The organism is Streptomyces sp. NPDC015532 (assembly GCF_043078065.1).
GTDB lineage: Bacteria > Actinomycetota > Actinomycetes > Streptomycetales > Streptomycetaceae > Streptomyces.
On sequence record NZ_JBIBSY010000016.1, the window covers coordinates 57,042 to 113,395 of the forward strand.

Annotated in this window: 52 protein-coding genes; 35 read left to right on the top strand and 17 right to left on the bottom strand. The window is 71.0% G+C overall.

What is annotated here, in order from left to right:
* Window position 1: 1 nt before the first annotated feature.
* Genes ACF07B_RS34885 through ACF07B_RS34900 form a run of 4 tightly spaced genes read left to right on the top strand, consistent with a single transcriptional unit; the run spans window position 2 to window position 4,022 of the window.
* Entirely contained in the window at window positions 2-1,249 is a 1,248-nt protein-coding gene (locus ACF07B_RS34885; protein ID WP_392181872.1) for a hypothetical protein, read from the top strand.
* 17 nt (window positions 1,250-1,266) lie between these two features.
* Complete coding sequence (locus ACF07B_RS34890; protein ID WP_362397215.1) at window positions 1,267-2,028, top strand: hypothetical protein; 762 nt, start codon at window positions 1,267-1,269, stop codon at window positions 2,026-2,028.
* Between the two features lie 27 nt (window positions 2,029-2,055).
* Window positions 2,056-2,862, top strand: a complete 807-nt coding sequence (locus ACF07B_RS34895) for a PP2C family serine/threonine-protein phosphatase (RefSeq protein ID WP_392181873.1) — start codon at window positions 2,056-2,058, stop codon at window positions 2,860-2,862.
* The gene (locus ACF07B_RS34900) at window positions 2,859-4,022 is read left to right on the top strand and encodes a hypothetical protein (protein WP_392181874.1); all 1,164 of its coding nucleotides are present in this window, start codon (window positions 2,859-2,861) and stop codon (window positions 4,020-4,022) included. The genes ACF07B_RS34895 and ACF07B_RS34900 overlap by 4 nt, the downstream gene beginning before the upstream one ends.
* Before the next feature lie 55 nt (window positions 4,023-4,077).
* Here the strand turns inward: ACF07B_RS34900 and ACF07B_RS34905 are convergent, their stop codons facing one another.
* From ACF07B_RS34905 to ACF07B_RS34930, 6 genes are all read right to left on the bottom strand, one after another.
* Window positions 4,078-4,686 (bottom strand): hypothetical protein, encoded by a 609-nt coding sequence (locus tag ACF07B_RS34905; protein WP_369484418.1) that lies wholly within the window; start codon window positions 4,684-4,686, stop codon window positions 4,078-4,080.
* Window positions 4,673-6,217, bottom strand: coding sequence for a substrate-binding domain-containing protein (locus ACF07B_RS34910; RefSeq protein ID WP_392181875.1), 1,545 nt, complete (start codon window positions 6,215-6,217; stop codon window positions 4,673-4,675). Before ACF07B_RS34910 ends, ACF07B_RS34905 begins: the two co-directional genes overlap by 14 nt.
* Window positions 6,214-7,386, bottom strand: a complete 1,173-nt coding sequence (locus ACF07B_RS34915; RefSeq protein WP_384235292.1) for a toxic anion resistance protein — start codon at window positions 7,384-7,386, stop codon at window positions 6,214-6,216. Before ACF07B_RS34915 ends, ACF07B_RS34910 begins: the two co-directional genes overlap by 4 nt.
* Window positions 7,383-8,471, bottom strand: coding sequence for a hypothetical protein (locus ACF07B_RS34920; protein ID WP_392181876.1), 1,089 nt, complete (start codon window positions 8,469-8,471; stop codon window positions 7,383-7,385). Before ACF07B_RS34920 ends, ACF07B_RS34915 begins: the two co-directional genes overlap by 4 nt.
* A gap of 222 nt (window positions 8,472-8,693) precedes the next feature.
* A complete protein-coding gene (locus ACF07B_RS34925; RefSeq protein ID WP_369484414.1) occupies window positions 8,694-9,113 on the bottom strand; it encodes a hypothetical protein in 420 nt (139 codons plus the stop codon).
* A gap of 123 nt (window positions 9,114-9,236) precedes the next feature.
* Window positions 9,237-10,448: a pyridoxal phosphate-dependent aminotransferase gene (locus ACF07B_RS34930; RefSeq protein ID WP_326785792.1), complete on the bottom strand. Its 1,212-nt coding sequence runs from the start codon at window positions 10,446-10,448 to the stop codon at window positions 9,237-9,239.
* Window positions 10,449-10,574: 126 nt separating this feature from the next.
* Between ACF07B_RS34930 and ACF07B_RS34935 the strand changes: the two genes are divergently transcribed.
* Both ACF07B_RS34935 and ACF07B_RS34940 read left to right on the top strand, forming a co-directional pair.
* Window positions 10,575-11,228, top strand: a complete 654-nt coding sequence (locus tag ACF07B_RS34935) for a hypothetical protein (RefSeq protein ID WP_392181877.1) — start codon at window positions 10,575-10,577, stop codon at window positions 11,226-11,228.
* Window positions 11,229-11,516: 288 nt separating this feature from the next.
* Window positions 11,517-12,419 carry a serine protease gene (locus ACF07B_RS34940; protein WP_392181878.1) on the top strand — a complete coding sequence of 301 codons (903 nt, stop codon included), beginning with the start codon at window positions 11,517-11,519 and terminating at the stop codon, window positions 12,417-12,419.
* A gap of 20 nt (window positions 12,420-12,439) precedes the next feature.
* On the opposite strand, the gene ACF07B_RS34945 is transcribed toward ACF07B_RS34940, so the two are convergent.
* Together ACF07B_RS34945 and ACF07B_RS34950 are read right to left on the bottom strand one after the other, a co-directional pair.
* Window positions 12,440-14,068 carry an amidohydrolase family protein gene (locus ACF07B_RS34945; protein WP_392181879.1) on the bottom strand — a complete coding sequence of 543 codons (1,629 nt, stop codon included), beginning with the start codon at window positions 14,066-14,068 and terminating at the stop codon, window positions 12,440-12,442.
* Window positions 14,069-14,163: 95 nt separating this feature from the next.
* The gene (locus tag ACF07B_RS34950) at window positions 14,164-15,441 is read right to left on the bottom strand and encodes an amino acid deaminase (protein ID WP_392181880.1); all 1,278 of its coding nucleotides are present in this window, start codon (window positions 15,439-15,441) and stop codon (window positions 14,164-14,166) included.
* Window positions 15,442-15,704: 263 nt separating this feature from the next.
* On the opposite strand from ACF07B_RS34950, the gene ACF07B_RS34955 reads away from it, so the two are divergent.
* From ACF07B_RS34955 to ACF07B_RS34975, 5 genes are all read left to right on the top strand, one after another.
* The gene (locus ACF07B_RS34955; RefSeq protein ID WP_392181937.1) at window positions 15,705-16,802 is read left to right on the top strand and encodes a sugar kinase; all 1,098 of its coding nucleotides are present in this window, start codon (window positions 15,705-15,707) and stop codon (window positions 16,800-16,802) included.
* Window positions 16,799-17,566, top strand: a complete 768-nt coding sequence (locus ACF07B_RS34960; RefSeq protein ID WP_392181881.1) for an IclR family transcriptional regulator — start codon at window positions 16,799-16,801, stop codon at window positions 17,564-17,566. Before ACF07B_RS34955 ends, ACF07B_RS34960 begins: the two co-directional genes overlap by 4 nt.
* A gap of 7 nt (window positions 17,567-17,573) precedes the next feature.
* Complete coding sequence (locus ACF07B_RS34965; RefSeq protein ID WP_392181882.1) at window positions 17,574-17,984, top strand: RidA family protein; 411 nt, start codon at window positions 17,574-17,576, stop codon at window positions 17,982-17,984.
* Between the two features lie 171 nt (window positions 17,985-18,155).
* Window positions 18,156-19,679, top strand: coding sequence for a GntP family permease (locus tag ACF07B_RS34970; RefSeq protein ID WP_369484407.1), 1,524 nt, complete (start codon window positions 18,156-18,158; stop codon window positions 19,677-19,679).
* Between the two features lie 144 nt (window positions 19,680-19,823).
* Complete coding sequence (locus ACF07B_RS34975) at window positions 19,824-20,549, top strand: hypothetical protein (protein ID WP_392181883.1); 726 nt, start codon at window positions 19,824-19,826, stop codon at window positions 20,547-20,549.
* A gap of 85 nt (window positions 20,550-20,634) precedes the next feature.
* Here the strand turns inward: ACF07B_RS34975 and ACF07B_RS34980 are convergent, their stop codons facing one another.
* Both ACF07B_RS34980 and ACF07B_RS34985 read right to left on the bottom strand, forming a co-directional pair.
* Window positions 20,635-21,993: a M14 family metallopeptidase gene (locus ACF07B_RS34980; RefSeq protein ID WP_392181884.1), complete on the bottom strand. Its 1,359-nt coding sequence runs from the start codon at window positions 21,991-21,993 to the stop codon at window positions 20,635-20,637.
* A gap of 258 nt (window positions 21,994-22,251) precedes the next feature.
* Window positions 22,252-23,937 (bottom strand): chitinase, encoded by a 1,686-nt coding sequence (locus ACF07B_RS34985; protein WP_392181938.1) that lies wholly within the window; start codon window positions 23,935-23,937, stop codon window positions 22,252-22,254.
* A gap of 383 nt (window positions 23,938-24,320) precedes the next feature.
* Here ACF07B_RS34985 and ACF07B_RS34990 point away from each other — a divergent pair, with 383 nt between their 5' ends.
* From ACF07B_RS34990 to ACF07B_RS35060, 15 genes are all read left to right on the top strand, one after another.
* The gene (locus tag ACF07B_RS34990; RefSeq protein WP_369484404.1) at window positions 24,321-25,202 is read left to right on the top strand and encodes a hypothetical protein; all 882 of its coding nucleotides are present in this window, start codon (window positions 24,321-24,323) and stop codon (window positions 25,200-25,202) included.
* 300 nt (window positions 25,203-25,502) lie between these two features.
* Entirely contained in the window at window positions 25,503-26,216 is a 714-nt protein-coding gene (gene cpaB, locus ACF07B_RS34995) for a Flp pilus assembly protein CpaB (protein ID WP_369484403.1), read from the top strand.
* Between the two features lie 192 nt (window positions 26,217-26,408).
* A complete protein-coding gene (locus tag ACF07B_RS35000; protein WP_369484402.1) occupies window positions 26,409-28,028 on the top strand; it encodes a CpaE family protein in 1,620 nt (539 codons plus the stop codon).
* Window positions 28,025-28,435, top strand: coding sequence for a TadE/TadG family type IV pilus assembly protein (locus tag ACF07B_RS35005; protein WP_392181885.1), 411 nt, complete (start codon window positions 28,025-28,027; stop codon window positions 28,433-28,435). The genes ACF07B_RS35000 and ACF07B_RS35005 overlap by 4 nt, the downstream gene beginning before the upstream one ends.
* Before the next feature lie 18 nt (window positions 28,436-28,453).
* Complete coding sequence (locus ACF07B_RS35010; RefSeq protein WP_392181886.1) at window positions 28,454-29,797, top strand: CpaF family protein; 1,344 nt, start codon at window positions 28,454-28,456, stop codon at window positions 29,795-29,797.
* Between the two features lie 187 nt (window positions 29,798-29,984).
* Window positions 29,985-30,926, top strand: a complete 942-nt coding sequence (locus tag ACF07B_RS35015; protein WP_369484399.1) for a type II secretion system F family protein — start codon at window positions 29,985-29,987, stop codon at window positions 30,924-30,926.
* Between the two features lie 13 nt (window positions 30,927-30,939).
* Entirely contained in the window at window positions 30,940-31,830 is an 891-nt protein-coding gene (locus tag ACF07B_RS35020; RefSeq protein ID WP_392181887.1) for a DUF5936 domain-containing protein, read from the top strand.
* Entirely contained in the window at window positions 31,830-33,242 is a 1,413-nt protein-coding gene (locus ACF07B_RS35025; protein ID WP_392181888.1) for a sensor histidine kinase, read from the top strand. Before ACF07B_RS35020 ends, ACF07B_RS35025 begins: the two co-directional genes overlap by 1 nt.
* Window positions 33,235-33,966 carry a response regulator gene (locus ACF07B_RS35030; protein WP_392181889.1) on the top strand — a complete coding sequence of 244 codons (732 nt, stop codon included), beginning with the start codon at window positions 33,235-33,237 and terminating at the stop codon, window positions 33,964-33,966. Before ACF07B_RS35025 ends, ACF07B_RS35030 begins: the two co-directional genes overlap by 8 nt.
* Before the next feature lie 114 nt (window positions 33,967-34,080).
* On the top strand, window positions 34,081-34,281 hold the full coding sequence (locus tag ACF07B_RS35035) for a hypothetical protein (RefSeq protein WP_369484395.1): 201 nt from the start codon (window positions 34,081-34,083) through the stop codon (window positions 34,279-34,281).
* A gap of 8 nt (window positions 34,282-34,289) precedes the next feature.
* Window positions 34,290-34,883, top strand: coding sequence for a pilus assembly protein TadG-related protein (locus tag ACF07B_RS35040; protein ID WP_392181939.1), 594 nt, complete (start codon window positions 34,290-34,292; stop codon window positions 34,881-34,883).
* A gap of 15 nt (window positions 34,884-34,898) precedes the next feature.
* On the top strand, window positions 34,899-35,492 hold the full coding sequence (locus tag ACF07B_RS35045) for a hypothetical protein (protein ID WP_369484394.1): 594 nt from the start codon (window positions 34,899-34,901) through the stop codon (window positions 35,490-35,492).
* A 3-nt stretch (window positions 35,493-35,495) separates the two neighbouring features.
* On the top strand, window positions 35,496-36,143 hold the full coding sequence (locus ACF07B_RS35050) for an OmpA family protein (RefSeq protein WP_384237185.1): 648 nt from the start codon (window positions 35,496-35,498) through the stop codon (window positions 36,141-36,143).
* 85 nt (window positions 36,144-36,228) lie between these two features.
* Window positions 36,229-36,840 (top strand): dihydrofolate reductase family protein, encoded by a 612-nt coding sequence (locus ACF07B_RS35055; protein ID WP_392181890.1) that lies wholly within the window; start codon window positions 36,229-36,231, stop codon window positions 36,838-36,840.
* A gap of 48 nt (window positions 36,841-36,888) precedes the next feature.
* Window positions 36,889-37,764: an LLM class flavin-dependent oxidoreductase gene (locus ACF07B_RS35060; protein WP_392181891.1), complete on the top strand. Its 876-nt coding sequence runs from the start codon at window positions 36,889-36,891 to the stop codon at window positions 37,762-37,764.
* A gap of 293 nt (window positions 37,765-38,057) precedes the next feature.
* Here ACF07B_RS35060 and ACF07B_RS35065 read toward each other — a convergent pair whose 3' ends face one another.
* Window positions 38,058-38,393: a DUF192 domain-containing protein gene (locus ACF07B_RS35065; RefSeq protein ID WP_362397126.1), complete on the bottom strand. Its 336-nt coding sequence runs from the start codon at window positions 38,391-38,393 to the stop codon at window positions 38,058-38,060.
* A gap of 409 nt (window positions 38,394-38,802) precedes the next feature.
* A complete protein-coding gene (mgrA, locus tag ACF07B_RS35070) occupies window positions 38,803-39,840 on the bottom strand; it encodes an L-glyceraldehyde 3-phosphate reductase (protein WP_369484999.1) in 1,038 nt (345 codons plus the stop codon).
* Between the two features lie 144 nt (window positions 39,841-39,984).
* Between mgrA and ACF07B_RS35075 the strand changes: the two genes are divergently transcribed.
* The 4 genes from ACF07B_RS35075 (at window position 39,985) to ACF07B_RS35090 (ending at window position 45,090) form a co-directional block, all read left to right on the top strand.
* The gene (locus ACF07B_RS35075) at window positions 39,985-40,758 is read left to right on the top strand and encodes an isoprenyl transferase (protein WP_261702254.1); all 774 of its coding nucleotides are present in this window, start codon (window positions 39,985-39,987) and stop codon (window positions 40,756-40,758) included.
* Between the two features lie 320 nt (window positions 40,759-41,078).
* Entirely contained in the window at window positions 41,079-42,404 is a 1,326-nt protein-coding gene (locus tag ACF07B_RS35080) for a PhoH family protein (protein WP_362397118.1), read from the top strand.
* A gap of 427 nt (window positions 42,405-42,831) precedes the next feature.
* Window positions 42,832-43,530, top strand: coding sequence for a lytic transglycosylase domain-containing protein (locus ACF07B_RS35085; protein WP_369484997.1), 699 nt, complete (start codon window positions 42,832-42,834; stop codon window positions 43,528-43,530).
* Window positions 43,531-43,665: 135 nt separating this feature from the next.
* Complete coding sequence (locus ACF07B_RS35090; protein WP_392181892.1) at window positions 43,666-45,090, top strand: AI-2E family transporter; 1,425 nt, start codon at window positions 43,666-43,668, stop codon at window positions 45,088-45,090.
* A 224-nt stretch (window positions 45,091-45,314) separates the two neighbouring features.
* Here the strand turns inward: ACF07B_RS35090 and ACF07B_RS35095 are convergent, their stop codons facing one another.
* A complete protein-coding gene (locus tag ACF07B_RS35095; protein WP_369484994.1) occupies window positions 45,315-45,848 on the bottom strand; it encodes an alkyl hydroperoxide reductase in 534 nt (177 codons plus the stop codon).
* Between the two features lie 6 nt (window positions 45,849-45,854).
* Window positions 45,855-46,409, bottom strand: coding sequence for a peroxiredoxin (locus tag ACF07B_RS35100; protein WP_326785758.1), 555 nt, complete (start codon window positions 46,407-46,409; stop codon window positions 45,855-45,857).
* A 175-nt stretch (window positions 46,410-46,584) separates the two neighbouring features.
* On the opposite strand from ACF07B_RS35100, the gene ACF07B_RS35105 reads away from it, so the two are divergent.
* The 4 genes from ACF07B_RS35105 to ACF07B_RS35120 all read left to right on the top strand — a co-directional run bounded on the left by ACF07B_RS35105 (window position 46,585) and on the right by ACF07B_RS35120 (window position 49,733).
* Window positions 46,585-47,559, top strand: coding sequence for a LysR substrate-binding domain-containing protein (locus tag ACF07B_RS35105; protein WP_392181893.1), 975 nt, complete (start codon window positions 46,585-46,587; stop codon window positions 47,557-47,559).
* Window positions 47,560-47,737: 178 nt separating this feature from the next.
* Complete coding sequence (locus tag ACF07B_RS35110; protein WP_392181894.1) at window positions 47,738-48,793, top strand: MarR family transcriptional regulator; 1,056 nt, start codon at window positions 47,738-47,740, stop codon at window positions 48,791-48,793.
* A 54-nt stretch (window positions 48,794-48,847) separates the two neighbouring features.
* Window positions 48,848-49,300, top strand: coding sequence for a roadblock/LC7 domain-containing protein (locus tag ACF07B_RS35115; RefSeq protein ID WP_392181895.1), 453 nt, complete (start codon window positions 48,848-48,850; stop codon window positions 49,298-49,300).
* Window positions 49,301-49,304: 4 nt separating this feature from the next.
* Entirely contained in the window at window positions 49,305-49,733 is a 429-nt protein-coding gene (locus tag ACF07B_RS35120) for a hypothetical protein (RefSeq protein ID WP_392181896.1), read from the top strand.
* Window positions 49,734-49,832: 99 nt separating this feature from the next.
* Here the strand turns inward: ACF07B_RS35120 and ACF07B_RS35125 are convergent, their stop codons facing one another.
* Genes ACF07B_RS35125 through ACF07B_RS35135 form a run of 3 tightly spaced genes read right to left on the bottom strand, consistent with a single transcriptional unit; the run spans window position 49,833 to window position 53,382 of the window.
* A complete protein-coding gene (locus ACF07B_RS35125) occupies window positions 49,833-52,166 on the bottom strand; it encodes an ABC transporter permease (protein ID WP_392181897.1) in 2,334 nt (777 codons plus the stop codon).
* A complete protein-coding gene (locus ACF07B_RS35130; protein ID WP_369484985.1) occupies window positions 52,163-52,858 on the bottom strand; it encodes an ABC transporter ATP-binding protein in 696 nt (231 codons plus the stop codon). Before ACF07B_RS35130 ends, ACF07B_RS35125 begins: the two co-directional genes overlap by 4 nt.
* Window positions 52,855-53,382 (bottom strand): PadR family transcriptional regulator, encoded by a 528-nt coding sequence (locus ACF07B_RS35135; RefSeq protein WP_369484983.1) that lies wholly within the window; start codon window positions 53,380-53,382, stop codon window positions 52,855-52,857. The genes ACF07B_RS35130 and ACF07B_RS35135 overlap by 4 nt, the downstream gene beginning before the upstream one ends.
* Window positions 53,383-53,853: 471 nt before the next feature.
* Between ACF07B_RS35135 and ACF07B_RS35140 the strand changes: the two genes are divergently transcribed.
* Window positions 53,854-56,175: a transglycosylase domain-containing protein gene (locus tag ACF07B_RS35140; protein WP_392181898.1), complete on the top strand. Its 2,322-nt coding sequence runs from the start codon at window positions 53,854-53,856 to the stop codon at window positions 56,173-56,175.
* Window positions 56,176-56,354: the final 179 nt, after the last annotated feature.

Sequence of the window (56,354 nt, forward strand, 5' to 3'; positions counted from 1 at the left end):
CATGATTTCCGGACTCCTGGCCGCTTTCGCTCCCGCGGTGCCCGCCACGGCGAGCACCGCCGCGGCCGGCGAGCCCTGCGCCGGGACCTTCGACCGGCACCTCGCCTGCTGGGCCGGCTGGATACGCGAGGGAACGGTCCGTGTCACCCTCGACCGGTCCCTGCCGTTCGACGGCAAGGCCGAGGACCGCAAGGACTCCGAGCAGATCCTGGCTAACCGGAGTGCGAGACTCCTGGTCGAGGTGCCGTCGGGCGTCAGCACCGGCCAGGGCGGATCGGCCCTCCTCGTGCTGGCGGACCACGAGCGCAGGCTCGTCGCGGACGACGCCAGGATCGACCCGCTGAAGCCCGCGACCGTGGCCGAGCTGGCCGCGCGCGGAGCCTGCGCCCCCGAGAAGGACGGCGACCTGTGCGCCCGGCTCGGCAAGGGCCGACAGCTGAGGGGGGCCGACCTGGTCCACCTGGGCCTGGCCACCGGCCTCTCCCGCACGGACACCGTCAGCGGCTCCGGGACCGGCTCGTCCGCGCCCGCCACGGATGAGACCGCCGCCGGTGAACAGGGGCAAGGACAGCAACAGGACCAAGGGCAAGGACAGGGCCGGGAACAGGAGACCGGGAACGTCGGCAACACCGGCCCGGACCCCGGCACCGCCCCCGACCCGGGCGACGACGCCGGCTGGGACACCGCCACCGAGGTGCTCACCGTCCTGTGCGCCGTACTCGTCCTCCTGCTCGGCCTGCTGCTCTTCCTGATCCGCCGTTCCGCCCGGTCCGTCGCCGTCGGCACCCTGTCCAGGCGCTCGCTCGCCGTGCCGGGCGTCGGCGCCGTACCGGCCGCCGCGACGCCCCGTCCCCGCACCCGTCCCCGTACGCAGATGCCCGACGAGGCCACCACCAGGACCCGCCCCCGTACGCAGATGTCCGACGAGGCCACCACCCGGACCCGTGCCCGGATGCCCGACGAGGCCACCACCCGCCTTCGGGCCACGCCCGCGCCCCGCAGCCACGGACGGCACGTCGGCAAGGTACCGGGCCCCGCCCGGCCCGCCGTCGTCCGCACCGAACTGCACCCGCAGGGCTATGTCGAGGTGGACCACGTGCTGTACCGGGCGGTGTGGGCCGAGCCCGGCCGTCCGCCTCCCGCGCCCGGCGGACTCGTCGATGTCACCGAGGCGGGGGAACGGGACTCCGACGTCCTCTACGCGTTCCCGCCCGCAGCCGGACGGCACGCCAAAGCCACCAGGCCCTGAGACCAGGAGAGATCCCCATGCACAGCGACTACCCGCCCACGCTGCCGGCGGAGTACGCCGACATCGAGTTCGAGAACAACGCGCAGCGGCTGCCGCTCGTCCTGTGCCTCGACATCTCCAGCTCCATGGCGGGCCAGCCCATCCAGACGCTCAACAACGCGCTCGCCGAGTGGACCCGGGAACTGCACGACGACGTCAGCCTCAGCTACAGCGTCGAGGTCGCCGTGGTCACCTTCGGCGGCCCCGGCGTCACCGCCTGGCGCGGACCCCAGATTCTGCCCGCGCACGCGCCGGTGAGCCCCTTCGTGCCGGCGCACATGTTCCACCCGCCGCAGCTCGCCGCCGCCGGGGTCACCCTGATGACCGAGGCCCTCGAACTGTCGATGAACATCATCGCCGCCCGCAAGGCCGAACTGCGCGCCTCCGGACTCCAGTACTACCGGCCGCAGATCTGTCTCGTCACCGACGGACTGCCCACCGACGCCACGGGTCATCTCACCGACTCCTGGCACCGGTTGATCCCGGTCCTCGCCGACGAGCAGCAGGCCCGCCGCTTCCGGCTGTACGCGATCGGCGTCGGTGGCATCACGGACCGGGGCGAGCAGGTACTCCGGTCCTTCGCGCCGAAGTTCAACGCCCGTATCCAGGGATTCCCGTTCCGCGAGCTGCTCCAGATGATGTCCGCGAGCGCCAACGCCGAGCAGAAGGGCGCGGGTGACGAGGTCTTCGAGAAGATCTTCAGCCAGTTCAAGACACAGCGCCCGGCCTGGGAATCGTGACCGATGACCCGATGGGAATCCTGACTGATGACCGCAGCCGCCGAGAGCCACACGCCGTGGCGCATCCACGGAATGAGCGTCGAGGGATACCGGCACCGCCGTCAGGGGCAGCCCTGCCAGGACGCCTGCGCGCACACGGCGACGGAGTCCGTGGCGGTCCTCGCCGTCGCCGACGGCGCGGGCAGCAGGCCGCGTTCGGAGGAGGGCGCCCGGCTCGCGGTCGACCTGGCCACCGAGCACTTCGCGCGCCGGGTCGCCGGCGCGGCGGACCGGCGTCCGGGCAAGGCGGTGCGCGAGCTTCTGCGGGACGCCTTCCACGACGTCTCCAAGGTGTTCCTGGACCGCACGGGCGCCGACGCGGCGGACTTCGCGACCACACTCACCGTGGTCGTGCTGGCGCGCGGCTGGCTCGGCCATCTGTCCCTGGGGGACGGCTTCGTCGTCCTGCGGGCCGGTACGGAGGACGGTGAGCGGCAGTTCCATCTGCTGCCGCAGCCGGCCGCGGCCAGCGAGTACAGCAACGAGACGGTCTTCCTCACCACGCCGGACGCGGACCGCTGGGTGCACACCGACTGCGTCTCCGACAACGGGATCGACGGCGTGCTGCTGTCCACCGACGGACTGGCGCAGGCCGCGCTCAACCGGTCCGCGGGCGGTGCGCTGTCCCCGAACACGTCCTTCACCGAGGCCGTGTTCCGCTCGCTCGACGTCCCCGGGCCGGTGACCGCGAGCGCCCACGAGGGTCTCGGCACCCTGCTCCGCTCGGACCGGCTCACCGCCCTCAACGCCGACGACAAGACCCTGCTGCGGGCCGTGCTCAAGGCGCGGCCGTGAGCGGCCGCACCGTGTTCCTGGACGGCAAGCCGGTCACCCTCGCCGAACTGCCCCTGAAGGGCGGCGGTCAGGCGGCCGTCTTCCCGGTCGTCGGCGACGACGGCATCGTCGTCAAGCTGTACCGCGAGACGCCGGGCCCCAAGGAGGAACAGCGGCTGAAGCGGATGCTGACCATGTCCCCGCTCGTGACCCGTCCCACCGACGCCTCCCAGCCGCCCGAGCTGGCCTGGCCGACCGCCCTCGCCCGGGGCCCGCAGGGCGAGTTCCTCGGCTACGCCATGCGCCGCTTCGGCGAGCCCCAGCACGTCCAGCTCATCGGCCTGTTCACCCGCGCCCAGCGTCTCAAGCTGTTCGCCGACCGGGCCGACTGGCGCTTCCTGCTCGGCGTCGCCTGGAACCTCGCCTTCATGACCGCGCGCATGCACTACGACAATCTCGTCATCGGCGACTTCTCCAGCAGCAATGTCGTCGTCGACGCCAACGGCTTCGTCACCTTCCTCGACTGCGACTCCATCGCCTTCAGCGACCCGGTGACCGGGGAGCTGTTCCCCTGCCTGATGCACACCACCGACTACTCGTCCCCCGAGCGGCAGGCCGGCGGCCCCGCCACCCGTGCCACCGACGAATTCGCCCTCGCGGTCCTCGTCTACCAGCTCCTGACGGCCGGGAACCACCCCTTCGGCGGCGTCCCGCACGACAGCGCGTCCGAGTCGACCGTCAAGGACAACATCGCCGCCAGCATCTCCTACGTCGTGCGCCCCGAACGGGTCGTCATCCCGCGCGGCACGATCGATCCCTCCGTGCTCCCGCCCGAACTCCTCGCGCTGGCCCGCACCGCCTTCGGCCCCGGGGTGCACGACCCCGCCACGCGGCCCCCCGCCGAGGCGTGGCTGCGCGCCCTGGACAAGGAGCGCGCGCTGGTACGGGTCTGCCCGACGCGCCCGCTGCACGCGTTCGGCTCGCATCTGACCTCGTGCCCCTGGTGCTCCCGGGCGGCGCTCACGGGGCACGACGTGTTCAACGTCCCGGTGGCGGCCCCGGCGACCGGCGTGCCGCAGCCGCCGGTACCGGCGCCGGGCGAGCTGTGGCCCACGGGGCTGAAGGTGGCGCTGCTGATCCTGGTGATCATGATCCTGGCGGTGATCGTGGCGAACGCCTGATCCGCCTGATCCACCTGATCCGCGGGCGGCCGCAGGGTCGCCGTGGGCGGCGAGGTCACTGCGAGCGGCCGCGGTCCTCCAGATAGCGGGTGTGGGACTCCTGGCGCCGTGCCTCCGTCTCCCGCAGTGCCGCGGCGAGCCGGTCCGACTCCTCCTGGAGCACGGTGAGCTGACGCTCCAGATGGCGCTCCGGCGGTTCCGTGCCGGGGGCCAGCCGGGTCCACCACCGGGTGCGGACGAAGGTGTCGACCGCCTCCGGGACGTCCTGGCGCACGGCACGCGACAGGGTGTGCACGCCCTCGGGGTCCTGGGCGAGGATCTCGGCGACCCAGCCCGGATCGAGCAGGGCGGTGAGGATCTCGGTCAGCTCGGTGAGCCGGCCGGCCGCCGCCGGGGGCAGCTCGACGCCGTCCAGATACTCCCGCAGCTTGCCGAAGTCGACACGCAGTTCGGCCAGTTGGTCGGAGGGGTCCGGGAAGCCGGGCGGGGCCGGGCGTTCCGGCGGTGCGATCAGTGCGCCCGCTCCGTACAGACCCGCCACGACGACCGGCCAGTACGGGCCCGCCAGACCGGTGAAGGTCAGCGCGAGTCCGGCGATCCCGCACGCACTGCCGGTCAGGTTCTTGCGCGATTCGAGGAAGCCGATGAACCTACTGGTAGCCACGGATCTCCTCGAAGGCGCCGTCGAGCGAGCCCTTCTGGGCGTCGAAGAGACGGCCGCCGGTCAGGTCGGCGATGTGCTGGAGCTCGCCGCGGTCGGAGTCGCCGAACAGGATGGGGAAGACGGGGATCTCCCGTTGTCCGCCCGGCAGCCGCCGGTAGAAGGCCTCGAAGTCGGACGGGCTCGCACCCCTGGTGTTCTCGCCGTCCGTCATCAGCACGATCGACGTGAACGTGTCGTCGTCGGAGCCCAGATGCCCGTACGCCTTCTCCAGCGAGGTGTAGATCGCGGTGTCGCCGGAGGCGCTCAGGGCGAGGACGTCCTCGTGGATGGCGTCGAGCCCGGTCCGGGGTTCCTCCGGGCGGACGAGATGCGTGCGGACGCTCTTGACGGCCGACCCGAACGGCATCAGCGTCACTTCCTCGCGGTCGCGGAAGTCGCCGGTCAGATTGCCGAGCGCCTTCCTCAGCCGGTCGATGCGCCCGCCGCCCATCGAGCCCGAGGTGTCGAGGACGTACACGGTCCTGGACGGCCGGCGCAGCTTGTTCTCGTACGCGTCGAGCAGCCGGTCGGCGACGGACCGGCTGCCGGGGAAGGGGAGTTCACGCCGGCGGCCGGTGTCGAGCCCGGCCGCCGGGGCGACGGAGGCGATGACCGGGCGGCGGTGCGTCCGCTCGGTGATCAGCTTCTGGGCGGCCGGCGCGCGCAGTGCCTCGGCGAGGCGCCGGACGCCGTCGCGGGTGTCCTTGGAGGTCGCGGCGAGGGAGGAGAGCGGATAGTCCGCCGTCACCACGCCGTCGCGCGGGCGGATGACGGTCAGACCCTTCACGCCCTTGAGGACGGACTCGTAGTTGAGCAGGGCGTCCACGCTGCCGCGGCGTTCGTAGGCGGTGGCCAGCCAGCCGGATGAACCCGACGTCAGCTTCTGCCCCTTGAAGAACTCCTGCAGCCGGGGTGTCGCCCGGGCCACGTCCGCATCCGTGAGCGCCGACTGGGCCCCGGACAGCGCCGAGGCCACCGAGATCAGCGTGGAGAAACCGGAGTTGGAGCGGGCCGGATCGGTCATGCCGTACGTGAGCCGTCCGTCCGCCACGGCCTTCTCCACCTGCGACCAGGTGACGTCGTCCGGTCTCCAGCCGAGGGACCGCACCGTGTCCGGCTTCACGCCGAGGGCCACCGGGCTCGACATGACGGGTGTCTCCGAGACGACCTTCCGCGCGGCTTCCGGGCGCAGACGCAGATAGGCGTCGGAGGAGAGCCACAGGGCGTCGTACCGGTCGTCCGAGGCGCCCCGAGCGATCAGGTCCACGGCGGCGAGGGTGCCCATGTAGGTGGGTCTGACCGTGATACCGGTGTCCCGTTCGATCCGGTCGAGCACCGGCTTCATGTCGCTGAGTTCGCTGGAGGCGAGGATGCGGAGGGTGCCGGGCCGTGGCGCCCCGTCGTCCCCGGACCTCGCTTCTCCCTGGGCCGTGCAGGCCGTGACGGCGAGCAGGGCCAGAGCGGCGCCGGCCGCCCGTCGCAGTGCTCTCATCCCTGCCCGCCGTCCAGGGCGCCCCTCGTCCGGCTGCGCTCCAAGTAGGCGCCGGAGTTCTGGAGTTCGGAGGTCAGGGACTCCACGGTCGCGGCCATCGTCTCGGTCGCCCGGACCTTGTACGTGTCGATCGCGTCGAGGGTGCGGTAGATCTCCTGGAAGGCGGTGCGCAGGGTCTCGGCGCCGACGGCCGGGTCGGCGGCGATGCGCTGGATCTCTCCGCTCTGGGTGGCGAGCATCTCGGCGTTGCCGCGGATGAGGTCTTCCGTCGTGCCGCGCAGGGCGTTGACCTGTTCGACGACCTTGCGCTGGTTGTCGAGCGCGGAGGCGAGCATGACGGAGATGCGCAACGCGGAGACCGTGGTGGTGGCCGCGCGGTCGACGCCCTTGATGAGTTCGTCGTTGTTGCGCCGGACCACGTCCATCGCCAGATAGCCCTGGGCGCACACCGCGAGCTGGGTGAGCAGGTCCTGGTGCTTCTGCCGGACGGGGAAGAGCACGTCGGAGCGGAGCGTGTCGGCCTGCGCGGGGTCGGCGGCGTCGACGCCCGCGATGTGGTCCTCGACCGCCGTGTCCAGGGCCTGGGTGAGCACGACGTACTCCTGGAGCTTGCCCATCGTCTCCCAGAGCCGGACGCGTTCGGTCTGGAGCGCCGCGTTGTCCCGGCGCAGTTCGTCCTGACCGCCGCGCAGCGATCCGACGATCTTGTTCAAAGTTCCTTGTGCGGAGGCGTACTTGGCGACGTGGTCGCGCAGTCTGTTGCCGCCCGGCAGCCGGGACAGGAACTTCCTGCCCTTGCTCGCGGACAGGTCGCGCGGGTCCAGATCCTCGACCACACGCCGGAGTTCGACGAGCGAGCCCGCGACGTGCGACTGGGCGTCCTCGCCCCGGGAGGGCAGGCTGCGGATCGTCCGCTCCAGCATGCGGTTCGACTGGGCGGCGGCGCCGCGCATCTCGCTCGACCCCAGGCCCGCGATCTCCCCGACCTTGCCCGCGAACTCGGGGGACCGGGCGTCCAGGACGGCGAGTCCGTCGATGTACTCCGCGGCGCGGCGCGCCATGTCGTCCCGCACCCCCGGGTCGACGGGGACGAGCCCGCCGGCCTTCTCACGGGGCACGGGGGCCACGGCCTCGGGCGGCGTGAGGGTGAAGGTGTCCTCGGTCGTCACTTGGTCTCCCCCTGGGTTCCGGCCCGGCGTGCCATCTCGCGCAGCACCTTGGAGGCGGGCACGGGCGCCTGCCGGACGCCGGTCAGTTTCTGATTGAGGTACGTGGCGTGGGCCGCGGTCGCCGCCGTGAACTCGGCGGTCGCGCCCTGCGGCCGGAACCCGTGCCGGACGGCGAGCTTGCGCAACGCCGGGTCGCTGCCGAGGAGTTCACCCAGCGCGCGGCCCTCGGGCGTGAGCGGCACGACCGTGTGGTCGCTGTTGGCGGTGGTGTCCGGGTAGAGGACCGTGAGGTCGCCGGCGTCCTGGCCCCCGGCGAGCAGCGCGGCGACCTGCGACTCGTAGACGAGGACGAGCGGATTGCCGGCGCCGCTGACGAAGTCGCCGAACTCGGCCTCGGTGCTGGCCTGCTGGGCGCCCTGGACGCTGATGAGCCGGTGCATCAGGGGCGCGGTGCGGTCGACGGCGTCGTCGTCGGCGGCGACGCGCCCGCCGTCGGCGACATAGGAGGCGGCGGCGAGGTAGAGGGCGCCGGAGTTGGACGCCTCCGGGTCGGTGCTGGCGATGTACAGCGTGCCGGTCAGTTCACCGTGCGCCTCGGCGCCCTTGAGCTGCTGCCAGGTCCGCTCGTGCCGGGCCGCGTCCAGATAGGCGGCCATCTTCAGCGTGCCGCTGTTCTTGGCGAGGGTGGCCAGTCCGTTCACGGCGAGGACCTGGGCCGCGCTGCGGTGGGCCACCACCACGAGGGGCGAGTAGAAGGGCCGGGGCAGCGGCCGGCGGACGTGGTACTTGTCCGCGAGCTCGTCCGCCGGTGTCTGGCTGGATGGGAAGGCGAAGTCGTAGCCCTTGAGGTCGAGGCCCTCCATGGCCCAGGACCCGGAGGTCTCCGTCTTGACGGTGTAGCCCTTGGCGGCGAGGGCCTTCACCACGTCGGGATCGGCGAAGAACTCCGCCTTCTCCGAACCGATCATTCCGTGCACGGTCTTCGTTGCCGTGCCCTTGTCCTGATCATCGCGGCCCGCGACGACGGCTGCTGCCACTCCGCCGATCAACAGGACCGCCAGGACGATTCCCGCGATGCGTCTCACGCCTGGAGCGTGCACCTCGGAATCCAACGGTCCCCGTCCCGGGGGGTGAACACGGGGTGACCACCGGGTCCCGGTACGCAACCGGAGGAGGAGGTGCCGCTGTGCGGGCGGTGTGGAGCCTCGGGCGCGACCGGCAGAGGAGGTGGCACCCGGTCCGCGCGTCGCTTCGAAGGCGCGCGGACCGGGGCCGTACGGGGCCTCGGGCTCGGTGGCCCGGGGGGTTCAGCGGGTGGCCAGCTCGCGGGGTTCGAGGGCCGACGCGTGGGCGTCCATGCGCTCGGCGGAGAGGATCGCCGCGGCCGTGTCGGCACGGGAGGCCGCGACGACCAGGGCGCGGCCCGCGAGGGCGTGGGCCCGCCGGTGGAGGGTGCCGAGGCGCGACGCCTCGGACGTCGCGGCGGCCGCGGTGCGCAGCGGGGCGCCGCCGCGCAGCCGGGTCACCTGCTCGGTGAGCCGCTCGGCGCCGGCGTCCAGGTCGGCGGACGGGGCGACGGCGCGGATCTCGTCCGTGACGGCGAGCAGGGCCGCGAGGTGACCGGCGAGCTGGATGTCCAGTTCCTCCTCGCGCGACCGGTGGGGGAAGTCGGAGGAGGGGGCGCCGGCCATCGTGTGGACCGACTTCGAGCGGATCGGTTCGTACATGGGATGGCCTCCTGTGCCTGACAGGAAGCCATCCTAGCTTGGATTTCGTCTAAAGTTGAGCTGGTTCGCATACTGGGACGCGGCGCACACGCAGGGTGAGCGCCGGGCGCGTCCCGGCGGGCGTCACGGCTGGCCGTAGCCGTCCAGGAAGGTGCCGATCCGGGTCACCGCGTCCGTCAGATCCGCGACCGTCGGCAGGGTGACCACCCGGAAGTGGTCCGGCTCGGGCCAGTTGAAGCCCGTCCCCTGGACGACCATGATCTTCTCGGCCCGCAGCAGGTCGAGCACCATCTGCCGGTCGTCCTTGACCTTGAAGACCTTCGGGTCGAGGCGCGGGAAGAGATACAGCGCCCCCTTCGGCTTCACGCAGGTCACACCCGGGATCTGTGTCAGCAGTTCGTGCGCGACGTCCCGCTGCTCCTTCAGGCGCCCGCCCGGCAGGACCAGGTCGTTGATCGTCTGGCGCCCGCTGAGCGCCGCCACCACTCCGTGCTGCCCCGGCATGTTCGCGCACAGCCGCATGTTCGCGAGGATCGTCAGGCCCTCGATGTACGAGGAGGCGTGCGCGCGCGGCCCCGAGACCGACATCCATCCGACGCGGTAGCCCGCCACCCGGTACGCCTTCGACATGCCGTTGAAGGTGAGGGTGAGCAGATCCGGGGCGATCTTGGCGGTCGCGGTGTGCGTGGCGCCGTCGTACAGGATCTTGTCGTAGATCTCGTCGGAGCAGACCAGCAGGTTGTGGCGCCGCGCGATGTCCGTCAGCCCCCGGAGCATCGCGTCGTCGTAGACCGCGCCCGTCGGGTTGTTCGGGTTGATGATGACGATCGCCTTGGTGCGGTCGGTGATCTTCCGCTCCACGTCCGCGAGGTCGGGCATCCAGTCGGACTGCTCGTCGCAGCGGTAGTGCACGGCGGTGCCGCCGGACAGGGAGACCGCCGCGGTCCACAACGGGTAGTCCGGGGCCGGTACGAGCACCTCGTCGCCGTCGTCCAGCAGCGCCTGCATCGCCATCACGATGAGCTCGGAGACGCCGTTGCCGATGAAGACGTGATCGACGTCCGTCTCGATGCCGAGGGTCTGGTTGTGCATCACGACCGCGCGGCGGGCGGCCAGCAGTCCCTTGGCGTCGCCGTAGCCGTGTGCCGAGGAGACGTTGCGGAGGATGTCCTCGAGGATCTCGGGCGGGCACTCGAACCCGAAGGCGGCCGGGTTGCCCGTGTTGAGCTTGAGGATGCGGTGACCGGCCGCTTCGAGCCGCATCGCCTCCTCAAGAACCGGACCCCGGATCTCGTAGCAGACGTTGGCGAGCTTCGTGGACTGGATCACCTGCATATCCGTGAGCTTACGGCCGAGCGCTACGGGCCGGGGCGTGTTTTTCACCACGCGAGACGTGTCGGTTCCGGCATCTTTGTCCTTCGGCTGCGCCGAACGCCCTGGTGGTCCCTACAATGCGCGATCATGTCCTGGCAGTCCGGAGATCCCGAAGCCCGGCCGACGGTGTACCTCCCGCAGAGCGACGGGGCGACACCTTTGGCCTACGAGACGTACGCCGATCCCGCCGAGGCCCACGGCTGGCGGAAGGCCTACACGGACGGCGACGACACCAGCGTCCTGCCCGTCGTGCCCGGCGATCCGGCGGGGCCGCGGGAGCGGCCGTCGCGCCGCAGGCAGCCCCGCCGCAGCAAGCTGGCCCGGCGCCTTGCCGTGGCCGGGGGTGCGGCGGGCGTCGTCGCGCTCGGCATCGCCGTCTCCGGGGTGTTCGACTCCGGGGCGGCCGGGGGAGCGGGTGGTACGCCCCAGGGCACGACCCGGCCGGTGCACCTGCCCACCGGGCCCGCCGAGACGGACGACGACCCCACCGCGGTCTCCTCCGCGCAGCCCCTCCAGGACCCGCCGGCCACCACGGCCACCGCCCCGTCCGGCACGGCCTCTCCGGGCGCGACCGCGAGCGCCTCCACCCCCGGGAACGCCTCCACCGGCCCGGCGCCCACCGCGTCCGGCGCCCCCACGGACTCCGCCACCACCGTCGGCCCTTCGGCCACCCCGACCGCGTCCGCGACGAGCACCCCCGGCAGGCACGGACACGGCCACGGGCACGGCGGCTGGTCCTAGGAAGCCCCGCCCGGACCGGCCCCGGCAGACCGCCACACCACGAGCGGCGCCCCCCTCTTCCGCCGCGCCCGGCACCACGGCATGCGACGGCCGGGAAGCGGTTCCCGGTGCGCGGGTGACGGCCGGAAACGGCTCCCTATGTGCGGGCGACGGCCGGAAACGGCTCCTTGTTCACTTTTCTCTCTCCCCTCACAATGCGCATGACAACAGACGGCCGGAAGACCTCCGGCCAACGGAAGGCGACCGGATGACCTTCGGTCGCCCCAAGTCGCAAGAGGGGACCCCCACATGAGAAAGCCTCTCGTCGCCGTTCTGTTCGCCCTGGTGCTGTCCGGGGCGGGCGCGGCACCCGCGATCGCGGCACCCGCTCCCCACGCCGTACCCGCTTCCCACCCGGCTCCCGCGCGCGTGTCGGCCTCCGCCGTCACGGCCGGCGCCGAGGCGGCGCCCACCCTCCAGGCCGTCAGCCTGGCCGGGACCGTCGCGCTCAGCAACTGCTCCGGCTCCGTCATCCGCTTCCCCAACTCGGCGGACAGCGCCCCGGCGCTCGTGCTCTCCAACGGCCACTGCCTGGAGACCGGTTTCCCGGACCCCGGTGAGGTGATCGTCGGTCAGTCGTCCAGCCGCACCTTCAGCCTGCTCAACTCGGCGGGCACCAAGGTCGCGACCCTGCGCGCGAGCAAGGTCGCGTACTCGACCATGACCGACACGGACATCACGATCTATCAGCTCACCAGCACGTACACGACCATCAAGAACTCGTACGGCATCAGCGCGCTGACCGTGCAGGACACGCACCCGGTCGCCGGCACCGCCATCACCGTGGCCTCCGGCTACTGGAAGCGGCTCTACAACTGCAGCATCGACGGGTTCGCGTACCGCCTCAAGGAGGGTGACTGGACCTGGAAGGACTCCGTCCGCTACACCTCCGCCTGCAACACCATCGGCGGCACCTCGGGCTCACCGGTCGTCGACCAGTCCACCGGCAAGGTGGTCGCCGTCAACAACACCGGCAACGAGGACGGCGGACGCTGCACGGTGAACAACCCCTGCGAGGTCGACGCGAACGGCACCGTCACCGTCCGCCAGGGCATCAACTACGCCGAGGAGACCTACCAGATCCCGGCCTGCTTCACGACCGGCAACCAGCTGAACCTGAGCGCGAGCGGGTGTGTCCTGCCCAAGCCGTAGGACCGCGGGAGTGCGGGCGGTCACGCCGTTCGGCGGACCGCCCGTCCCGCCAGCACGTCCGTCCGGCGTCCGTCCTCGACGACGAAACGGCCGTCGATCAGGACGTGCGGGATGCCGGTCGGCAGCGTGCGCGGCGCCGCGAAGGTCGAGCCCGCCGCGACCGTCGCCGGGTCGAAGAGGACCAGGTCGGCGCGGTACCCCTCGCGGACCAGGCCGCGGTCGGGCAGCCGCAGCCGGGCGGCGGGCCTGCCGGTGAGACGAGCGACGCACTCCTCCATCGTCAGGACGCCCAACTCCCGTACGTACCGGCCGAGATAGTGCGGGAAGGTGCCGTAGGCGCGCGGGTGTGGTTTGGCGCCGTGCAGGATGCCGTCCGAGCCGCCGGTGTGCACGCGGTGCCGCATGATCGCCCGGACGTTCTCCTCGTGGCCGACGTGCTGGAGGATCGTGGGGCCGAGCCGGTCCTCGACCAGCAGCCGCCGGGCGGTGGTCCAGGGTTCCTCGCCGCGCAGGCCGGCGGACTCCTGGACGGTCCGACCGACGTACGACCCGAGGCCGGGGTCGTTCACGCCGGAGATCTCGATCGTCTCCCACGCGATGGGGACGCCGTGGCAGCCGTCCGCGCCCACGACCTCCATGTGGTGGCGGATCCGTTCGGCGGTGCCGTCGTCCCGCAGCCGGGCGAGCACCGCCTCCGGGCCGCCCACGCCCGCCCAGCTCGGCAGCATCGCCGCCAGCGTGGTGCACCCCGGGGTGTACGGATAGGTGTCGAGGGTGATGTCCGCGCCCTCCGCCAGCGCCTTGTCCAGCAGGGCGAGGAGATCGGGCGCCTTCCCCTCGTTCACCCCGAAGTTCATGGTGGCGTGGGCGAGATGGAGCGGGCAGCCCGCCTCCCGTGTGAGGGTCATCATCTCCTCGTACGCCTCCAGGGCACCCGCCCCGTACGAGCGGTGGTGCGGGCAGTAGTAGCCGCCGTACTCGGCCACCACCCGGCACAGGGAGGTCAGTTCGGCGTCCCGGGCGTACATCCCGGGGGTGTACGTCAGCCCCGAGGACATGCCGACCGCGCCTTCCCGCAGCCCGTCCGCCACCAACCACCGCATCCGGTCCAGTTCCTCGGGAGTCGCCTCGCGGTCCTCCCAGCCGACGGCGAGCATGCGGACGGTTCCCTGGGGGACGAGGTAGGCGGCGTTGACCGCGATGCCCTCGCCGTCGAAGCCGTGGTCGAGCCGGTCCAGGTACTCGCCCACGGAGCGCCAGGTGAAGTCGATGTCGTCACCGTCGCCGTTCCAGCCGGTGATGGTCCGGCGGACCTCGGCGAGCGTCCGGTCGTCGACCGGCGCGTACGACAGGCCGTCCTGGCCGAGGACTTCGAGGGTCACGCCCTGGGCGGCCTTCGCGCTGTGGTCCGGGTCCCGCAGCAGCGCGAGATCGCTGTGCGCGTGCATGTCGATGAAGCCCGGGGCCAGGACGAGACCCTCGGCGTCCAGTTCCCGTGTGCCGCGCGGCCGTTGGCAGCCGGCCGCCGCGGCCTCCTTGACGATCGCGACGATCCGGCCGCCCTTGACGGCCACGTCCGCGCGGTAGGCCGGGGCGCCGCTGCCGTCGGCGACGTCCACGTCCTGGATGACCAGGTCGGCGTGGTCCATGGGGCGTCTCCCGTCTCGGAACGATCGGAAACATGTACGGATCTCCGGCTGAACCCGGGGATGGCTGAACCCGGGGATGGCTGGAAGAGGGATCGCTAGAAGAACGTACGGATGTAGTCGACGACTGTGCCGTCCTGCTCGACCAGCGGGATCAGCTGCCACTTGTCGAACGACGTGCACGGATGGGACAGGCCCATGCCGACCCAGTCGCCGACCTCCAGGTCCGCCTCGGGAGCCGTGCGCAGCCAGGCGTGCTGGTCGGAGAGCTTGCTCACCTCGATGCCGGCCGCCGGGCGTTCGGTGTCGCCGCGGCGCACGACCTGGGCGAAGGGCAGATCGAGGTCGTGGGCCGCGTCCCGCTTGCCGGCGTTGCTGAAGGCCTGCTCGGGGGAGGGGCGCGAGACGACCTGCGACCAGAGGCGGAAGGCCGGGTGCAGGGCGCCCTCCCGCGGGACCCGGGTGAAGGGGGTGATCCTGCGGTAGTGGCCGTCGTCGTGCGAGACGTACGCGCCCGAGCGCAGCAGCTTCAGGACGGGCAGCGAGAGTCCGGGGATCTCCGCGAACACGTCCGCGACCGCGTCGAACCAGGCGCTGCCGCCCGCGCTGACGACGATCGTGTCGACATCCTTGAACCGCCCGGCGGCGTCGAAGGCCGCCGCGAGCGCGGTCAGCCGCCGCAGCCAGGCGTGCACCCGCTCGGGGTTCGCGTCCGGTACCTCGCCCTCGTACCCCGCGACGCCGGCGAGCCGGAGCGTCCCGGCCGCCGCCACCGCGTCGGCGACCGCCTCGCACTCCTCCTCGGTCCGCGCGCCGGTACGGGCGCCCGCGCCCGCGGCGAGTTCGACGACGACGTCCACCGGGCGGGCGCTCCCGCGCAGCGCGGCGTCCATCAGCTCCACCCCGCGCACCGAGTCGACGTAACAGACGAACCGGAAGTCCGGGTCCTCGGCCAGCTCCGCGGCGATCCAGCGGAGGGCGGCGGGGTCGACGAGTTCGTTCGCCAGGAAGATCCGGTCGATGCCGAACTCCCGGGCCACCCGCACCTGGTGGGGGACGGCGAGGGTGATGCCCCAGGCGCCGTGCTCGATCTGCCGCCAGAAGAGCTGGGGCGCCATGGAGGTCTTGCCGTGCGGGGCGAAGGCGAGGCCGTGCCGGGTGGCGTACGTCTCCATGAGTTCGAGGTTGTGGGTCAGACGCTCGGCGGAGAGGGCGAGGACGGGGGTGGTGAAACCGTCCGTGAAGAGGTTGCGGCGCTGGGCGGCCAGCTCACCCACGCTCAGCCCCTCCGCGTCCGGCGGCAGGCCCTTGAAACGGTGGTCGACGCGCTCCGCCGCGAGAGCGGCCAGGGGTGCGGCGGCGGTGTCGGCGCTCATGGGGCCTCCTCGGCCTGTTCGATGTGTTGCATCATGTGCAACGCTCATTGCGTATGTCGTTTCCTGCTGTCTAACATCCCAGCCGACGCACGGTCAACGGTGCCGTCCACCGCCGTCGACCGCCAGAGCGAGGAGCCCCGACCGCCGTGAGCAGCAACGGACCCGCCGACACCGCGCCCCCCGACACCGGCGCGGACACCGGCACGGACACCGCCACCGGTGCCGGCGCAGGCGGCGTCGACGTGGTGGCACTCGGCGAGTCCATGGTCACCTTCCTGCCCACCCGCCTCGGACGGCTCGCCGACGTGCCGTCGTTCGAACGGGGCATCGGCGGCGCCGAGTCGAACGTGGCCTGCGTGCTCGCCCGCGCCGGTCACTCCGTCCGCTGGGTCGGCAGGGTCGGCGCCGACGGGTTCGGCGACCACCTGGTCGAGGCGATCACCGCGCACGGCGTCGACACCTCCGCCGTACGCCGGGACCCCGCCCGGCCGACCGGCGTCTACTTCCGCACCGCGGGCGACCGGGCGACCGAAGCCCACGAAGTCGCCTACTACCGGGCCGGATCCGCCGCCTCCGCCATGACGGCGCGGAACACGGACCTGGCTGCCGCCCGCTCCGGCCGCGTGCTCCACCTGTCCGGCATCACCGCCGCGCTCTCCGACGGCTGTCTGGACCTGATGCGCGAGCTGACCGCCCCCCGCCCCGGCCGCCCCCTCGTCTCCTTCGACGTCAACCACCGTCCGGGCCTGTGGCGCGACCACCCCGAGGGACCGCGCGTCCTGCTCGACCTCGCACGCCGCGCCGACCTCGTCTTCGTCGGCGACGACGAGGCCCGCGACGCCTGGGGACTGCGCGGAGCACACGCGATCCGCGCGGCGCTGCCCGAACCGGACGTCCTGGTCGTCAAGGACGGCAAGGACGGTGCCGTCGTCTTCGACAGGAACACGGACGCGGGCACGGGCCGCGGCACCGGCGGGGCCGAGACGACCGCGAACGCCCTCCGTGCGCAAGGGAGAACCCCCGGGAGCGGCGGCGAGCGCGGCGAGGCCGCCGCCGGTGCCGCCGTCTTCGTCCCCGCCCTGCGCGTCGACGTCGTCGCGGCCGTCGGCGCCGGAGACGCCTTCGCCGCCGGGTTCATCTCCGCCACCCTGCGCGGCCTTCCCGCCCGCGACCGCCTGCGCCACGGCCATCTGACGGCCGCCGCCGCCCTCACCGTCCCGGGCGACCTCGCCGAACCGCCCGCCCGGGGGCTCGCCGACCGGCTGGCCGCTCTCGACGACGCTGCCTGGGAGACACTTCGTCTCGGCCCCGGCTGGACCGCAGCCGACGCACGGGCCGCGGAGGAGGTACGTACGCCATGAGCCAGACCGTCGACCGAGCGCTGAGCATCCTGCCGCTGCTCGCCGAGGGCCCCGCCGACCTCGGCCAGGTCGCCGACCGCCTCGGCGTCCACAAGTCCACGGCCCTGCGGCTGCTGCGCACCCTGCACGAACACGGCCTGGTCTACCGCCAGTCCGACCAGCGCTACCGGCTCGGCGCCCGTCTGTTCGCCCTCGCCCAGGAGGCCGTCGAGAACCTCGACGTCCGCGAGATCGCCCACCCCCACCTCGTCCGCCTCAACGAGAGCTGCGGACACACCGTCCACCTCGCCGTGTACGAGGAGGGCGAGGTGCTCTACATCGACAAGGTGGAGAGCCGCTACCCGGTGCGCATGTACTCGCGGATAGGGAAACCCGTCGCCATCACCGTCGCCGCGGTCGCCAAGCTCCTCCTCGCCGACCTGCCCGAGACCGAGCGCCGTGCCGTCGCCGACCGGCTCGACTACCCCCTCTACACCGCCCGTTCGACCCCCAACGCGCCCGCCTTCCTGAAGGAACTGGCGGCGGTACGCGAACAGGGCTGGGCCACCGACCTCGGCGGCCACGAGGAATCCATCAACTGTGTCGCCGCCCCCGTCCGCGGCGCCGACGGACGCGTCGCCGCCGCCATGTCGGTCTCCGCGCCCAACGTCGTCGTCACCGCCGAGGAACTCCTCGCCCTGCTCCCGCTGGTGCGCCGTACGGCCGACGCCATCAGCCACGACTACTCCGGCAAAGCCCCCACGAAGGAAGACCCGAAGGAATGATCACCGCATGACCGACAAGACCGCCCTCACCCCGAAGACCCACACCACCCCGCCCGCCACGTTCTCGCACGGCGTCCGGAAGGGCAACATCCTCCAGGTAGCCGGCCAGGTCGGCTTCCTGCCCGCCGAGGAGGGCAGGCCCCCGACCCCCGCCGGGCCCACCCTGCGCGAGCAGACCCTCCAGACCCTCGCCAACGTCAAGGCCATCCTCGAAGAGGGCGGCTCCGGCTGGGACGACGCGATGATGATCCGCGTCTACCTCACGGACACCGGCCACTTCGCCGAGATGAACGAGATCTACAACCAGTACTTCGAGGAGCAGGGCCTCACCGCGCCCCCCGCCGCCCGCACGACGGTCTACGTCGGCCTGCCGGCCGGACTCCTCGTCGAGATCGACGTGCTCGCCGTTCTCGGCTGACGTCCCCTCCGGGCTCACGCCCGCGCGACTCCTCCGCAACCCGCGCAACCCGCGCGACTCCCGCACCACGTACGACGTCACGGTGCGGCACCCGGCCACCCCCGGGTGCCGCACCGCGATCCGCCCTGCCCGAAAGCCCCCACGGACTGACGAAAAAGAGGCTCCCCCGACATGTCGTCGTACCCGCTCGCAGCGACAGCCCCGGCCCCGGAGACACCACCGCACACCGGTGGTCTCCTGCTCCTTCTCGACGGCACGGCCGGACTGCTCACGGTCGCCGCCCTCGGTATCGCGCTCCTCCTCTTCCTGATCATCAAGGTCAGGCTCCAGCCGTTCGTCGCCCTGCTCGCCGTCTCCATAGCCGTCGGCCTCGCGGCCGGACTCTCGGTCACCGAACTGTTCGGCACCGTCCAGCGGTCGACCGCCGTGTCCGTCATCGAGACGGGCATGGGCGGCATCCTCGGACATGTCGCGATCATCATCGGACTCGGCACGATGCTCGGGGCGATCCTCGAAGTCAGCGGCGGCGCCGAGGTGCTGGCCTCCCGGCTGCTCGGCCTCTTCGGGGAGAAGCGGGCTCCGCTCGCCATGGGCCTGACCGGCCTGATCTTCGGCATCCCGGTCTTCTTCGACGTCGGCATCTTCGTCCTCGCGCCGATCGTCTACGCCGCCGCCAAGCGCTCCGGCAAGTCCATCCTGCTCTACTGTCTGCCGCTGCTCGCCGGCCTGTCGATGACCCACGCCTTCCTGCCGCCGCACCCCGGCCCGGTCGCCGCCGCCGGACTGCTGCACGTCCAGCTCGGCTGGGTCATCCTCATGGGCATCGTCTGCGGCATCCCCGCGGTGCTGGCCGCCTGGGTCTACGCCGCCTGGATCGGCAAGCGCATCTTCGTTCCCGTACCCCAGGACATGGTCGAGGCCGCGGCCGAGGCCAAGCGGGCCGTCGTAGCCGAACAGCGGGCCGCGGGCGCCTCCTTGCCGGGCGAGGCCGGGAGCTCGGGGGACGGCGCCGAGCCGCGGGAGAAGCCGGTGCCGCTCGCCACGGTCCTCGGCATCATCGGGACGCCACTGGTGCTGATCCTCGCGGCGACCTTCTCCTCGATCGCGCTCGACCCCTCCGTCTTCCGCTCGGTGATCGAGTTCTTCGGCAGCCCGTTCGTCGCCCTCACGATCGCCCTGCTCCTCGCCTACTACCTGCTCGGCATCCGGCGCGGCTGGTCCCGCAAGTCCCTGGAGACGGTGTCGACCTCGTCCCTCAAGCCGGTCGGCAACATCCTGCTCGTGGTCGGCGCGGGCGGGATCTTCGGCGCCGTACTGAAGGCCAGCGGGGTCGCCCAGGCCCTGTCGGACACCTTCAACGACGTCGGCCTCCCGGTGCTCGTCCTGGCCTATCTGATCTCCCTGGTCCTGCGGGTCGCCCAGGGTTCCGCGACCGTCGCGATCGTCACCACGGCCGGCATCGTCGCGCCCCTGCTCACCGAGGGGCATCACTCCCAGGCCTTCGTCGCCCTGGTCATCATGGCGATCTCGGCGGGTTCGATCTTCGCCTCGCACGTCAACGACGGCGGTTTCTGGATGGTGGCCAAATACTTCGGCATCACCGAGCGCGACACCCTCAGGACCTGGACCGTCCTGGAATCGGTGCTGTCCGTCGCCGGGTTCGCCGTGGCCGCCGTGGTCAGCGTCTTCGTGTAGGACCCCTCCGGCCGGCGCCGGCGCCGCCGTACGGCGCCCGCCGGCCCGTCCGTACGGCCGAGATGACTCTCTTCGTGTAACAGAGGCATCGCCAATTCGGGGCTGGCTGTGCTCCGCACAGGATCTTCGACCATACTTCCCGCTGTGGAGCAGCGCATAGGTTCGAAGAGCCAGCCCCTGGACGCCGCCGCGGTGAACCCGGCGTACATCCCCGGGCTTACGTCACCCGTGCCGGCGGAGCCGAAGGACGCGGTCGTGGAGACCGAGGAGGCCGTCGCCGAGGAGACCGTGTCCGAGGAGACGGTCTCCGACGAGACGGTCTCCGACGACGCGGCGTCCGACGAGGCGCCCGCCGCCGAGACCCCGGAGGAGTCCGCGTCCGAGGAGGGGACCGCCATCGAGGCCGACCCGGAATCCGGAGCCGTCCCCGACGGTCCCGTCTTCGAGGCCTCCGACCGGCGTGCCTCGATCAGAGCCGACCACAGCGGTGTCCGGCTGCGCCTGGACGACCAGGAGGCGGAGTTCCGCTGGGACGAGATCGGCGCCGTCGAGACGGAGTCGCCGCGTTTCGGCAAGCGGTTCACCATCACGGTGCACACGCCGGAGCGCCGCTGGTATCCGATCGAGATCGAGGCGAAGGCCCGGGCACGCTTCAAGGAGTGGGAGGAGCAGCTCGACGCCGTCCTGGACGCCTACTTCGAGGACGGCGAGGACGCCGGGGACAGCGAGCACACCGAGGCTGTCGAGGCGTCGGAGGTGTCCGCCGGGTCCGAGGCGCCGGAGGAGTCCACGTCGGACGGCACGGCGGACGGGACCGAGGACGCGGAAGCGGTCGAGGGCAAGGCCGAGGCCGAGGCCGAGAAGCCGTAGCAAGCGGTGAGGGGATCCGCGCGCCCGGGTCAGGAAGGGCACGCGGATCCCCGGTCACCGTCCGGCGTGGCCGGCCCGCTGTCTCCTAGGAGCAGTACTGGGCCGCCTTGCCGATGGACCGGTACATGCAGTCGGCGTTCTCCAGAAGCTGGAGCACCGCGTCCCGGTTGCGGGAGGTCTCCCGCTCGATGACCTCGTCGGGCGGGTAGAAGCCGCCCCCTGAGCTGGACGTCGGGTACATCTCGAAGGTGTAGTCGAAGATCTTCTGGGTGCCCCAGAGATAGTCGTCGATCGAGCCGTCGGTGATGTACAGATCACTGGCCTGCTCGGCCGTGTATCCGTTGCTGGCGGCCATCTTCTGGCCGATGGCCTTGAACGCGGCGGCGTCGTCCGCGGTCATCCCCGTCGCGGTGTCGGCGGTGGTGTACCCGAACGGCCACAGCACCAGCTCGCTGTAGGTGTGGAAGTCGACTCCCGCGGTGATCTGCTGCTTGCCGCCGACGACCCGGCCGCGTACGAAGTCCGCGACCACCTTCACCTCGGGCGCCGACTCGGCAGACGCGCCGCGGTAGGTCTCGGAGGACTTGGAGGACGAAGAGCCCCCGCAGCAGCCCCACTTGTAGTTCCAGTTCCGGTTCAGGTCCGTACCGACGTACGAGGAGCCGGAGTTGGGCTGGCGGTTCTTGCGCCACGAGCGGTACGAGCCGCTCGCGATGTCGTACTCGCCGCCGTCCGGGTTGAGGTCCGGGACGATCCAGATCTCGCGGTTGTTCACCATGTTCGTGACCCGGGAGTCGCTGCCGTAGCCGGCCCCGAGCTCGCGCAGCAGATACAGCGCCATCTCCACCGTGAGGTGCTCGCGGGCGTGCTGGTGGAAGGTCAGCAGGACCTCGGGCTCGCTCTCGTCGGTGGCCACGTTGTCACTGACCTTGATGGCGACGATGTCCCGGCCCTGGTAGGACTTCCCGATCACCCGCTTGTTCATGATGTTCGGGTAGGCCGCGAGCCGCTGGTCGATCTCCGTGTTCATCTCGGCGTAGTTGTGGTACTTCGAGTCCGCCGTCGGGAAATCGAAGAGCCGTACGTCACCGGCTGAGCGGTTGGGCGCGGAGCCCAGCGGCGAGACGTCGTAGCCCTGCCGGCGCAGCGTGGCGATCTGGTCCGCGCGGCCCGATACGACGACGGTCTCCTCGTCGGCCTCGTCCACGGTGACCCCCGACCGCTGGATCTGCGTCCGGGACGCGGAGGTCGAGCCCTGGTGGATCTCGTACTGCCTGACGTCGTCGGACGACGGCGCGAGGACCCTGGCCCCGCTCGCCGTGGCGTCGGTGACGGTGGCGGTCAGGGGAGCCGCGAGGGCGAGGGCCGCGAGGACGGCGAGGGCGGCGCCGCGGCGCCCGCCTCTGCTCTTGCCGTCGGCGCTGCCACGTGGGCGAATTCGCATGAAGTCTCCTTGATTCTCCGTAAAATTCCGGGATCTCCGGAATGTAGGGGAGCGGAGCCGGGGGGCGGCTCAAGGTGACGTGCCTGGTGCGGGTGTGGCGCTCATGGTGAGGGTTATGGCATGAGCAGGTCAAGAGACGACAAAGGGCCGCCGTCGGGAACCGGCCGTGGGGAACGGGGCCGGCCCCGTCCGCCGCGACTGCGGCGAACGGGGCCGGAAGGGGCACCGCCGGGGAAAGGGTGACGAGGCGGTCCTGAACTACAGGGCGTGCACGTGCGGGCCCACCGCGTTCGACCAGGCGTTGCCCGCCGAGGCGTCCCAGTTGGTCGACCAGGTCATCGCGCCGCGCAGGCCCGGGTAGGCCTTGGAGGGCTTGAACGAACCGCAGTTGGTGAGCTTGGTCAGGCAGTCGAGGGCGTTGTTCACGATCGTCGGGGAGACGTAGCCGCTGCCCGCGCCACTGGTGGAGGCGGGGAGGCCGAGGCCGACCTGGGACGCGTCGAGACCGCCCTGGAGCTGGATGCAGGCGAGCGCCGTCAGGAAGTCGACCGAGCCCTGCGAGTAGACCTTGCCGTCACAGCCGAGCATCGAACCGCTGTTGTAGTACTGCATGTTGACGACGGTGAGGATGTCCTTGATGTTCAGGGCGGTCTGGAAGTAGGAGTTCGACGTGGACTGCATGTCGATGGTCTGCGGGGCCATGGTGATGACCAGGGACGAGCCGGCCTTCGCGGACAGCGAGCGCAGCGCCTGCGACATGTAGGTCGCGTTGAGACCGTTCTCCAGGTCGATGTCGACGCCGTCGAAGCCGTACGTCTGCATCAGGGAGTAGACCGAGTTGGCGAAGTTCGTGGCCGACGTCGAGTCGCTCACCGAGATGGTGCCGTTCTGGCCGCCGATGGAGATGATGACCTTCTTGCCGGCGGCCTGCTTGGCCTTGATGTCGGCCTTGAACTGGTCGACGGTGTAGCCGCCGAGCCCGGCCGAGTCGAGCGTGAAGCTCACGGCGCCCGGCGTGCTGGTGGCGTCGGCGAAGGCGACGGCGATGATGTCGTACTGCGACTGCACGGCGGACAGCTTCTGCACGGTCGCGCCGTTGTTGAAGTTCTGCCAGTAGCCCGTCACGGCGTGCGCGGGCACCGTACCGCCGCCCCCGCCGCCGCCCGACGCGGCCGTCGTCCCGGTGACGGCCGACGACTTGGCCGACTCACCGGCCGAGTTGGTCGCGCTGACCTGGAACGCGTACGAGGTGGAGGCGGTGAGCCCCGAGACGGTCGCGGAGGTTCCGCTCACCGACTGGACCTTGGAGCCGCCCCGGTACACGTTGTAGCCGGTCGCGCCCGACACGGTGTTCCAGGCCAGGGAGACCGACGAGGAGGTCGTGCCGGACACGGCGAGGCCCGCGGGGGTCGCCGGGACCGTCGGGGCCGGGTCGCCGCCACCGCCGCCGTCGGGGCCGAACACCGAGAAGTCGTCGGCGAAGTAGCCGGGCTGTCCGTACCAGCCGTGCGTCCAGACCGTCACGGACGTCGTGGAGGCGCCGGTGCTGAAGGTGTTCGTCAGCTGCGTCCAGGTGGTGTTGGGCGTCCAGGTCGACACGTCCGTCGTCCCCGTGCCGTTCACCCCGAGGTAGGTGTACGACCCCTGGACCCAGGCGCTCAGCGTGTACGTCGAGTTGGGCTTCACGGCGACGGACTGGGAGCACTGGGCGTAGTCCTGCCCCGCGGGTGTGCCCTTCAGGGCGGCCGAGCCGCCGTGCACCGGTGAGGAGATGGTCGCGCCGCTGCCCGCCGAACAGGTCCAGTTGCTCAGACCGGACTCGAAGCCGCCGTTCTTGACGTTGTTGATGTCGGCGGCCTGGGCCTGGCCCGCCAGGCCGGTGAGGGAGAGGACGGACGCGGTGACGACGGCGGCGAGGGCTCCCGCCCATCTCCGTCCGGGCATACGGGTGACGCGGTCCACTGGGTCCTCCAGGGGAGAGGTGGGGGAGGGGAGGGGGAACGGAACGGTGGCCACCGCCGGTGGGTACAAGTTGGTCCAGACCAATCTGGTTGTCAAGACCCACGGCGTTCCCAACACCCTTATGAGAGGCCCCAGTTGTTTTGAGACGGCTTACTCTCCGTTGATCACGCCCGCACCTTCGGTGAGATGATCTCGGAGATTCGGTGTTGAGCGGGCCATGCCGTGGATATGGTGCTGATGCAAGAGGGCGCCACCGTGGCGATCCGTGGCCGTCGAAGGAACGGACCGTGACGCTCTATGGCGACAAAGGGGCGATCTGAGGCGGTGGTTGACCACCTCGCCGCAGCGAACGGGGTGTGTGCAGCGTGCCGACCGCGATAGCCGTCACCAGTCCCGATCTGGTGCTCCCACCGCACGACCGGCAGACCCCGCCGGCGGCCGTCCAGCCGCTCGGCACCCTGGAGGACTCCCTCACCGGGATGCACACGCTCATCGAGCAGCACGGGTACGTCATCTCCCTCTACCCGGCCGGCGCCGAGAGCGCTGTCACCCGGCGGCTGCACACCGTCCGCTCCGTCCTGGAGAGCGACCGCATCGCCCTGCTCGCGATCGACCTGCCGCCGCTCGGAATCGCCCTGCTGGCCCAGCAGTTGCGCCAGCTCTCGGTGTGCGACTTCAGCCCAGGCGTGCTCGCCTCCGCCGCCCGGCTGCTCGCGCACTACATCTACGCCGGCGCCCTGCTCGGATCGGTCTCCAAGCTCGACCGGGTCCCGGTCTCCCTGAAGTCGCACGCCAAGTCATGGGTGCCGGGAGCCCAGTTCGCCGTCCTCGCCAATCCGCGTGCCGAGCTGATCAGGGTCGGCCAGGAGGAGCTGCCAGGCCCGGAGTTCGGGACGCGGCTGCTCTCGGCCGCCGGCCAGCCGCCCTCCGACTGGGTCACCTCCACCCTCGCGCCCGCCTGGCAGGTCCAGGGTGCCGCCACCGTCCCGCTGCCCGGGGATTCGGTCCGCTGGTGGGGGACGAACCGGCTCGTCGAATTCGCCGCAGGGCTGTACGACGTCTCGGTCCTCTACCAGCTCGTCTCCTCCGTCCGGCGGGACGAGTGCCGCTGGTGCGGCCTCGAACTCATCGGTGACCGCTGCGGGTTCTGCGCGGCCCCGCTGTCGCCGCCCTCCGCGCACGAGCTTCCGGTCACCACCGTCCGGGCAGCCTCTCCGGTACGCGCCCTGCCCAGAGGTGCCACCTAGGCCTCCTCGGGCACCTCGCGCACACCGGGCGCGACCGAACAGCGCACCAGCACCACCGCACAGCACCTGCGGAGCCGACCGAACAGAGCACAGGTACGACCGCACAGCGCACCAGGTACGACCGCACAGCACGTCAGGCACGACCGCTCAGCGCACCAGGCACCACCGCCCGACCCCGCCGTCCCCGTAGATCGAGGTTGTCCTGAACATGCTGCATCGTCCCGGAGGTCAGCCCCCGGATCCCCGGCAGGAACGACAGCCCGGTCCCCTTTCCGGTACCGCCCCACGAGGTGAGATTCAGTGAATTCGCGCCAGCGCCGCGGCGTCATCCTGCTGGTCCTCTCGGTCCTGTGCGCCCTCGGCGCCTTCGCCGGAGTCCTCTCGGTGATCCGCGACGTGAACTCCAAGGTCGGCCCGGAGGTCACGGCGTACCGCCTGAAGAGCGACATCGCGCCCTACAAGGAGCTGTCGGCCGACCAGTTCGAGAAGATCTCGATGCCCGAGCGGTGGCTGTCGTCCACCGCCGTCACCGACCTCTCCCGCATCCGCGGCAAGATCGCCGTCACCCAGCTGGAGAAGGGCTCCCTGCTGCAGGCCGACATGATCGTGGAAAAGCCCCGACTGGCCGCCGGGCAGCAGGAGATCGCCATCATGATCGACGCCTCGACCGGTGTCGCCGGCAAGATCGACCCCGGCTCCCGGGTCAACATCTACGCCACCTTCAAGGCCGAGAACGACAAGGGCAGGGACCAGTCCAAGGTGATCGTCGCGAACGCCCGCGTCATCGACGTCGGCAAGCTCACCGCCCTGGAACCCGACCAGTCCAGCTCCGACCGGCGCAACAGCGCCGCCCAGGCCGTCCCGATCACCTTCGCCCTCGGTACCGCCGACGCCCAACGCGTCGCGTTCGCCGAGTCGTTCGCCGAACATGTGCGGCTCGCCCTGGTCGCCGGCGGCTCCGACACGATCGTGGCGCCCGGCGACCGTACGTACACCCTCGACGAGGACAAGTAGGAGGCCGCGCATGAGGTCCATGCCCACGGGGCGGCGCCCAGGGCCGCGTACGAGGCCGACCCCCGCGACCCGGACACGGCCGGCGCCGGGCCCCTGGTCCGGGACGCGGCGGCGGGTCCGCGGGGTGCCGTCGCCCGCCGCGGCACCGGGCACCGGGGCCGGCGCACCGCCCGCCAGCGAGGAGCTTCGCCGATGACCGTCCGTATCCTTCCCGCCGTCGGCGACATCGACTCGGCCCGCTCGCTCACCACTCTGCTGAGCCAGCTCGCCGACATCGAACCCGCCCCGCCCGTACCCGACTCGACCGCCCTCCTCGACACCCTCGCGCACCTCGCCGCCGAGTCCCTCGACGAGCTCCCCGAAGTGGTCCTGGTCCACGAACGCATCGGCCCGGTACCGGCGTTGGACCTGATCCGCGACCTCGTGATGCGCTTCCCGGCCGTCGGCGTCGTCCTCATCACCGCCGACACCAGCACCGGCGTCCTCACCGCCGCCATGGACTCCGGCGCCCGCGGCATCATCGGCCTGCCGCTCGGCTACGACGCCCTCGCCGAACGCGTCCAGGCCGCCGCCGCCTGGTCCGCCGGAATGCGCCGCCACCTGCACAGCGGCGCGCCCGAGCTGTACGCGGGCCCCGGCGGCACGATCGTCACGGTGACCGGAGCGAAGGGCGGCGTCGGCGCGACCGTCACCGCGGTCCAACTCGCCCTCGCCGCGCGGGCGTCCGGCCACAACGTGGCCCTCATCGACCTGGACCTCCAGTCCGGGGACGTGGCCTCGTACCTCGACGTGCAGTTCCGCCGGTCGGTGGCCGACCTGGCGGCCATCACCGACATCAACCCGCGCGTCCTCCAGGACGCCGTGTACACCCACGACAGCGGCATCGCCCTCCTGCTCGCGCCCGCCGAGGGCGAACGGGGCGAGGAGGTCACCGACCGGGTGGCCCGCCAGGTCCTCGGCGCGCTCCGCTCGCGTCACGACGTCGTCGTCGTCGACTGCGGCTCCCAGATGAACTCGGCCACCGCCGCGGCCGTCGAGATGGCCGACCGGGCCCTGCTCCTCGTCACCCCCGACGTCATCGCCGTACGCGCCGCCAAACGCATGGTCCGTATGTGGGACCGTCTCCAGATCCGCAAGGCGGAGGAGACCACCACGGTCGTGAACCGCTTCGCCCGCGGTACGGAGATCCAGCCGTCCCTCGTCGAACGCGTCACCGGAACCAAGGTCGCCCGCTCCGCGGTTCCCGCCGCCTTCAAGGAACTCCAGTCGGTCGTCGACGCGGGCCGGCTCCAGGACCTCGACGCCCGCTCGACCGTCAAGCAGGCGCTGTGGGCACTCGCCGGCGAACTCGGTCTCGTGGTCCCCCAGGAGGGCGGGGCCGGCGGCCGGCGCCGCAAGGCGTCCGCGTCGGACCGGGGCGCGCTCTCGCTCCGCGGCCGGGGCGGCGACCGGGGAGCCGTCACCCTCGAATTCGCCGGGATGTTCCCGCTGCTCCTGGTCGTCATGACGATCCTGTGGCAGTGCGTGCTGTACGGGTACTCGTACTCGCTGGCCGGGAACGCGGCGGACGAGGCGGCCCGGGCGGCAACCGCGGCCCACGCCGTCCACGGCGACGTGCCGGGCGCCTGCGAGGCGGCCGGGAGCCGGCATCTGCCGGGCTCCTGGCAGGACGCGGACATCTCCTGCGTCCCTTCGGGCCCGGTCATGCTGGCCACCGTCGAGGTCGACGTCCCGCTGTTCTTCCCCGGCTTCGACGCGGGCTTCCACGTACGGGGCCAGGCGGGCGCCGCACTGGAGGGGGACGAGGGATGAGGACGTACGTCCGTGCCAGGGCCGGGAGCCGCCCCGCGGGCGGTTCGCGTGCCGCGCGCCGGGTCCGGGACGACCGGGGTGTCTCCATCCTGGAGTTCGTCGGGTTCCTGCCGATCCTGCTGCTCATCGGGATGGCGGTCATCCAGCTCGGGCTCATCGGGTACGGCGCCAACCAGGCCGGCTCCGGGGCGCGGGCCGCGGCGCGGGCCGCCTCGCAGCAGGGCGGCACCCCGGCGGGTGAGGCCGCGGGCCGGGCGGCCGTGAGCGACTGGCTGGACCCGGATGTCCTTCCCGAACGCGGATCCGAACTCACCACGGCGACGGTCACGGTCACGGTCCCCAACCTCATCCCCCTGTTCGACCGGTACACCGTCACCCGCCGCGCCACCATGCCCACCGACGACTGACCGGGAGGAGCCGACACCATGAGCCTGCGTTCCCGTATCGCCGCCCCGGACGAGGGGGGTCCCGCCCGTGAGGACGGGCACCTCGTCGCCGTCTACCGGGCCAAACTCCTCGAAGAGATCGACCTCGCGGAGATGTCCAGCCTGGCGGCGGCCGAACGCCGGGTCCGTCTCGAACGCGTCCTCGGCCACATCATCAGCCGCGAGGGCCCGGTCCTCTCCACCGCCGAACGCTCCCAGCTGATCCGCCGGGTCGTCGACGAGGCACTCGGACTCGGCGTCCTCGAACCGCTCCTCGCCGACGCGTCCATCACCGAGATCATGGTCAACGGCCCGGACTCGATCTTCGTCGAGCGCGCCGGCCGGGTCGAACAACTGCCGCTGCGCTTCGCCTCCAACGAGCAGCTCATGCAGACCATCGAGCGCATCGTCTCGACGGTCAACCGCCGCGTCGACGAGTCCAACCCGATGGTCGACGCCCGTCTGCCCACCGGCGAGCGCGTCAACGTCATCATCCCGCCGCTCGCCCTGACCGGCCCCACCCTGACCATCCGCCGCTTCCCCCGCGCCTACACGCTCCCGGAGCTCATCGGCCTCGGCTCCCTCGACGAACAGACGCTCATGCTGCTCGCCGCCTTCGTCCGGGCCCGCTTCAACGTCATCGTCAGCGGCGGCACCGGCAGCGGCAAGACCACCCTGCTCAACGCGCTCTCCGGCCTGATCCCCTCCCACGAGCGCATCATCACCATCGAGGACTCCGCCGAGCTCCAGCTCCAGCAGGAGCACGTCATCCGCCTCGAATCACGGCCCCCGAACGTGGAGGGCAAGGGCCAGATCACCATCCGTGACCTGGTCCGCAACTCGCTGCGCATGCGCCCCGACCGCATCATCGTCGGCGAGGTCCGCGGCGGCGAGACCCTCGACATGCTCCAGGCCATGTCGACCGGCCACGACGGCTCCCTCGCCACCGTCCACGCGAACTCCGCCGAGGACGCCCTCATGCGCCTCCAGACCCTCGGGTCGATGTCCGAGGTCCAGATCCCCTTCGAGGCGCTCAAGGACCAGATCAACTCCGCCGTCGACGTCGTCGTCCAGCTCTCCCGGCACGCCGACGGCTCCCGCAAGGTCACGGAGGTCGCGCTGCTCGTCTCGCACGGCCGCGAACAGTTCCGCGTCACCCCGGTCACCCGTTTCGTGCCCCGCCCGGTCGGCCCCGACCGTGTCGTACGGGGCCACTTCGAGCACCTTCCTCTGCCGCGCCCGGTCGCGGAGAAGCTGTACGTCGCCAACGAGCCGCCGCCGCCCGCCTTCGGCGTGGCCGAGGCCATCGACGTACTCAACAACACGAGGCAGGCCATCGGATGACGCCCTCCATCACGAAGTGCCCTGCCGCGGGATCCGCCATCACGAAGTCCCCTGCCACGGGATCCCCGACCCCGGGATCCCCCGCATCGTCCGCATCCGTGCGGCCCAGACCCGAGCCCCTCACCCCCAAGCCCCTCACCCCCAAGGCCCTCAGCTCCGAGCCCCTCACCTCCGAAGGGAGGCAGCCGTGAACGACCCCGCGCTCCTCGCCCTCGGCGGGACGATCCTCGGCGGCACGCTCGCCGTCGCGGGCGTGCACACCTACGCCTCCGGCCGCGCCCAGCGCCGCGACCTCCTCGACCGGCTCTCCGGCGGCGGCGTCCCGCACACGGCGGACGGCCGGGCACGCCACTTCGCGGGCGTCGACCGCAGGCTGCGCCGCACCCGCCTCGGCCGCACCATCCACCTGCGCCTGACGGCCACCGGACTCGATCTCACGGCGGGGGAGTTCTTCACCTACGTCACCGCCGTGGTCGTCGCCCTGTGGCTGATCGCCGCCGCGACCCTGGCCCCCTTCTTCGGCCCGATCGCCGCCCTGCTCGGCGTGTGGAGCGCGGGCATCTTCCTCAACTGGCAGCGTCAGAAACGCATCGAGGCGTTCATCAACCAACTCCCCGACGTGGCACGCCTGCTGGCGAACGCGACGGCGGCCGGCCTCGCCCTGCGCACGGCGCTCGCCATGGCGGCGGAAGAGCTTGAGGCCCCGGCGGGCGAGGAACTCGCGCACGTGGCGGATCAGTTGATGCTGGGCCGCACCATCGACGACGCCCTCGGGGAACTCTCCGAGCGGCTGCCCTCCCGCGAGCTGATCGTCCTCGTCACCACCCTCGTCCTGGCCAACAAGGCGGGCGGCTCCGTCGTCAGCTCCCTGCGCAACCTCACCCAGACCCTGGAGGACCGCAAGGAGACCCGCCGCGAGGTCCGCACGATGCTCTCCGAGGTCAACGCGACCGCCTTCACGGTCCCCTTCCTCGGCATCGGCTCCCTGGTGCTGATCAACTCCTCGAACGAGGGAGCCCTCGCCCGCGTCACCGGCTCCCCGCTCGGCCAGGGCCTCGTCCTGCTCGCCCTCGGCCTCTACACCGTGGGCTTCTTCGTCATCCGCCGCCTCGGCAAGATCGAAGTATGAGGGAGGGATCACGTTGCCGCCGCTGCTGCTCGCCGTCCTGATGGGCGCGGCCGTCGCGGGCGTCCTCCTGGGCGTCCGGATGATCCGCTCCGAGGTCAAACTCCCCAGCGACCTCCAGCTCGCCCTGGAGGTCGGCGGCACCCGTGTCTCGGCCGCGGACTCGGCCGTCGACCGACTCGGCATGCGCTTCGCGCCGACGGTCCTGCGACTGATGGGGCCCCGGCGCGTGGACGCCAAACGCCGGCGCATCGACATGGCCGGCAACCCCGGCGGTCTGACCCTGAACCGCTACGCGGCCCGCCGCGCGGTGTACGGGGTCTTCGGCGTCGTCCTCGGTCTGGTCTTCCTCTCCAACGGCCAGCTCCTCTTCGCCGTGCTCACACTGGCCTTCGGGCTGGTCGCCGCGGACGCCCTCATCTGGCAGGCCGTCCGGGAGCGCAAGGAGGTCATCGACCGCACCCTGCCCGACTTCCTCGACGTCCTCGCGGTCGTCGTCTCCGCGGGCCTCGGCTTCCGCCAGGCCCTGGACCGCGTCGCGGAGAAGTACGAGGGACCCTGGGCGGACGAACTGCGCATCACCCTGCGCCAGATGGACATGGGCGTCAGCCGTCGCCAGGCCTTCGACGAACTCCGCAGGCGCAACTCCTCCGAGCAGGTGGCCCAGTTCGTCTCGGCACTCCAGCAGGGCGAGGAACTCGGCTCCCCGATCGCCGAGACCCTCATCCAGCTCGCCACCGACATGCGCCGCACGGACGCCCAGAACGCCCGCCGCCGCGCCGCGAAGACCATCCCCAAGGCCACCATGGTCACGCTGGTGTTCATGCTCCCGGCGACGATGATCCTCATCGCGACGGGCATGTTCCTGGGCTCGGGCACCGACTTCGGCTCGATCCTGGGGCGCTGATGAAGAGCCTCCCCGGCGGCCGGGGCCACACGGTCCGCGCTCGGCTGCGCCGGCCCCTCCGGCTCGCGCGAAGCCGTGCGCGCCGGTCCCTTCGGCTCGCACGCTCCCGCGAACAACGGGGCACCGGCTACCTCGCGGACGACGCCCCCGCACCCGGCGGCATCCGCCTCCAGCTCAACGCCCTCCAGGCCCTGTGCCGTCAGGCCTTCGCCGTCCGCCTCGCGGCCATCGCGGTCGGTGCCCCCTTCGCGATGACGAACGCGACGGGCGGCCTCCTGCGCTACGCGGTCCTCGCCGCCGCCGTCCTCGGCGTCATGGGCTCCTACGCGATGCTCCGGGACTGGGACCGCTTCGGCCCCCGCCTCCTCGCCCACCCGACCCTGATGGGCCTGGACCTCACCTTCGGCGCGGTCCTGCTCCTCACCGCGTCCCCGGCCTCCCCCCTCGCCTACGCCACGGTCTGCACCCCGCTGCTGTCGGGCCTGCTCTACGGCTGGCGCGGCGCGGGCGTCTTCACCGGGTTCCAGCTCACCGTGCTGCTCATGGTGTTCAGGGCCTGGGAGCACCGGCCGGGAGCGGGCTCCAACACCCTGCTCATCGCGGGCTTCTGCGTCGGTGCCGGCATCATCGGAGTCACCCTGCGCAATCTGCTGTTCCGCTTCGGCACGGCCGGCCAGGCCCTGGCCGAGGCGACCAGCCGGCTCGCCGTCGCGGAGGCTGTGGAGTCCGAACGGGCCCGGCTGGCACGCGAGATGCACGACTCCGTGGCCAAGACGCTGTACGGTCTCGCGCTGGCCGCGGAGGCGCTGGCCGCCTCCTCGGAGGGCGCGGACCCCCGGACGCTCAAACGGCAGGCGACCGTCGTGGCGGACGCCGCGCGCCTCGCCGCGGCCGAGTCCCGCACCCTCCTGTCGGACCTGCGGAGGCACACCGACCTGACCGACCCGGACGTCGACCTTCTCCCCGAACTCGGCCGCATGAGCGCCGACTTCGAGGGCCGCACCGGGCTCGCCGGGGCCGTACGGCACCGGGGCGCCGCCGCCGTCCTGCCCAGCGCCGCCGCCCACCACGTCCTCGCGATCGTGTCCGAGGCGCTGGAGAACGCCCACCGTCACGCGGGCGCGAACGCGGTGACGATCGAACTCGACGTTTCGCACAGGGAGTTCGCGTTGCTCGTCCGGGACGACGGCGTGGGCCTCCCGGCGCCGGCGACCCCCGCCGCGCTCGCCGCCTGGACGAGATCCGGCCATTTCGGCCTGCTCGGCATGACGGAACGGGCCGCGTGTGCCGGCGGCCACATCAGGCTGGACCGGCCCCTCGGCGGGGGCACCGAGGTCCGGCTGACCCTGCCGCTCTCGACGGCCGCCCTTCCCGCTCCCCCCACTTCCCAAGAGGAGGCCGCACATGTCTGACCAGGCACTTTCCGGCCCGTCCCTGCGTGTCCTCGTGGCCGACGACAACCCGGTCGTCCGGGCCGGTCTGACAGCGCTGCTGGACGCGCACCCCGACATCGCGGTCGTCGCGGCGGCGCGGGACGGCGCGGAGGCACTGGACCGCGCCGCTCTTCTCGTCCCGGACGTGGTCCTTCTCGACGTGCGGATGCCCGGCACGGACGGCCTCACCGCGCTGCCCGAACTGTGCGCGATCGCCCCGGTGATGATGCTGACGTACAGCCGCGAACCCGAGGTCGTGGCGGAAGCCCTGCGCAAAGGCGCGTCCGGCTATCTCGTCCATGGCGAGTTCACGGCGGCCGAACTGATCGCCGCCGTACGGGAAGTGCGTCACGGACGCCCGGCTGTCCCGGATTCACTCGGAGTTTCGTACCAACCGCACGTATTCTCTTCGCATCTGCAATCTGCTGTGGCACAGTCGTCGGAGGCTCGGCCCTTGCCGGCGGCGGGACTTCACCGGCATGCCGACCATCAGTCCGAGTTCGGCCTGAGTTCAAGGGAGGTGGAGGTGATGGACCTCATCGCGGCCGGTATGAACAACCGCCAGATCGCCGCCACCTGCTTCATCGCGGAGAAGACCGTCAAGAATCACATCAATCGCATCTTCGCGAAGCTGCACAGTTCCTCGCGGAGCGAAGCGATCGCCCACTGGCTGGGTACGACCCACGAGGGGTGGGGCCGATGATTCCGCCCCGCGTCGCCCACCAGCGAAGTTGGGCCCCTGGGCCCACTCGCGGTAGGCGACTTCTCACGTACGGTGCTCGGGTCGTTAGTGGCGTCGGCAGGGAGGGCAGTCCTGATGAACAGGTTCACCGCATGGACCCGAACGGTGATCTCCCGGACGCGGGGCGCCCACCGGGACGCGGGCGCGGGGTTCGTGGAGTACGCGGGCCTGATGATCATCATCGCGGGGATCTTCACGTTGATCGACCAGATCGGCCTGGACGGGTTGATCTCCGGCGCGATCCGGAACGCGGTCACCCAGGTCACTGGAGGCTGACCCTTTCGATCCGCGGCGATCGCGGGCAGACCCTCCCCATCTACATCTGGCTGACGGGGATCCTGCTCTTCGCCGCGTTCGCCTTCTTCGTTTTCGCTCAAGCAGCGTCCGCCCGCAATGGAGCTCAATCCGCGGCGGACGCTGCGGCGTTGGCGGCCGCGCAGGACTCTCGCGACGAGCTCGTGGACGGGCTGATGGGAGCCATCGGCACGGACGACCACTGGCTGGACTGGCTGAACGGCGACAAGTTCCATGGCGCAGGGGCGTCCGCCGCCGCCGACCGGCTGGCCGCCGAGAACGACTCGACGGTATTGGGCGGGGCCCAACCCGCCGTCGTGAACGGATTTCCCGGCTATCACGTGGAGATCGAGACCCGTTACACGGTCGGACGCTCGATCATCCCGGGCACGGAGGCCCGGCACGCCAAGGCTCAGGCGACGGCGGTCATCGAGCCGCGCTGCACGTTCGCCACTGACGCGGATCCCACGAAGCTCGTGCAGTTGGACTGCGACGGGGATCCCGTGGACATCGATCCTGAAGACTTCGATTCGGACGACCTCCCCGACGCGTCCGTGCTGTTCTCTGTGCATCTGGCCGAGTGAGAGGAAGCCGTACCGATGGATCTCCGGCACACCATGAAGGGCCGCAGGGCCATGGCCGCGGTGGCGGTCAGCACCGGATTGCTCCTCACGGTGTCCGGGTGCGGCGCCGGAGACGGCGGAGACAAGCCGAAGGGCGGTTCGTCCTCCTCCCAGTCCGACAAGGGGGGCGGCGACGATGCGAATCAGGCGTCGCCGACAGCGAGCCAGGACCAGATACTGGCCGAGGTCAAGGGCGACGACGTGACGCTCACGATCACCTCGGCCGTGCGGGACCAAGGTGGATTCGTGACCGTCAGCGGAACGGTGACCAACGGTGGCGGTCAGTTCTGGGTTGCCGCGAACTGGCGTGGGGACGAACGCGAGTTGAGCCGGAACGGCGCCTCGATGGCCGGAGCCGCCTTGACCGACAGCAAGGGCAAGAAGAAGTACCTGGTCCTGCGGGACACGCAAGGACGCTGCCTGTGCACCAAGTTCGACGGCGGCGGCGTGGACGCCGGCAAGTCGGCGGACTGGTTCGCCCAGTTCCCCGCTCCCCCCGCCGCGACCACCGCCGTCGACTTCCAGGTCGGCTCCATGCCACCCGCCTCCATCGAGATCTCCGAGGGCTGACCCATGGCCCTCCCGCCCCGTGCCGCCGCGACCACGTTCACGGCCCTCGCCGTGCTGATCACCCTCGGCCTGCCGGGTCCCGCGTACGCGGACGACGGTGACCCCAGTGCCCCGCCCGGCAGCGTCACCACCTCCCCGCCCCCCGACGTCGACGCCAACAGCCCGGGGCTCAAGCTCGCCGACGGCGCGACCCTGGCGCCCGCCAAGGTGCTGGACATCAAGTCGGTCGTGGAGGACCTGGGCGGCGAGGAGCGCCGGGAGGACACCAACTCGGACGTGACGTTCGCGCTCCAGGCGGAGGTCCTCTTCCCCAAGGACAGCTCCAAGCTCAACCCGGACTCCCAGTCCCGTATCCAGGCCATCGCGGACGAGATCAAGGCCCAGCACGCGACGACCGTCCGCGTCTTCGGGTTCACCGACAACCTCGGCTCGTACGCGCACGGTCTGACCCTCTCCAAGAAGCGCGCGGAAGAGGTGCACGACCGGCTGGCCGCCGCGCTCGGTTCCTCGGAGGCGGACATCACCTTCGAGGTGCGGGGCTACAGCGAGGACTACCCGATCGCCGACAACACCTCGGAACAGGGCCGCCGCAAGAACCGCCGGGTGGAGGTGACCTTCCCGAGGGGCGCCGCCGACGGGAACAGCGCCTGACGCGCGCGTCACCTTCTCCCGGGCCCGGCCTCCTGGCAGCATGCCCCCGACGAACGGGTCGCGCACGAGGTCGATGGAGTCCGCCATGAGGAAGATCGTGTTGATGATGTCGGTGTCCCTCGACGGATACATCGAGGGCCCGAACCGCGAGATCGACTGGCACCGGGTGGACGCCGAACTGCACCAGCACTTCAACGACCTGATCAGAGGGTTCGGAGCCCTGATGTCCGGACGGCTGACCTACGAGCTGATGGCCGCGTACTGGCCGACGGCCGACAAGGACCCGGACATCAGCCCGGAGATGGCCGAGTTCGCCGGGATCTGGCGGAACATTCCCAAGGTGGTGTTCTCGCGGACGCTGGAGCGCGGCACGGGACACACCACGGTCGTACGGGAAGTCGTGCCCGAGGAGATCCTGGAGCTGAAGGCGCAGGAGGGCGGCGACCTCGCGCTCGGCGGCGCCGATGTCGCCGCCGAGTTCCTGCGGCTGGGCCTCGTGGACGAGATCAGGCTGTACGTGCACCCCGTCCTCCTCGGGGTCGGCAAGCCGCTGTTCCCGGAGTCCGAGGCGCCGACCGACCTCCGCCTCATCGAGACGCGGACCTTCGGCAACGGCGTCGCCCTCCTGCGCTACGAGCGCGACACCGCCGCGGGCACGGGTGATGCCCCGGGGACGGCCGGTACCGAAGACGCGTGAACGGCTGAGTCCGGTGGGTCGGCCGGGTCGCCTGGGTAGGAAGCCGTCATGACCTCACTCGGTGTCGTGTTCCGGCCCCAACTGCCCCCCGAGCGGCTGCGCGCCATGGCGCGCGAGGCGGAGGAGGCGGGACTCGAGGAACTGTGGCTGTGGGAGGACTGTTTCCTCGAAGGGGGCATCTCCGCCGCCGCGGCGGCGCTCGCCTGGACCGAGCGTCTGCGGGTGGGAGTGGGACTGTTGCCCGTCCCGCTGCGGAACGTCGCCGTCACGGCGATGGAGGCCGCCACCCTGCACCGGCTGTTCCCCGGCCGGGCCGTCGTCGCGGTCGGCCACGGCGTCCAGGACTGGATGGGACAGGTCGGGGCGCGGGCCGAGTCGCCCATGACGTTGCTGCGCGAGCATCTCGACGCGCTGCGCGCCCTGCTGCGCGGCGAGCGCGTGACCACCCGGGGGCGGTACGTGAGACTCGACGGAGTCGCCCTCGACTGGCCGCCCGCCGACGCGCCCGAGATCCTCACCGGCGCCACCGGGCCCCGTACGCTCCGCCTGGCCGGTGAGGCCGCCGACGGCACGGTCCTCACGGCCTCCACCACCGTCGACGGGGTGCGGCGGGCCCGCCGGCTCATCGAGGAGGGGCGGCAGAGGGCCGGCCGGACGCGGGGTCACCACCGGGTCGTCGTCTATCTGCGCACCGCCACCGGGGCGGACGCCGGTGCCCGGCTGCGCGCCGAGACCGAGGCCGAGGGCGGGAGCGCCGTCCCGGACCTCGGGGTCGCGGGCGACGCGGACGCCGTCGCCGCCGTCGTCCGGCGTCTCGTGGACGCCGGCGCCGACACGGTGGTCCTCCAGCCCACCGCCGACGAGCCGGACCCCGAGGGCTTCGTCCGCTTCGCGGCCGGACAGGTGCGCCCGCTGGTCCCCTGATCCGCAGGCCCGCGGGGCATGATCCACGCCCGCCCGAGCAGATTGACCGAAAACCCCCCAATGGGGGCCGCTCGGTGGGAGATGTCCGTCCGGACGGCGGGCGGCGGAACGGGGTGCGGCGCGCCCCGTGCGGGAGATCCGCACGGGGTTTCCACATCGTTATCGATCGGCTGTCGCCAGGAATGTTTGGCTGACGTAAGTTCAGACCAAGGTAATTCGCGTCAGCAAAGCTGCGCGTGTGGCACCGCGCAGAGGAGGGGGCTGCGCGGTGCTGCCCTTCCGGTGACGTGACGTCAGCCGTGCCGGACCGTGATCCGCACCCCGCGCCGCACGCCCCATCGTTCCATCGACCCGGCCTCCGCCTCCAGGACCTGCCGGGCCCGGGGTCGCGGCAGTCCCAGCCGGCCCGGACGCATCGTGCGCACCGCCAGGACCCGCGACGACCGGTCCAGATAGGCGACGTCGATCGCGAACCGCATCCCCAGGGTGTGCACCGAGTTCGCCGGTGTGAGCAGCAGCGCGCCCTCGATCCCCTGGCGTCCGAGCAGCCCCCGCCGTCGGGCGCGTGCCGTGGCGGCGAGTTCCAGGGGGACCGGCTCGGGCGTCCCGTCCGTCGTGAACGTGGTCATGGGGGCGAAGGTAGCGGGGGAGTCAAGCGCGAGGCCGCCACGCGGATCACCCACCCGGAGTACGGACGGCCTCGGCGGCGCCACGCCCCGAGAGTGGTCATGGACCCCTTGGATCTCTGCCGATCCTTCACGATTCCCTTTGAATCAGCCATGATTCAGCCATGATCGCACCCGGAATCGATGGTTCCGCGCTCATCGTGGCGTTGCCGGGCGACTCCGGAGAGTAGTTGTGGCACGCGGATGCACGCAGCATCACTTACGAAGGGTTATGGTGGAAACCCCCCCTCGGGCCGGTCCGTCTCCCCCCCCACGGACCGGCCCGTTTTTTGTGCCCGCGACGGCCCGCCCGGCAGGCGCCCCCGTGCGCCCCCCGGAGGGGCCACCCCGCGCGGCCCGGGATCACGGTGACTCAGTGGCGTTGGGCCCAGATGTTCGTGCCCTGGGTCGACACCGCGAACGTGTCGATCTCCTTCAGCTCCTCGTCCGTGAGCTCCGGGGCCGCCAGCGCCGCCAGGTTCTCCTCCAGCTGCCGCACACTGGACGCCCCGATGAGGGCGGAGGTCATCCGCTGGTCGCGCAGCACCCAGGTGAGCGCGAGCTGGGCGAGCGACTGGCCCCGCCGGGCCGCGATGTCGTTCAGCCCGTTCAGCCGGCGCACGACCTCGTCGCTCAGCAGGCCCGGGTCCAGCGACTTGCCCTGGGTGGCGCGCGAGCCCTCCGGGATGCCCTGGAGGTACTTGCCCGTCAGCAGACCCTGCGCGAGCGGCGCGAAGGAGATGCAGCCCATGCCGGCCGCCTCCAGCGTGTCGAGCAGACCGTCGTCCTCGGTCCAGCGGTTGAGCATCGAGTACGAGGGCTGGTGGATGAGCGGACGGACGCCCATGCCGGTCAGGATCCTGGCCGCCTCCGCCGTCTGCTCGCTGCTGTACGAGGAGACCCCGACGTACAGCGCCTTGCCCTGCTGGACGGCGGACGCGAGCGCGCCCATCGTCTCCTCCAGCGGGGTGTCCGGGTCGAAGCGGTGGGAGTAGAAGATGTCGACGTGGTCGACGCCCATCCGTCGCAGCGAGGCGTCCAGGGAGGACAGCAGATACTTGCGGGAGCCCCACTCGCCGTAGGGGCCGGGGTGCATGAGGTAGCCCGCCTTGGTCGAGATGACCAGCTCGTCCCGGTACGGGGCGAAGTCCTCCTTCAGCAGCTTGCCGAAGTTCAGCTCCGCCGAGCCCTCCGGCGGTCCGTAGTTGTTGGCGAGGTCGAAGTGGGTGACGCCGAGGTCGAAGGCGCGGCGCAGGATCGCGCGCTGGGAGTCCAGCGCGCGGTCGTCGCCGAAGTTGTGCCACAGGCCGAGCGAGACCGCGGGCAGTTTGAGGCCACTGCGGCCCGTACGCCGGTATTCCATCGAGTCGTACCGCTCCGTTGCGGCCCGGTACAGAGTGGGGTCGTTCATGGGGACGAACCTATGCCAGGGTGCACAGGCCCCTCGGCAGCCCTCGCGTTTCGCAGGGGTAGGCTTCGCCCCGGGGGACCGCCATATGGACAGGAACTGTGCTCGCACGCGGCTGTCCGATCCGCACGGAGGGGCTGACAACACGTGACCTTGCGCGACAACCTGCGCCGTCTGCTGGTCAGGTTCTATGCACGCAGGGTGGAAGGCCACCTCGACCACGACCAGGTGCCCAAGCACATCGGGGTCATCATGGACGGCAATCGCCGCTGGGCGAAGGCCGCGGGCTCCACCACCGCCCAGGGACACCGGGCCGGAGCGGACAAGATCGGGGAATTCCTCGGCTGGTGCTCCGAGACCGATGTCGAGGTCGTCACCCTGTGGCTGCTGTCCACCGACAACTTCGACCGCCCGCAGGAGGAGCTCGGTCCGCTCCTCGGCATCATCGAGGGCGTCGTCCGCACGCTGGCGGCCGACGGCCGCTGGCGGGTGCACCACGTCGGGACGCGGGACATCCTGCCCTCCCCGATGCAGTCGGCCCTCAAGGAGGCCGAGGAGGCCACCGCCCACGTCGAGGGGATAGTCGTCAACGTCGCCATCGGCTACGGCGGCCGGCAGGAGATCGCCGACGCCGTGCGCTCGATGATCCTCGACGCGGCCGACAAGGGGACCTCGATGGAGGACCTCGCGGACCGCGTCGACGTCGACCTGATCGGCAAGCACCTCTACACCGGTGCCCAGCCCGATCCGGACCTGGTGATTCGCACCAGCGGTGAGCAGCGGCTGTCCGGATTCATGCTCTGGCAGACCGCCCACTCCGAGTACTACTTCTGCGAAGTCTTCTGGCCGGCCTTCCGGAAAGTCGACTTCCTGCGCGCCCTGCGCGACTACGCGGCGCGACACCGCCGTTACGGAGGCTGAACCGCCGGGTGTCCCGCGTCGTCCGGGACACCCGGGAGGGACACCCGTCATCGGGAGTTAACGAACGCGCCGTCATATGCCCTGGCATGGCTTGGCTCGTTCGAGGGCATAAGCCTGGCAGGTCGACGCCCGAACCACGGGTGTCGTATCTCAGCGGACGGCACGGGGCCGTCCGCCCGGGAGGCCCTTTGCACCAGCCCGATCGTGCGGTCAGCACGGACGAAGCGGAGGGCCGGTTCCCGGCCCGTGCATCGGTGCCGGAAACCGGTCCAGATCTCCTTCGTCGCTCCCCGACCTCATCCGAGGGGGTACGTCCTTCCGTGGTGACCAGCACAAAGCGCCGCACGCCTGACCGGCGCACCTATGTTCTCGACACCAGCGTCCTGCTGGCCGATCCCAACGCCCTGAGCCGCTTCGACGAGCATGAAGTGGTGCTCCCGATCGTCGTGGTCACGGAGCTGGAGGCCAAGCGGCACCATCCCGAACTCGGCTACTTCGCCCGGCAGGCGCTGCGCCTGCTCGACGAGTTCCGGGTCCGGCACGGCCGCCTCGACTCCCCGATTCCCGTCGGGGACCTCGGCGGGACGGTACGCGTCGAGCTCAATCACTCGGACCCCAGCGTCCTGCCCAGCGGGTACCGCCTGGGGGACAACGACTCCCGTATCCTCGCGGTCGCCCGCAACCTCCAGGCCGAGGGATACGACGTCACCGTCGTCTCGAAGGACCTGCCGCTGAGGATCAAGGCGTCCTCCGTGGGTCTCCTCGCCGAGGAGTACCGCGCGGAACTCGCCATCACGGGCTCCTCCGGCTGGACCGGAATGTCCGAACTGAACCTGGCCGGCGAACAGGTGGACATCCTCTTCGAAGAGGGACACGTCCATGTCCCCGAGGCGGCCCGCCTGCCCGTGCACACGGGGCTGACGATCCAGTCGGAGCGCGGCAAGGCCCTCGGCCGTGTCACCGCCGACGGCGACGTCCGGCTCGTACGCGGCGACCGGGAGGCGTTCGGCATCAAGGGCCGCAGTGCCGAGCAGCGCATCGCGCTCGATCTGCTGCTCGACCCGGACATCGGGATCGTGTCGATGGGCGGCCGGGCCGGCACCGGCAAGTCCGCGCTCGCGCTGTGCGCGGGCCTGGAGGCCGTCCTCGAACGCCGCCAGCACCAGAAGGTGATGGTCTTCCGGCCGCTGTACGCGGTGGGCGGGCAGGAGCTCGGCTATCTGCCCGGCTCCGAGTCCGAGAAGATGAGCCCCTGGGCCCAGGCGGTCTTCGACACGCTCTCCGCGGTCACCAGCCGCGACGTCATCGAGGAGGTCACCGCGCGCGGCATGCTGGAGGTCCTGCCGCTCACGCACATCCGCGGCCGCTCGCTCCACGACGCGTTCGTGATCGTGGACGAGGCCCAGTCCCTGGAGCGGAACGTCCTGTTGACCGTTCTGTCCCGGATCGGCGCCAATTCACGGGTCGTTCTGACCCATGACGTGGCACAAAGGGACAATCTGCGCGTCGGGCGCTATGACGGAGTGGTCGCCGTCGTAGAGAAGTTGAAGGGCCATCCGCTCTTCGCGCACGTCACGCTGAATCGTTCCGAGAGGTCCCAGATTGCGGCACTCGTGACCGAAATGCTGGAGGACGGGCAGATCTGATCCCGGCTGTCCCACCTGGCCAAAGGGTGGTGCATGCACGCTGGTTGGCGCCGTCCGGCAAAGGCGAAGAGCCTAGCCGGGCGGCGCCTTGCTGCGCTGGGGTTTCCAGGAAACAGCTGAGGCAAACGGGGTGTGAGCTTTCACACGCGACGCGGAATTGCCGTGCGGAGTCGGGTTACGGCTAGAGTCTCATTCCTGTCAGGCCCCGCATACGACACAGCTGTATCCCCAGCGGTACGGCAACACCGGAACCTCAGAACTCCATAGAGCCGTCGTATGCCGCCCGCGCACCACGCGGCGCTCCCCCAGCGGGAGTTGCCCACCGGGCCCGTGTCTCCCCGTGACCCCGCAGTTGGGAGGCCAGCGCCGAGGGGCACGATTGCGTCCGCGAGGGTCACCTAAACGGGCGATGCTGGAAGGAAACCGTGTGAGCCGGATTTCGGTCCGGGGATTCGCAGTGGCTTCGGCCACCGCGGTCACCGCCGTCGGAAGCGTGGTCGGAGTTGCCTCGGGCAGCGTCGCCCAGCCCTCGAACGATGCCGAGGCGACGGCGAGCGACTCGACTCTCCTCGCTGACATACCTGCGGGCCAGCAGGCCCAGGTGCAGACCGCGTCCCTGACGCAGCAGGCCGACGCCCAGGCCATCGCCGCCGACGCGAGCGCCAAGAAGGACGCGGAGGCAGCCGCCCGCAAGCAGGCGGCCGACGACGCTGTCGCGAAGCAGAAGGCCGCGGCCAAGGCCGAGAAGGAAGCCAAGGAGCGCAAGGAAGCGGAGGAAGCGGCCAGCCGCTCCGCGACGCGCGACTCCTCCAGCTTCTCGGTCCAGTCCTCGTACACCGTCGCCCAGATCCAGGCGATGGCGGCGCAGATGGTGCCGAGCGGTCAGTTCCAGTGCTTCAGCAACATCGTGAACCACGAGTCGAGCTGGAACTACCACGCCGTCAACGCCTCGTCGGGTGCCTACGGTCTCTTCCAGGCCCTGCCCGCGGGCAAGTACGCGTCCGCCGGGTCCGACTGGCAGACCAATCCGGCCACCCAGATCAAGTGGGGCCTGAACTACATGAACGGCCGCTACGGCAGCCCCTGTGAGGCATGGTCGTTCTGGCAGGCCAACCACTGGTACTGAGTTCCACGCCCTACGCCGGCGGCTCAACCTTGCGAAGCCCCTCCCCGTCCTAGGGGGAGGGGCTTCGGCCATGTACGGTCGGACCCGACGACTCCAGGGGGAGTGGTGGGGAGCGGCGGGGGAAGAGGACGCATCATGTCGCGTGTACCAGGATGGCTCGGCCGGATCGGCGCCGGACTCACCGAGCTCGGTGAGCGGCTGGACGAGCGCCGCGCCGAGGTGGAGTTGGAGACGCAGGGCCCCCTCGACGGCGAGGACGGCCGCGACGGGCCCGCCCCCCTCGACGCACCCGGCACCCTCCCGAGAGACCCCGTGACCTCCGGGCTCTCCGACGAACCGCCGGCGGACGCCGACGCCTCCGCGCTCCCGGTCCAGCGCCCCTCCGAGGAGAAGGCCGCGGCGTCCGTCCACGCACCGCCGCCCCACCACCGTCCCGACCCCGCCTTCGCCGTGCCGTGGGGCGTGCGTGTCGCCGCCGAGGCCGGCTGGCGGCTGCTCATCCTCGCGGGCACCGTCTGGGTGCTGATGCGGGTCATCAGCGCCGTCCAGCTCGTCGTACTCGCCTTCGTGGCCGCGCTGCTCATCACCGCGCTGCTCCAGCCCACGGTGGCCCGGCTGACCCGCTTCGGGGTGCCGCGCGGGCTCGCCACCGCGCTCACCGCGATCCTCGGCTTCGTCATCATGGGGCTGGTCGGCTGGTTCGTGGTCTGGCAGGTCCAGGAGAACATCGACAACCTCTCCAACCAGATCCAGGACGGCATCGACGAGCTGCGCAAGTGGCTCCTCAAGGGCCCGTTCCATGTGACGGACAAGCAGATCAACGAGATCGCGAAGAACCTCCGCGAGGCGATCGGCGCGAACACGGACCAGATCACGTCGGCGGGCCTCCAGGGCGTGACGGTGATCGTCGAGGCGCTGACGGGCATCCTGCTCACGATGTTCTCGACCCTCTTCCTGCTCTACGACGGCAAGCGGATCTGGGAGTGGTCGCTCAAGCTCGTCCCGGCCGCCGCCCGGACCGGGGTCGCGGGCGCGGGCCCGCGCGCGTGGCGCACGCTCACCGCCTACGTCCGCGGCACGGTGATCGTCGCCCTGATCGACGCGATCTTCATCGGCCTGGGCATCTATATCCTCAAGGTCCCGATGGCCGTGCCGCTCGCCGTCTTCATCTTCCTCGGCGCGTTCATCCCGCTGGTGGGCGCGGTGATCTCCGGGGCGCTGGCCGTGGTGGTCGCGCTGGTGACCCAGGGCGTCTTCGCCGCCGTCATGACACTCATCGTGGTCCTCGCCGTCCAGCAGATCGAGGGCCACATCCTCCAGCCCTTCATCCTGGGCCGCGCGGTCCGCGTCCATCCCCTCGCGGTGGTCCTGTCGGTCGCCGCCGGAGGCATGATCGCGGGCATCGGCGGAGCGGTCGTCGCGGTCCCGCTGGTCGCGGTGACCAACACGGTGGTCGTGTACCTGCGGTCGTACGCCGCCGAAGCGGATCTGCGCCACGCCCCCGAGCCGCGCGGAGCCACCGCGGTCGACGCGTCCCCGGCCCACCGGCTGACGCCGTAGCGGCGGCCCCGCGCAGCAGAACGCCCAAGGCCCCGCCCGGCGTGAACGCACAGGCCCCGCCCGGCGTGAACGCACAGGCCCCGCCCGGCGTGAACGCACAAGGCCCGCCCGGTGTGAACGCGCCGGGCCCCGCCCATCGTGAACGCACAGGGCCCCGCCCACCGTGAAGGTGGGCGGGGCCCTGAGAGTTCGAGCGGGTTGCAAGCCGCTCGGGCGCGCGAGGACTACTCGGCGAGGACCGCCTCGGCGTCCAGCGTGGCGGCGACGGCCTGGAGCACGGCCGCGATCTTGAACGCCTCCTGGATCGTCTCCCGGTCGACGCCCGCCTTGCGGAGCACCTGCTCGTGGGAGTCGAGGCACTGCCCGCAGCCGTTGATCGCGGAGACGGCGAGCGACCACAGCTCGAAGTCGACCTTCTCCACACCCGGGTTGCCGATGACGTTCATCCGCAGACCGGCCCGCATCGTCCCGTACTCCGGGTCGGACAGCAGGTGCCGCGTCCGGTAGAAGACGTTGTTCATCGCCATGATCGCGGCGGCCGACTTGGCGGCCGTGTACGCCTCGGGCGACAGCCGGTCCTTCGCCTCGGGCTCCAGCTCACGCAGGACGCGCGGGGAGCGCGAGGCGATGGCGCAGGCCAGCACCGTGCCCCAGAGCTGCTGCTGCGGGAGGTCGCTGTTGCCGATCACCGAACCGAGGTTCAGGCGCAGGTCCTTGGCGTAGTCCGGTATGGCGGACTTCAGTTCGTCGAGAGCCATGGAAGGTCACTCACCGGCCAGCAGGGCGACCGGGTCGAGGGTGGTCTCGCCCTTGGTCCAGTTGCACGGGCAGAGCTCGTCCGTCTGGAGAGCGTCCAGGACCCGCAGGACCTCCTTGGGGTTACGGCCGACGGAGCCGGCGGTCACCATGGAGAACTGGATCTCGTTGTTCTGGTCGACGATGAAGACGGCGCGCTTGGCGAAGCCGTCCTCGCCCTCGATGCCGAGGTCGCGCATGAGCTCGTGCTTCGAGTCGGCCATCATCGGGAAGGGCAGGTCACGCAGGTCGTCGTGGTCCTTGCGCCAGGCGTGGTGCACGAACTCGGAGTCGCCGGAGAAGCCCAGCACCTGCGCGTCACGGTCGGCGAACTCGTCGTTCAGCTTGCCGAAGGCCGCGATCTCGGTGGGGCACACGAAGGTGAAGTCCTTGGGCCACGCGAAGACGATCTTCCACTTGCCCTCGTAGGTCTTGTGGTCGATCTGCGCGAACTCCTGGCCCTTCTCCAGCGAGACACAGGCGGTCAGGTCGAAGGTGGGGAACTGGTCACCGACAGTGAGCACAAACTCTCCTAGCAGCAAAGGGCAGCCCTTTTTGGGGGCGTTTCCCTAAGGGGGTGGACGACCTCGATCGTGGCACAGGCAGCATTGATTCGGGAAATAGCTACACTTGGTCGTGTTGATCGAGTACGGCTATCAGTGACGTCCGGTGAACCCAGCCGGAACGAGAGGCGAGGCCATGGCGAGCCCCACCGGCAGAGCGGGCGGCAAGGGCGGCGGGCGCCGCAGCCCCAGCCTCGCGCAGCTGCGCGCCTTCACCGCCGTCGCCGAGCATCTGCACTTCCGGGACGCGGCCGCCGCGATCGGCATGAGCCAGCCCGCGCTGTCCGGCGCCGTCGCCGCCCTGGAGGAGACCCTCGGGGTGACCCTGCTGGAGCGTACGACCCGCAAAGTGCTCCTGTCTCCCGCCGGTGAGCGTCTGGCCGTACGCGCGAAGGCCGTACTGGCCGAGGTCGGCGCGCTGATGGAGGAGGCGGAGGCCGTACGCGCGCCGTTCACCGGAGCGCTGCGCCTCGGTGCCATCCCCACCGTCGCCCCCTACCTCCTGCCGACCGTCCTGCGTCTGGTCCACGACCGCTACCCCGACCTCGACCTCCAGGTGCACGAGGAGCAGACGGCCAGCCTGCTGGAGGGTCTGACGGCCGGCCGGCTCGACCTGCTGCTGCTCGCGGTCCCCCTCGGTGTGCCCGGCGTCGTCGAACTCCCCTTGTTCGACGAGGACTTCGTGCTGGTGACTCCGCTCGGCCACGCGCTCGGCGGACAGGAGGGCATTCCGCGCGAGGCGCTGCGGGAACTGCGGCTGCTGCTGCTCGACGAGGGCCACTGCCTGCGCGACCAGGCCCTCGACATCTGCCGTGAGGCCGGGCGCGCGGACGCCCCCGTGACCACGACCGCCGCCGGCCTGTCGACCCTCGTCCAGCTGGTCGCCGGCGGTCTCGGGGTGACCCTGCTCCCGCGTACCGCCGTCAAGGTGGAGACCACCCGCAGCGACCAGCTCCTCACCGGGTACTTCGCGGACCCGGCGCCCACCCGGCGGATCGCGCTCGCGATGCGGTCGGGCGCCGCGCGGAGCACGGAGTACCGGGAACTGGCGGAGGCCCTGCGCGAGGCTCTGCGCCCGCTGCCCGTCAGGGTGTTGGGCACCAAGGCCTGAACTGCCGTGCACAGTCGGTCATTCGGGCGACCGATGATGTCCTTCCGGGGCCGGGATATTTCAACTTCCGTCAGGTAGTGCGACTCTCGCTGGGATATCCGGCACGGCTGATACACATACCTCCTCAGGGTGAATCGTCAGGCGTCTGTGCGAAGTGCCGGAAGTTCCAAGGGGAGTGATGTCGGGCATTCGGGATTCCCTTGGCAGGGTCGGATACGACCTGCTGTCGCGCGCGCTGAGCGAATGCCAGAGCGCACGGGTGACGGGAAAACTGCGGGTGTCCGGAAAGCCCGGAGGAGTCTTCCATCTCCGGGACGGCTGTGTCGTCGCCGTCGAGAGTCCGGGTGCCCCGGGGGCGGAGGCGCGGCTGCTGCGCTCCGGCCGCGTCAGCGGAGAACAGTGGGCCGGACTGCTGCGCGAGGCCGGCGGCAGCCGGTGGCCAGAAGCCGGGCTGGTCGCCCACGGCTACGCGGGGGCCGCACAGCTCCGGGTCGTCTGCATGATGGCGATGCAGGACGCGGCCTTCGCCGTCGTGGCCGGTGACGTGGAGGCGTGCGACCCGCTCGACGCCGCCTTCGAGCCGTACGCCCCGGTCGCCCTCGGAGAGGCTCCGGGGCGGCTGCTCCAGGACGCGGCGAGGAAGCTCGCGGCCGTCGCCGCCCTGCCGTGGCCCGTACGGCCGGACCGGGAACGCCCCGTCCCGGCCGCGGTGCCGGACGAGATATGCGCTCAACTCCCGCCGCCGCAGAAGGAGTTGATGGCCCACGCCGACGGCCGCCGGACCGCCCGTGACATCGCCTTCGCCACCGGTCTCGGCGCCTACACCGTCACGGTGGGAATGGCCCGCATGCTCGGCGAGGGGCTGCTGGAACTGCCGGCGGAGCCCGGCTCCGCCACCCGCGTGACCGTACGGGGCCTGCCGACCGGAGCGCTCCGGCAGCGGCCCACCGGCGCCCCGCCCGCCCTGGACCCCGAGGTGTTCTCCGCCCTGTCCTCCGCGGTGGCCGCCGGGGGGTCCGCCGAACCGGAGCCCCGGCCGGACCCCGGCCCGCGACCCGAGGCGATCGCGTCCCTGCCCCGCAGAGAGCCCGGCACGCACGCCCCGTCGCTGCCCCGCCGCGATCCCGGAGCGAGCGGAATGGCCGAGAACCTCGCCCCGGAAAGGGTCGGGGCGAGCTGGAAAGGATTCTTCCGGCTCCGGCACCGGATCTGGACCCCGGACTCCGGAACGTGAAACCGAAATACCTGTCAACGATCACATGCGCATCATCATCAGGGAGTTCGACACATGAATCATGAGGCACTGGCCAGAGAAATGAGGGAACTCCGGGAACAGGTGCCCGGAATCACCGATACGGCGGTGGCGGCCGCCGACGGAATGCTCATCGCGGCCGACACCGCCGACATCATCGACCCGGAGAGCCTCGCCGCGATCGCCGCCGCGGGCCTCGGCATCGCGCGCCGCGCGACCGCGGTCACCGGCCGGGGCGCGTTCCGCCAGACCGTGACCTACGGCAGCCAGGGCCTCGCGGCCTTCTACGCGGTCGGCGACACCGCCCTGATGATCGTCCTCGGCGACGAGGGCATCGACCTCGAACGGCTCCACGAGCAGACCCGGCCGGCTCTCGGCCGCATCGGATCGATCCTCACCGGGGCCGGTCCCGATCCGCTCCCCGCACCTCCCGCGGCACCCGACGCTTTCGTCGGAGCCGTGACCGAGACCGCGACCGAAGGGGTATGACGACATGGCCAGCAAGCGAATGACGCCGGGGTTCTCCGACCAGATCATGGGCCTGGTCAAATCACTGCGCACCGACGCTCCGGACTGCGTAGCCTCAGGAGCGGTCGACATGTCGACCGGCATGCTGCTGAGTTACGAGACCGTGGACAACCATCCGCCGGAGGTCCTGGACCTGCTCGCGGGCGCGACCCTCGACCTGTTCCAGGGGCGCACGGTCCAGATGATCGAGGACGTCTTCAAGGAGCGGCGCGGCATCGAGTCCGACGCGCACTTCTTCCAGGAGATCCTGGTCAACAGCGACAACCTCACCCACCTGTTCGTGCGGATGAACGACACGCAGGACGTGGTCGCCGTGGTCGTCTGCCGCAAGGCCGTCAACGTGGGCATGCTCTTCGCGCAGGTCCGGCGCGTGGTGAAGGAGTACAGCCTCTGAACGCGAACCGGTGGCCCTCCCCGGACGGGGAGGGCCACCGGCGGCGGCACGGGGGGCACCGGCCGGCGCCCCCCGCCGCGCCCGCGTCCGTCCGGCGCCCTATTCCGTGCGCAGCCCGTCCGGCCGCATCAGCCGGAGCAGCGGTGGCAGGCTGAGCAGGGTCACCAGGAGCACGACACCCGCGCCGATGCCGGTCATCGACAGCACGCTCGCCCAGTCCACGCTCACCGGGGTACCCGTCATCTTGAGCAGGACCGTGCCGAGGGTGAGCCCCACGACCGACGCGAGGCCGAGCCCCAGCGCGATCGGGATCGCGGTCTGCCACAGCACCGACATGCTCAGGGTGCGGCGCCGGGTGCCGAAGGCGACCAGCGCCGACAGCAGCTTCTTGCGCTCCCGGAGCTGCTCCAGCTGGGAGACCAGCAGGCTCGCCCCGATCAGCATGAGGACGCAGGCCGCACCGACGAACAGCCCGGTACGGACGGACGTGAACTTCCCGGTCTCGGTCGTCGCGGTCCAGGTGTTGGCCTCGGTGTGCGGGTCGATCCGCGCCGCGCTGTTGCGGACGAGTTCACGGACGTCCGGCACCGACTCGTCGAGCTGGAGATAGACCGTCCCGTGCACGGTGGACGCGGCCCGCTCGGGCAGCGCGCCGGGCGTGAACAGGAAGCCGCCGCGCTCGTCGCCCGAGGGGTCCTTGCGCGAGTCCGCCCGCTTGATGTCCTTCGGCACCGTCCAGGGCACCTCCTTGCCCTGGGAGAAGGAGCCGTCGGACGGGTCGAGGTAGAGCTTGGTACCGGCCTTGTCGAGCGCCGCGGTGTTCTCGTCCCACTCGGTGTTCTCCACCGCGAAGACGTCGCCGTCCTCGCAGGAGGGCAGCCGGGCCGACTCCCGCAGGGCCGCGCAGTCGCCGACCGTCACGCTCGACTGGCGCTCGGGTTCGTCGCGTCCGTCGCCCAGGTAGCCCCGTCCGAGGGCGGTCGTCCGCGTGACCCCCCTGGTCCCCGACAGCTCGCGGACCGCCTTGTCCATCGGCACCGCGTCCGGCACGTTCACGGACATCTGGGCCCGCGTGAGGTCGTTCTTGCTGACCTTCGTGTAGTCGCCGTCGACCCCGGTGAACAGCATCTGCAGGGCTATCGCGCCGGCCACCGCCACCGCGATGCCGTTGACCAGGCGGGCCGCCGAGCCGCTGCTCAACTGGAGTCGGCGAACGGCCAGTTGCCAGGCGACGCCACCGGAGTTCAGCCGGGCCACCACCGCCTCGACCACCCAGGGCAGCAGCGCGGTGATGCCGACCAGCAGCAGCAGGACACCGCCGATGACGAGGTACTCGTTGAAGTTCCCGTTGGACCGCCCCTGCCCGATCATCGGGTACAGCATCGCGAGGCCGCCCAGCGGCAGCAGCAGCCGCCACCACAGCCGGCGCCGCGAGGGCCGTGCCGTACGGACCACGCCGAGCGGTTCGATCACGACGCCGCGCAGCGCGAAGAGCGTCACCGCGACCGCGGCGGCCGGGACCGAGAGGGCCACCAGCGCCACCAGGGCGGGCGCCGGATTGAGGTCGCCCGGGAAGACACTGAACCTGAAGAGCATGATCAGGCCCGCGAGCTGGCGCCCGATCAGGAAGAACCCGGCGCCGAGGAGCAGTCCGACCAGCGCCCCGGCCAGTGCCTCGCCGGCCGCGATGCGCCGGGTCATCCGCCCGTCCGCGCCGACCAGCCGCAGCGCCGCCAGCCGTCGGTCGCGCCGCTCACCGCCGAACCGTACGGCCGCGGCGATGAACACGCCGACCGGCATCAGCAGCACCACGAAGACGATCAGTACGAGCAGCAGCAGGACGGGGTCCATCGCCTCGGACCGCTCCTCGAAGCCGAAGGCGTCGATGCGCTCGACCCGGCCGGTGCTCGTCGGGCTGGCCGTCAGGCCGTCGGCGCCCGTGTAGTAGGCGAGTTCGTGCGGATCGACGAGCCCGCTGTCGGCGATCGTGCCGCTGACCCGGTGGTCGAGCCGCTCACGCAGGAGCCTGCCCTCGGACGACTTCAGCAGCCGGTCCAGAGCGGGGGAGACGACCATGTCGCCCACCGCCGGGAACGCGGACACGCCCGGCGGCAACGGCGCCCGGGCCCCCTCGGGTTCGAGCAGCCGGCCGCGCACGTCCTCGTCGCGGAAGGTGGTGTCCACGTTCGCTACGAGCAGCGTACGGTCGGACTTCTTCTTGACCGTCGAGCTGTACGTGATGTCGGTGCGGGCGCTCTCCCGGTGGTGCCGGGCGTCCAGCGCGCTCGGGATCGCCGTCGTGAGCAGCAGCAGTGCCACGCCGAGGCCGACCCCGACCGCCGTCAGCAGGACCCGTACCCAGGCCTCACGGCCTCCGGTCACCGCGAACCTGGCCCCCATGGCGAGGTCGCGGGGCCACTGGCGGGCACTCATACGATCCGCTCCATGTCCCTGGACCTGCCGTCGCGTACGACGACCTCGCGGTCCGAGTACGCGGCCACGCGCGCCTCGTGCGTGACGAGCACGACGGCGGCGTTCGTCGAGCGGGCCGCGTCGGTCAGCAGTTCCATCACGCGCTCACCGTTGAGGGAGTCGAGCGCGCCGGTCGGCTCGTCGGCGAACAGCACCCGAGGACTGGTGACCAGCGAACGGGCGACGGCCACCCGCTGTCCCTGGCCGCCGGAGACCTCACCGGGCCGCTTGCCCCTGAGGTCGTCGACCTCCAGCCGCTCCATCCAGGACAGCGCGGTGCGCTCGGCCTCCTTGCGGCCCGTGCCGTTCAGCCGCAGCGGCAGCGCGACGTTCTCGACACAGCTCAGCTCCGGTACGAGCTGGCCGAACTGGAAGACGAACCCGAACGCGGAGCGGCGCAGCGCGCTGCGCGCCGCGTCGTTCATCGTCGCCATCTCCTGGCCGTCGTACGTGATCGATCCGGAGTCGGGTGTGACGATGCCGGCGAGGCAGTGGAGCAGGGTGGACTTGCCGGAGCCGGAGGGGCCCATCACGGCCACGACCTCGCCGGGGTGGATGGAGAAGTCGGCCCCGTCCAGCGCGGTGGTCGGGCCGTACGTCTTGCGCAGCTCCGAGGCGGTGAGCAGGGAGCCCGGCGGAGGAGTGGGGGTCATCGGGCCGTCACCGCCTCGGCGAGCCGGTCGAGGCGCGCGGCCGTGAGTTCCAGCCACCGCAGATCGGCCTCCAGATGGAAGAGGGCGTGGTCGCAGATCAGCTGATCGGCCAGGTCGCCCTTGCGCTTGCGTTCGGTCAGCATGCGCATCATCCGCAGATGCTCCGAACGCTGGGTGTCGAGGAGCTCGCTCGCGTCCCGGTGGGTGAGCAGGGCGAGGACGACCTTCGTGTACAGGGTCGACTGGAGGTACGGCTCGGGTGTCTCCGGTGTCGCGAGCCAGCGCCGCACGTCGGTGACGCCGGCTTCGGTGATCGCGTACCGCTTGCGCTCGGGCCCGTCGCCCGCCTCGATCCCGTCGATCTCGACGAGCCCGTTCCTCAGCAGCCGCGACATCGTCGAGTAGACCTGGCCGTAGTGCAGCGGCCGGTCGTGACCGAATTTCTCGTCGAAGGCCCGCTTCAGGTCGTAACCGTGGCGCGGCCCGGACTCCAGGAGCCCTAGAAGGGTGTGACCGATGGACATGCCAGGCACTCTACACACGGCGTATACACCACGTGTATACGCGGAGTGCAGAGGTGGCGGGAGTGGCGGTCCGGGCGTGGAGAACCGGCTGGTCACGGCCGATTGTCACGGTTCTGGAACCGTCCGGCCGCTCCTCGCCGACCCGGGGCGCCCGGCCTCCCGGCCCCGGAGCCGGCGCCCTCCCGGCCCCGGGCGCCCGCCCGCACGGACCCGGGAGTGCGCGGCACGGCAAGGACCCGGTCCGCGCGCCCGCCGTGCGCTGTTCGTCGTCTCACTTTGTCCCGTCCCGGCAACCTTCCGGCCCCTCCGCACGTCGGATTCAGTGAGGCGGTGCCAAGGGCGTGCTGATTGTCACGTCCGGAAAAGACCGGATCGGCGCCCCTTTGTCATAGCGCGCGGTGTTAGCTTTCTGAGCTGACCTGACCGGCGAACTTGTGTGCCACACGAGAATGAAGCGGAGCGGATCGACCCATGGGACGAGCTGAAGAGAGACGAGCGCGGCAGGTGCAGGGCCGCCGCGCGGCGCCCCAGCGCTCGTCCGGGAACGAACCGGCAGGCTCCGGGACCGGGGCGAAGCCGGGCGGCAAGCCCCGCCGCACCGGCATACGCCGGTTCGTGAACTGGAAGACGGTCCTCGGGACGTTCTTCGGCTTCTGCCTGCTCGGCATGGGCGCCTTCATCGTGCTCTACATGGTCGTGTCGGTGCCCGAGGGCAACGCCGCGGCCAAGCGCCAGAGCAACATCTACAAGTACAGCGACGGCTCGATGCTCGGGCGCAGCGGTAAGGTCAACCGGGAGATAGTCGACCTGTCCAAGGTGCCCAAGAGCGTCCAGAAGACGTTCGTCGCCGCCGAGAACAAGAGCTTCTACAGCGACTCGGGCATCGACCTCAAGGGCACCGCCCGAGGTCTGATCAACACCCTCTCAGGCAAGGGCAAGCAGGGTGGTTCGACGATCACCCAGCAGTACGTCAAGAACTACTACCTCAGCCAGGACCAGACCGTCACGCGCAAGCTGAAGGAAATGGTCATCTCGCTGAAGGTGGACCGCAAGAAGTCCAAGGACGACATCCTCGCGGGCTACATCAACACCAGCTACTACGGCCGCAACGCGTACGGCATCCAGGCGGCGGCGCAGGCCTACTACCAGGTCGACGCCGAGAAGCTCTCGGTCGCGCAGGGCGCCTACCTCGCCTCGCTGCTCCAGGCCCCGAGCCAGTACGACTGGGCGGTCGCCTCGAAGACCGGCAAGAAGCTCGTCGAGGCCCGCTGGAACTACACCCTCGACAACATGGTCGAGCAGCACTGGCTCGACTCGGGCGAGCGCGCGACCATGAAGTTCCCGGTCCCCAAGGACCCCAAGGGCGCGCCGGGCATGGAGGGCCAGACCGGCTATCTGGTCGAGGCCGCCGACAACGAGCTGGCCAAGCAGCTGGTCGCCCAGGGCAGTGCCGAGGACCTGGACGACGCCAAGGCCATGCTCATCGCGGGCGGCTGGACCATCACGCTCAACGTGGACAAGTCGAAGCAGGAGCTGCTGGAGAAGACCGTCAAGCAGCAGCTCACCAGCAAGCTGGACCCGAAGAAGCGCAAGGTCGACGCCAACGTCCAGGCCGGTGCCGTGTCGGTCGACCCCAAGACCGGCAAGGTCCTCGCGATGTACGGCGGCAAGGACTACTTCAAGCACTACTTCAACAACGCGACGCGCCGTGACTACCAGGCCGCGTCGACGTTCAAGCCGATGATCCTCGCGGCCGCCCTGGAGGAGAAGGCCAAGACGCGCTCCGGTAGGCCGATCACCGCGAACACGATCTACGACGGCACCAACCGCCGTCCCGTGGTGGGCAGCGACATCGGTTTCGCACCGCCGAACGAGGACGAGACCAGCTACGGTCCCGTCACCGTGCAGACCGCGATGAACAAGTCCATCAACTCCGTCTTCGCGCAGATGGGGGTCGACGTCGGCATGGACGAGGTGCTGAAGGTCGCGGGCACGCTCGGCATGAACACCAAGGGCCTGCAGGCGGTGCCCGCCCAGACCCTCGGCTCCATGGGCGCGAGCCCGCTGGAGATGGCCGGCGCGTACGCGACGCTCGACAACCACGGCAAGAAGGTCACCCCGGCGCTCGTCGCCACGGCCGAGCACAAGGACACCTCGGTCAAGATGCCGGACCCGATCGGCGAGCGGGTCATCAGCGAGGAGGCCGCCGACACGGTCACCTCGGTGCTGACCGGTGTGGTCGACGACGGTACGGCCCGGGTCTCGGTGCGGAACAACCCGTCCCGTGACGGCCAGCAGGTCGCCGGCAAGACCGGTACCTCCGACAACAACAGGTCGGCCTGGTTCACCGGCTACACGCCGAACCTCGTCACCTCGGTCCTGCTGTTCGGCGAGGACGCGAAGCCCCCGCACAAGCAGGTCTCCATGAAGGGTGCCACGGGCCTCGTCCTGGAGGGCGGCCGTGTCAACGGCGGTGGCTACCCGGCGAAGATCTGGGCGGCCTACACGTTCGAGGCGATGGCGGGGAAGGTCACCGAGTTCGACCTGAACACCACGTCGGGCGCGGCGGTGGCACCGACCGATCTCCCCACCGCCAGCCAGACGCCGTCCAGCACGCCGTCGTCGACCCCGACCACCGAGGAACCGTCGACGGAGCCGCCCACCACGAGCGCTCCGCCGACCCCCACGACCGAGCCGACCACGACCCAGCCGACGACGACGAGCCCGTCCACACCGACGAATTCGCCCACCGACGGCATCCCGGACAACCCGTTCGACCAGACCAGCCAGTAGCGGCCCACGGCGGACGCGTGGCGGAGGGGGCAACCGGAACTCCGGGTGCCCCCTCCGCCGAGAAGAGGAGAGGTGGGGGGGGGGGGGGCCCGCCCCCCCCCCCCCCCCCCCCGCGGGGGGGGGGGGCGCCCCCCGGCCCCGGCGGGGGGGGCGGCGGGCGGGGGAGCGCGGCCCACCCC

Coding starts and splice junctions, on each gene's coding strand:
- ACF07B_RS34985 (WP_392181938.1), bottom strand. CDS start 23,937: ATGCCCGGACGGAGATGGGCGGGAGCCCTCGCCGCCGTCGTCACCGCG.
- ACF07B_RS35060 (WP_392181891.1), top strand. CDS start 36,889: ATGACCTCACTCGGTGTCGTGTTCCGGCCCCAACTGCCCCCCGAGCGG.
- ACF07B_RS35095 (WP_369484994.1), bottom strand. CDS start 45,848: ATGGCTCTCGACGAACTGAAGTCCGCCATACCGGACTACGCCAAGGAC.
- mgrA (WP_369484999.1), bottom strand. CDS start 39,840: ATGAACGACCCCACTCTGTACCGGGCCGCAACGGAGCGGTACGACTCG.
- ACF07B_RS34890 (WP_362397215.1), top strand. CDS start 1,267: ATGCACAGCGACTACCCGCCCACGCTGCCGGCGGAGTACGCCGACATC.
- ACF07B_RS34955 (WP_392181937.1), top strand. CDS start 15,705: ATGGTCACCTTCCTGCCCACCCGCCTCGGACGGCTCGCCGACGTGCCG.
- ACF07B_RS34980 (WP_392181884.1), bottom strand. CDS start 21,993: ATGCGAATTCGCCCACGTGGCAGCGCCGACGGCAAGAGCAGAGGCGGG.
- ACF07B_RS35120 (WP_392181896.1), top strand. CDS start 49,305: ATGGCCAGCAAGCGAATGACGCCGGGGTTCTCCGACCAGATCATGGGC.
- ACF07B_RS34930 (WP_326785792.1), bottom strand. CDS start 10,448: ATGCAGGTGATCCAGTCCACGAAGCTCGCCAACGTCTGCTACGAGATC.
- ACF07B_RS34935 (WP_392181877.1), top strand. CDS start 10,575: ATGTCCTGGCAGTCCGGAGATCCCGAAGCCCGGCCGACGGTGTACCTC.
- ACF07B_RS35115 (WP_392181895.1), top strand. CDS start 48,848: ATGAATCATGAGGCACTGGCCAGAGAAATGAGGGAACTCCGGGAACAG.
- ACF07B_RS35110 (WP_392181894.1), top strand. CDS start 47,738: ATGTCGGGCATTCGGGATTCCCTTGGCAGGGTCGGATACGACCTGCTG.
- ACF07B_RS35055 (WP_392181890.1), top strand. CDS start 36,229: ATGAGGAAGATCGTGTTGATGATGTCGGTGTCCCTCGACGGATACATC.
- ACF07B_RS34945 (WP_392181879.1), bottom strand. CDS start 14,068: ATGGACCACGCCGACCTGGTCATCCAGGACGTGGACGTCGCCGACGGC.
- ACF07B_RS35005 (WP_392181885.1), top strand. CDS start 28,025: ATGAGGACGTACGTCCGTGCCAGGGCCGGGAGCCGCCCCGCGGGCGGT.
- ACF07B_RS34940 (WP_392181878.1), top strand. CDS start 11,517: ATGAGAAAGCCTCTCGTCGCCGTTCTGTTCGCCCTGGTGCTGTCCGGG.
- ACF07B_RS35025 (WP_392181888.1), top strand. CDS start 31,830: ATGAAGAGCCTCCCCGGCGGCCGGGGCCACACGGTCCGCGCTCGGCTG.
- ACF07B_RS34970 (WP_369484407.1), top strand. CDS start 18,156: ATGTCGTCGTACCCGCTCGCAGCGACAGCCCCGGCCCCGGAGACACCA.
- ACF07B_RS34965 (WP_392181882.1), top strand. CDS start 17,574: ATGACCGACAAGACCGCCCTCACCCCGAAGACCCACACCACCCCGCCC.
- ACF07B_RS35125 (WP_392181897.1), bottom strand. CDS start 52,166: ATGAGTGCCCGCCAGTGGCCCCGCGACCTCGCCATGGGGGCCAGGTTC.
- ACF07B_RS35130 (WP_369484985.1), bottom strand. CDS start 52,858: ATGACCCCCACTCCTCCGCCGGGCTCCCTGCTCACCGCCTCGGAGCTG.
- ACF07B_RS34885 (WP_392181872.1), top strand. CDS start 2: ATGATTTCCGGACTCCTGGCCGCTTTCGCTCCCGCGGTGCCCGCCACG.
- ACF07B_RS35090 (WP_392181892.1), top strand. CDS start 43,666: ATGTCGCGTGTACCAGGATGGCTCGGCCGGATCGGCGCCGGACTCACC.
- ACF07B_RS34895 (WP_392181873.1), top strand. CDS start 2,056: ATGACCGCAGCCGCCGAGAGCCACACGCCGTGGCGCATCCACGGAATG.
- ACF07B_RS35010 (WP_392181886.1), top strand. CDS start 28,454: ATGAGCCTGCGTTCCCGTATCGCCGCCCCGGACGAGGGGGGTCCCGCC.
- ACF07B_RS34950 (WP_392181880.1), bottom strand. CDS start 15,441: ATGAGCGCCGACACCGCCGCCGCACCCCTGGCCGCTCTCGCGGCGGAG.
- ACF07B_RS35135 (WP_369484983.1), bottom strand. CDS start 53,382: ATGTCCATCGGTCACACCCTTCTAGGGCTCCTGGAGTCCGGGCCGCGC.
- ACF07B_RS35000 (WP_369484402.1), top strand. CDS start 26,409: ATGACCGTCCGTATCCTTCCCGCCGTCGGCGACATCGACTCGGCCCGC.
- ACF07B_RS35030 (WP_392181889.1), top strand. CDS start 33,235: ATGTCTGACCAGGCACTTTCCGGCCCGTCCCTGCGTGTCCTCGTGGCC.
- ACF07B_RS34925 (WP_369484414.1), bottom strand. CDS start 9,113: ATGTACGAACCGATCCGCTCGAAGTCGGTCCACACGATGGCCGGCGCC.
- ACF07B_RS35045 (WP_369484394.1), top strand. CDS start 34,899: ATGGATCTCCGGCACACCATGAAGGGCCGCAGGGCCATGGCCGCGGTG.
- ACF07B_RS35035 (WP_369484395.1), top strand. CDS start 34,081: ATGAACAGGTTCACCGCATGGACCCGAACGGTGATCTCCCGGACGCGG.
- ACF07B_RS35105 (WP_392181893.1), top strand. CDS start 46,585: ATGGCGAGCCCCACCGGCAGAGCGGGCGGCAAGGGCGGCGGGCGCCGC.
- ACF07B_RS35065 (WP_362397126.1), bottom strand. CDS start 38,393: ATGACCACGTTCACGACGGACGGGACGCCCGAGCCGGTCCCCCTGGAA.
- ACF07B_RS34910 (WP_392181875.1), bottom strand. CDS start 6,217: ATGAGAGCACTGCGACGGGCGGCCGGCGCCGCTCTGGCCCTGCTCGCC.
- ACF07B_RS34960 (WP_392181881.1), top strand. CDS start 16,799: ATGAGCCAGACCGTCGACCGAGCGCTGAGCATCCTGCCGCTGCTCGCC.
- ACF07B_RS35050 (WP_384237185.1), top strand. CDS start 35,496: ATGGCCCTCCCGCCCCGTGCCGCCGCGACCACGTTCACGGCCCTCGCC.
- ACF07B_RS35140 (WP_392181898.1), top strand. CDS start 53,854: ATGGGACGAGCTGAAGAGAGACGAGCGCGGCAGGTGCAGGGCCGCCGC.